Below are 56,792 nucleotides of genomic sequence, written 5' to 3' on the forward strand. Positions count from 1 at the left end.
GTGATGCAGCCGTCCTCCCCACGGGCGGAGTACGACCGCTCGTTGATGAAGATCCGGCCCTCCCGGTGGTGACGGCGCTCCTTGCCACGCTCGTTACCACGCTCGTTGCCGCCGTAGCCGCCGTAGCCGCCTCCCTCGTTCCCCTTCCCGAACCCGTTCCCGTTCCCGAACCCGTTCCCGTTCCCGTTCCCGAACCCGTTCCCGTTCCCGTTCCCGAACCCGTTCCCGTTCCCGTTCCCGAACCCGTTCCCGTTCCCGTTCCCGTTCCCGTTCCCGTTGCCGTTGCCGTTTCCGTTTCCGTTTCCGTTGCCGTTTCCGTTGCCCTTCCCGCCGTCACCACTAAGCGGAGCAGCCTGCTGAACGGACGCAGCAGCCGGAGCCGAGCCGGCAGCCGAGGCATACGTAATGCCAGTAGTAGCCAGAACCGCTGCGCCTACTGCGGCAGCGGTCACGGCGACGGTACGCGTCTTCATGTCACTTCTCCCTTGTCTCTGAGGGGCAGCCGGGCAACCGGCCTGCAATGAACGTACTTATGGCGCCTTTAGCTGTCATATCGGATGTATCAGCAGGGGGCCGACCGGGTGTACGAACGAGCCGCACCGCACGCCGATCGACACATGACACACCGTCAATCGGTATGAAAGTAAGCTTATTTGGTGCACGATTAGGCCTTCTGGGCGACTTGATGACGCCCGATCACCCTCTCGGCAGCATCAACGCCGGATCCCGCACCCCCACAACCCCCTCCCCCACCGCCCTGAACAGCCGGCATCGGCATCCGCCCACCGCCCCGGCCGCCACAGATACCCACCACACCTCTTCTCGCGGACCAAGCCGGCATCGGCATGTCGCGCAGGCCTGCGGTCGCCCCCACGGCCCGGGCCGTCGAGCGAAACAGTCACTGGCCCGACCTGACGGCACAGCTCGGCCGGGCCATCGGCCAAGCACCCGGCGGATCCATCGCCCGCAAGTGGTCACGTCGCTTCGAGCGCGCGTGTCTCTTACATCCCCTCTGCGGCAATGTGCTAGACAACTGCAGTAATCCGGTGCCCCACGCCGGACCCGCGGGACGGCCCTGATACCACGCCGATGGTGTCAGGGCCGTCGACGTTCGGGAGATCGCGGTCACCAAGACCGTGACCTGCCGGGCTGGTGTGGTCGAGTCGCTGCAGGCAGTAGTCGAACGCGGCAACGCTGCAGGCGCGGGTGCAGAAGGCAGCTCACGAGGCGGTCAGAAGTGGGCGGAGAAGGGTGGAGCTGCTGGCTGAGGACGATGTCCATAGGGTGAGGACGGCGGCTCTGGAGCTGTTGGCGGCGAGACACCATCATCGCTGCGGCTGCTGCCCCCTCATTGATACCTGTCGACCTTTCCCTCGCGGTCCGCCGACGCCCCCGGCAACACCTCGGACGGGAAACGGCCCAGATTCCGGGCTCGGATCTGCCTCTGTCGGCCGGTGGGGGGACGATGGACACACTGGAAGGTATACAGGGAAGCCACGGCGGCGAGGCGGTTCGCGCGGGCGGTGTGGGCCTCTGAGGGGAAGGAGGGTCCGGCCGTGACTGAGGCCGACGGCCTGCTGGGCAACACTGACCCGGGGGCGGCTGATCCTTCGGCCGCGCCGGGCAGGCTGCTCGACGTGCTGGGTGTGGCTGCGGTGGTCCTGAACGCCGAGGGCCGGATCGCTCTGTGGAGCCCGCAGGCCGAGGAACTGTTCGGCTACACCGCCAGGGAGGCACTGGGCCGCAGCGCGATGTACCTGCTCGTCGAGGAACGGCATCGGGAACGGGTAACGTCCCCGTTCGCGCAGGTCATGGCGGGCTGCGGAGCTTGGGCCGGCGTATTCCCGGTGCGCCACAAGGACGGCAGCACCCGGTTGGTCGAATTCCGCAACATGCGTCTTGAGGACGAGCACGGCCATCTCTACGCGCTGGGCATCGCTTCCGACCACGCCACGCTGCAACGCGTGGAGCGGGATCTGGCCTTGTCCGTGCGATTGGTGTCGCAATCCCCGATGGGCCTTGCGGTCATGGACTCCGACCTGCGGTACGTGCTGGTCAACCCGGCGCTGGAGCGCATCAACGGCCTGCCCGCCGAGCAGCACCTGGGCCGGCGCGTCGGCGAGGTGCTGCCGTTCCTGGACGCCGACGCCACCACATCGGCGATGCGCCGCGTGCTCGCGGACGGCGTTCCTCGGCTGAACCAGTTCACTACCGGCCGCACCGCGGCCGACCCCGACACGGAGCACGCCTGGCGTGTGTCGTTCTACCGGCTGGAGGACGCTTCCGGGCAGGTGATCGGCCTGGCCACCTCGGTCGTGGACGTCACCGAGCAGTTGAGGGCGGCTGCCACCGCCGTCCGGACTCGGCGGCGCCTGGCCCTGATCGCCGACGCGTCTGCGCGGATCGGCACCTCCTTCGACCTTGAGGTCACCGCCCGGGAGCTGGCGGACATAGTCGTGCCGGAGTTCGCCGACATAGTCGCCGTCGACGTCCTCGACTCCGTGCTGGGGGGCACGCAACCCCACGTCGCCGGCGACAATGCGTCGTTTCGTGCGCTCGCGGTGAAGACCGCCTACCCCACGCCGGCAGTCCGGGCCGCCGACCCGGTCGGCGAGCTGGCGAGTTACGACGCCACCCGGCTGGTCACCCAGTGCGCGAGATCCGCCCGACCCGTCCTGGTGTCCCATGTGGAGGAGAGCGACTTTGCCCGTATCGCCCGCGACGCGCACGCCGCCACCGTGCTGAATGAGGCGGGCCTGCACTCCTATCTGGCGGTGCCGCTGATCGCCCGCGGTGAGGTCCTCGGCGTCCTGGACCTCAAACGCGCTAGCAACCAGCAGCCCTTCGACCACGACGACCAGGTGCTCGCTGTCGAACTCGCCGCCCGCGCGGCGGTATCCATCGACAACGCCCGCTGGTACCAGCGTCAACGCCGCGCCGTGCTCACCCTGCAACGCCATCTGCTGCCCTCCCAGCCCGCCCCCAGGCCCGGGCTGGAGATCGCCTACCGATACCAGCCCGCTGCGGCGGCCGACGAGGCCGGCGGGGACTGGTTCGACGTCATCCCGCTGCGCGATGAGCAGACCGCGCTGGTGGTCGGCGATGTGATGGGCAGCGGCATCAACGCGGCCGCGACCATGGGCCAGCTGCGCATCGCCGCCCGCACCCTGGCCGCACTCGGGCTGGAACCCGATGCTGTCCTCACTCAGCTCGACGACATCGCCGTGGGTCTGGACAGCGCCATGGCCACCTGCGTCTTCGCCGTCTACGACCCGCACCTCCTGCACTGCCGCATGGCAACCGCAGGCCATCTGCCTCCTGTGCTGACCCGGCCGGGTCACGTGCCGCAATTGCTGGAACTGCCCACCGGAGCCCCTCTGGGTGTCGGCGGCGTCCCCTTCGAGACGGTCGAGTTCCACCTGGATATCAGCGACGAACTGGTCCTCTACACCGACGGGCTGGTCGAGACCCGCGACGAGGACATCGACGTCCGCCTCCAGGCGCTCACCGACCTGCTCAGCACCCCTCGCCGCCCGCTGGAAGAGACCTGCGACTTCCTGCTGGGCGCACTGCGCCACCAGGACGACCACGACGACGTAGCCCTGCTCATCGCCCGGACCCGGCATCTGCAGTCCGGGCACAAGCCGTGAAGCCGCGGCGCGACGTCCTGACGATCCCGTCCGGCCGCGCCGAGGCAACATGGACGTCATCAGGGCTTCCTCCTCGGAAGCGGCAAGGGTGGTCTGACACCCCTCTCGGCCCCTCCGCTCACAGTCGGGTGGCGTTGGCTTGAAACTTCTGCGCAGGGACGCGTTGACAGCGCTTGGCAGCCGACGTATCCCGGAATCTGAGGGTGAAAGGCACGTTCGAGGCCGAGACCGGCCGGTGCGGTTGCCGACCGTGATTCGCCGGGCCCGGACGCCGCGGCCCAGGCCGCGGAGCAGCCCTTGCACCTGCCCAGCGGGGAGCATCGAAAGGGAGCGGGAACATGGCACGCTCGATCGGTATCGACCTCGGTACGACGAACTCGGTCGTCAGCGTTCTGGAGGGCGGCGAACCGGTTGTGATCCCGAACGCCGAGGGCGCCCGGACAACTCCGTCCGTTGTGGCATTCGCCAAGGGCGGCAACGTGCTGGTCGGCGAGGTCGCCAAGAGGCAGGCGGTGACCAACGTGGAGCGCACCGCCCGGTCGGTGAAGCGGCACATGGGTGAAGCGGCCTGGCGATTCCCGGACTCCGGCGGCGTGGACGGGAAGCGCTACACAGCGCAGGAGATCTCCGCGCGGGTCCTGCAAAAGCTCAAGCGCGATGCGGAGGCCTATCTGGGTGAAGACGTGAGCGACGCCGTGGTCACCGTGCCCGCGTACTTCAACGACTCGCAGCGCACCGCCACGAAGGAGGCCGGAGAGATCGCCGGTCTGACGGTACTGCGGATCGTGAACGAACCGACCGCTGCGGCCCTGGCGTACGGCCTGGACAAGGAGAACGACCAGACGATCCTCGTCTTCGACCTCGGCGGTGGCACGTTCGACGTGTCCCTTCTGGACATCGGCGAGGGCATCGTGGAGGTGAAGTCCACCAACGGCGACACCCACCTGGGCGGCGACGACTGGGACCAGAGGATCGTGGACCACCTGGTGAAACAGTTCAAGAACGGCTACGGGGTGGACTTGGCCAAGGACAAAATGGCCGTTCAGAGGCTGCGCGAGGCCTCGGAGAAGGCGAAGATCGAACTTTCCGCGGCCACTGAGACGACCATCAATCTTCCCTACATCAGCGCCTCCGCCGAAGGCCCGCTGCACCTCGACGAGAAGCTCACGCGTGCCCAGTTCCAGCAGCTCACAGCGGACCTCCTGGAGCGCTGCAAGAACCCGTTCCACCAGGCCGTGAAGGACGCGGGAATCAAGGTCTCCGACATCGACCACGTCATTCTGGTCGGCGGCTCCACCCGGATGCCCGCCGTCACGGGCCTCGTGGAGGAGCTGACGGGCAAGGATCCGCACAAGGGTGTGAACCCGGACGAGGTCGTCGCGATCGGCGCAGCACTGCAAGCCGGTGTCCTGAAGGGCGAGGTCAAGGACGTCCTGCTACTGGACGTCACCCCGCTGTCCCTGGGTATCGAGACCAAGGGCGGCATCATGACCAAACTGATCGAGCGCAACACCACGATCCCGACCAAACGCTCGGAGATCTTCACCACGGCCGAGGACAACCAGCCGTCCGTCCAGATCCAGGCTTACCAGGGCGAACGCGAGATCGCGGCCTACAACAAGAAGCTCGGCGTGTTCGACCTGACCGGTCTGCCCCCGGCCCCGCGCGGCCTCCCGCAGATCGAGGTCAGCTTCGACATCGATGCCAACGGCATCATGCACGTCGCCGCCAAGGACCTCGGCACCGGCAGGGAACAGAAGATGACCATCACCGGTGGCTCCGCGCTGCCCAAGGACGACATCGAGCGGATGATGCGCGATGCCGAGGCCCACGCGGAGGAGGACCGTCGCCACAAGGAGGCCGCCGACACCCGTAACAGCGCCGAGCACCTCCTCTACACCACCGAGAAGCTCCTGGCCGAGGAGGCCGACAAGATCCCCGCGGATGTCAAGACGGACGTCGAGAACGCCCTGGCCGACGTCAAGGAAAAACTCAAAGGCGACGACACCGCCGCCCTTCGCTCCGCCGTGGAACGAGCAGCCACCGCTGCGCAGAAGATCGGTACTGCCCTCTACTCCCAGGCCCAGACGGATCAGCCCCGCGGTCCTACCGCCGGCGCCGGACAGGGCGGCGAGGAGGATGTCGTGGACGCGGAGATCGTGGACGATGACACAGCGAAGGGAGGCACGTGATGAAGGAGCCTGCCCAGCCCCCGCGTCCGGATCTCCCACCCCTCGTGGTCATCCACGACCGCAGGAGCACCGAGCCCGTCACTCTCCGGCCTCGCCGACGCGAAGGTCAGGCGGCCACACCGTCGACGCACCCGGCACCGACGACCGGCCCACCGGTTGCGGACAGCCGCGCCGCCCACAGTCCGTCCGGCCCCGAGAACCGCATCCGGCAACTGGAGGCGGACCTGGCCGAGCGCACGGCGGACCTGCAGCGGCTCAAGGCGGAGTACGACAACTACCGCAAGCGTGTGCGGCGGGACCGCCTCGCGATCCGGGAAGCGGCCGTCGCCAATGTCCTGGCCGGGCTGCTGCCCGTCCTGGACGCCATAGACCAGGCCCGGGCCCAGGGCTACGTCACCGGGGGCTTCCACCAGGTCGCCCGGATTCTGGAGTCCCACCTCGCCGCGCTGGGCCTGCACAGTGTTGGCGAGGCAGGCGAAGCATTCGACCCCCGCATACACGAAGCCCTCACCTCCACCACCGTTTCCGGCACCACAAGCACGACCTGCATCGAGGTGCTGCGTCCCGGCTACCGGGTCGGCACACACCTGATTCGCGCGGCGCAGGTGGCCGTAGCCGAGCGGCCGGCCCTGAGCCCACCCCCGCCCCGCTGACCAACGGCGGGCGACAAGCGGCCGCGCCGCAGAACGCGACCGCCTTACCGGCGGCGAGCCGATGGTTGCCGCGGTCGACGGAAAGGAACACTCACCGGATGCGGAGCTGTCCGGCCCCGGTCATAGCTCCCACTCCGCGTCGACATAGCCCATCGTCCGGTTCAAAGCGATGGCATTCGCGTTCGCGGGGTGATGGAAGGTACGGACTTTGGCCACGCCACACAGCTCCGCGAACCTCAGACCGAACGCCTTCATCGCGACCGAAATGCCACGGCCGCGATAGCCGGCTCTCACACCGGTCATCTCATTGAAGACGAAGCCGCTGCGCGGTCACGATGGGGAACGCCGCGCTGCATGTCGGGCTCTGCGGAGCGGACGGCGCGGAGGCGGGCAAGCAGGGCTGTCACCTCACGGATGGCCCCCCGGTCGGAGGGCCCGTGGAGGCAGGACATAGCGTGGGCGGTGGAGATCACTAAGAGTGAGCTCACAAAATGGGCGCCCGGCTCGCGGCGTCTGGTGCGCACGCTCGCTACGTTGCCGAAACGCCCTAGTAGCTCCGCTACGAGGATTTTCCGGCACCTGGCGATCGCACGCACCAGACGCCGCGAGCTGATCGGGCTCCCATTTGGTGAGCTCGTCCAAGCCAAGCCTTACTTCCGCTGCTCTCCGCCCGCGCTCAACCACCCCATGGAACGAAGGAACAACAACCCCATGACACGCCCTGTCCGCGTCGCCATTGTCGGAGCCGGCCCCGCCGGTATCTACGCAGCCGACGCGCTGCTGAAATCCGAGTGCGCACTGGACCCGGGTGTATCGATCGACCTGTTCGAGCGCATGCCCGCCCCCTTCGGCCTGATCCGTTACGGAGTGGCTCCTGACCACCCCCGGATCAAGGGCATCGTCACCGCGCTGCACCAGGTACTGGACAAGCCGCAGCTGCGGCTGTTCGGCAACGTCGACTACCCCCATGACATCGGCCTCGACGAACTGCGCTCCTTCTACGACGCGGTGATCTTCTCCACCGGCGCCGAAGCGGACCGCCCCCTCGACATACCGGGGATCGACCTCGATGGCTCCTACGGTGCGGCCGACTTCGTCTCCTGGTACGACGGGCACCCCGAGGTGCCGCGAACCTGGCCGCTGACGGCCGAGAAGGTCGCCGTTCTCGGTGTGGGCAATGTGGCCCTGGACGTGGCGCGCATGCTCGCCAAGACCGCGGACGAGCTGCTGCCCACAGAGATCCCGGCGAACGTGTACGAAGGCCTCAAGGCGAACAAGGCGCTGGAGGTGCACGTCTTCGGGCGGCGCGGTCCGGCGCAGGCCAAGTTCTCCCCGATGGAGCTGCGGGAGCTGGACCACTCCCCCAACATCGAGGTCATCGTCAACCCCGAGGACATCGAGTACGACGCGGGCTCGATCGAGACCCGGCGGGGGAACAAGCAGGCGAACATGGTCGCCTCCACCCTGGAGAATTGGGCCATCCGGGACGTGGGCGACCGGCCGCACAAGCTGTTCCTGCACTTCTTCGAATCCCCGGTCGAGGTTCTCGGGGACGACGGCAGCGTGGTCGGCCTGCGTACGGAGCGGACGGAGCTGGACGGCACCGGCAACGTCCGGGGCACGGGGCGCTTCACCGACTGGGATGTCCAGAGCGTCTACCGGGCGGTCGGGTACTACTCGGATGAACTGCCGAAGCTTCCGTTCGACCCCGCCTCCGGCACGGTCCCTCACGTCGCCGGACGGGTTGTCGAGGGTGCGGAGCCGATGCCCTCGGTGTACGTCACCGGGTGGATCAAGCGGGGACCGATCGGCCTGATCGGCCACACCAAGGGCGACGCCAACGAAACGGTCGCCTGCCTGCTGGAGGACCGGGCCGCGGGCCTGCTGCCGGCCCCGGCGCAGCCTGAGCCGGACGCGGTCGTCGCCTTCCTCCAGGCGCGCGGTGTCCGCTACACCACGCGTGAAGGCTGGCACCGTCTGGACGCACACGAGCAGGCTCTCGGTGCGGAACAGGGCCGTGAGCGCATCAAGGTCGTGGAGCGCGGCGCCATGCTGGACGCGTCCGGCGCCTGACCGCACGACTGCGTCACCGGTGGTCCCCTCGGCGGAGACCACCGGTGACGCAGCACATTGCGCAGAGTGCTGTGCGGGCGGGCCGGGGCCTGGGGGCGTTGAAGGTTGTCGTGAACGGTGCAACGATTCCGGGGAACCGTTCGCCCGCCCTTGGAGGAAACGCCTCGATGGATGACGAGCTCCGCCCCACGGCCGCGACAGTCTTCGACGCTCTCGGCGCCGACTACGAGCGAGCCTTCGCCGGCTCGGCAGCGCACCGCGCCTCCCTGCAACGCCTGCTGACCCGACTCGCCCCGCACAGCCGGGTCCTGGACGTAGGCAGCGGAACCGGCCGGCCGACCGCACAGAGCCTGGCCGACGCCGGTCATGACGTGTTGGGGGTCGATGTCTCGCCAGTGATGGTGGACCTCGCGGCCCGGCAGGTACCCGGGGCGGCCTTCCAGTGTGCCGACATCCGTGAACTGGCGCTGGAGGACGAGAGTTTCGACGCTGTCTGTGTGTACTTCTCGCTCCTGCAGATGTCGCGGGACGAACAGTCACGGCTGCTGCAGCGGCTCGGGCGGTCGCTGAGGCGCGGAGGGCACCTGGTCGTTGCGACGGTGCCGCTGGACGTGGAGGATGTCGGCGCCGTATTCATGGGCCAGAAGGTGCAGGTGACCAGCTTCGGCGCCGATGAGTTCACTTCGATGGTGACCGGGGCAGGTCTGGCGGTCCAGTGGGAGCAGAACAGTGTGTTCACCCCGTCCCACCCTGAGGCGGTACCCGAGCCGCACCTCTTTCTGCACTGCGTGCGTAACTGACGCACGGGGGTGATCGACGAGTGCTGGTCCGCGTAGAGGCGTTGGCCCGGGGCGCGGCGGGGCCGATGTGGTGATCTCCAGTACGTCGGCCCAGGCCAACTTCACGGTTTCGCTCACATGGCAGAGAACGCCGTCCGGTTCGGACCCCGCACCTGCGACCGCCGGCACGCCCGACCCCGGCGCCCCGCTCCCTTCGACGGAGCCCACGCCATGACCACGAGCCAGGTACCGTGATCACGCAGGGCGATCGCACCGGCCGGGTCGTCGACCTGGCCACGGGCGGTACGACCGGAACGCCGAGGTCGACCACGGCGCATCGGCGCCAACCGATTCGAAACGTCGCGGCCTCCAGGATCTTGACGCTCCGTCCGCCCGGCAGGGTGCATGAGGGCTCGCACACGGTCAGCAGCGGTCAGACCTGCACTCCGGGACGGCCGTCCTCGACGACCACGGAGGCCCGTGTGCTGATCGGTGCTCCCGGGCGGGTCACGTACGGGAGTACGCGGAAATCGCTCCGCCAGCGGTCCCTGTTGACGTTGCAGCGGACGTAGCCGCGCTGACTGTTGAAGAACTTCATGTGCGGGTTGGCCGCCAGGAGCGTCCTGCCCTTGGTGGTCATGTCCGCACCGTCGGCGCCGCTGGTGATGGAGGTGCCGACGAACTCACTGGCCACGGTGGGCGAGTCAGGATCCGCGTAATCACGCTTGAGGTCCCAGGCATAGTTCTCGTGACGATCGCCGGTGATCACCACCAGGTTGCGGACCTCGCGGTCCTGGGCTGCGGCCAGGAGAGTGTTGCGCTCGGCGACGTAGCCGTCCCAGGGATCGAGGAAGACCTTGACAGCCTGGCCCGCGTCCTGGTCGGTCTGTCCCATCGGTGCCTGGTTGCCCAGGATCTGCCAGCGGGACCGCGAGCGCCCGAAGCCCTGGAGCACCCAGTCCTGCTGCCTGGCTCCCATCAGCGTGCGGTCGGGATCGAAGCGCTCGGTGCAGGAGGCCGAGGAGCCGTCGCCGCAGGGCTGGTCGTCGCGGTACTGACGGGTGTCGAGCATCGTGAAGTCGGCGAGCTGTCCGTAGGTCAGCCGACGGTACATCTGCACGTCGGGGCCGGAGGGGAGCTGGCCGCGACGGAACGGACCGTGCTCGTACATGGCCTGGAACGCCTGCCGGCGCCGGGCCAGGAAGTACGCCGGGTCGTCGTCGTTCTCCGATGTCTCGTCGGCCCAGTTGTTCTCCACATCATGGTCGTCGAAGACCATGATCCAGGGGAATCGTGCGTGGGCCAGCTGCAGCGGTTCCTCCGACTTGTAGAGGCCGTACTGGAGGCGGTAGCGAACGAGATCCTTCGCCTCGGTGTGGAACTTCGCGTCGGTCGTCACTCCGCGCTTGTTGGTGCCGACACCGGACTCGTAGAGGTAGTCGCCGAGATGAACGACCAGATCCAGATCCTCCTCCGCCAGGTGCTGGTAGGCCGTGAAGTAGCCGTCCTGCCACCTCTGACAGGAGGCGAAGGCGAAGTTCAGGTCGCGAGGAGAAGCCCAGATGGCAGGGGTGGTACGGGTACGGCCCGTCCGGGACACGTAGCCGCCCGCCCGGAAGCGGTAGTAATACTCACGGTTCGGATGCAGGCCGTGGATCTCGGGGTGCACCGAGTGCGCGAGTTCGGGGAAGGCGATCACGCTGCCCCTCTGCACGGGGTGGCGGAAGCGTTCGTCCACGGCCACCTCGTACTCCACCCGGACCGCGCGGCCCGGCATGCCGCCCAGCCCGTCGGCGGCGAACGGATCGGGGGCGAGGCGGGTCCACAGCACGACGCCATCGGACCGGGGGTCTCCCGAGGCCACGCCCAGGGTGAAGGGATTGCCGCTCAGCGGCGGGGCGGCATACGACAGATCGGCCTGCCAGAGCCCAGTCCCCAGTGCCAGAGCGGCCGCTCCGACGCCGCCGAAGCCGAGCAGATGCCTCCGGGACAGAGATCGCGCGGTCAAGGGAACCTCCAGTGCTGGCGAGTTCGGGCGTCGCCAGTACCGTCGCAGTCAGCGGTGTCCGCCGAGGTTCCCGGGTGCGGACGCAGAACGGCCGTTTGAGCAACTTCGAGTGGCGGACTCACGGTTGGTGGACTCCGCGCACTCCGAAAAGGCTACTCCGCCGGTGATCCGCCGGGCCAACGACACCGCCGTACAACCCTCACGCCGGGGTGAGCGGCTGGGTCGCGCCGTGGACGGTGAGCCGGCCGGCCACCTCGGCGCCGCCTCAGGCCCCCGTCACCCCGTCCAGCCGCTCCCGCACCAGATCGGCGTGGCCGATGTGGCGCGCGTACTCCCCGATCATGTGGATGTGCACGAGGCGCAGCGAGAAGACCTCGCCGCCGTGGACAAAAGTGTCGTCGAGCGATGCGTCGGCGATGGCTGCGTCCGCCAGCCGGCACTCCTCGACCAGGCGCGCGTAGTCGTCGGCGGCGCTCGCCGGGTCCAGGTCCTCGAAGTCCGCGTCCTTGCCCCTGGCGGGGTCGTACATCGGGTCAAGCGACTGTCCGGCGAAACGCTCCCGGAACCAGGTGCGTTCGACCTTCGCCATATGGCGGAGCAGCCCGAGAAGGGTGAGGTTGGACGGCGGTACGGTCCGTTCGGCAAGCTGCTCACCGGTCAGACCGGCGCACTTCTGCAGCAGGGTGCTGCGGAACCATGCGAGATATCCCGTGAGCATCTCCCGCTCACCGGCGACGAGGGATCCGGGCGTGCGTGTCGCGTCTGGCGCTGTCCATGTCATCGCCAGATCATGCCGGTCGGCCCCCGGATACTGCCAGGCCTTTCACCACCTGTCCGTACTGTCCGAGGACCGTTCGGTCGTCGCGGAGGTGATGATGTTCGCGGCCACACCCACCACCAGGAAGAGGATCAGCAGAGCCTTCCCCGCTCCGCTCATGATCAGCGGCCGGGTGGCGGAACGGGGCTGCTGGTCGGGTACGGAAAGGGCATCTTCGCCGAAGAGCCCCTTGGGGTAGGCCGGGGTGAGCATCATGAAGTAGGCGTAGAAGCGCATTTCGTAACGGAGCGTCGCGGCTGAGGCCTCGAAGAGGGGCTGGGCCATGCGTCCCAAAATCAGTGTGATCAGCCACCAGATGTAGGACAGCGCCCACCAGCCGGAGGTGGCGAGTCCCTGCACCACCGCTGCCGGAATCATCAGGATCAGGCGGAAGAAGACGGCCAGCCGGTTGAGTTCCGTCGGCCGGAGCGCGATCTGGACCGGAAAGTCCGGCGGCGGAGTCAGGGCGAACGGCGGATAGCGGTCGATCAGCAGCATTGCGCTCGCGACGACCCGCGTGTGGTAGCCGAGATATCCGGCGAGAAAGCGAAAAACCGGTTCGGGCAGCCGCCCCAGGACCAGGGCGGCGAACCAGCCGGCGATGGCGGTGAAGAAGGCCGCGATGTAGAGGAAGAACAACACGATGAAGTGCGGGATCAGCAGGAGCGGCCGCACCAGCACCGTGAGCCGGCGCTGCCTCGCCGGCTCGACGAGGTCCAGCACGGGGAGCCACTCCCCCACGTCCGGTCCTCTGGGGCCCGCCCACTGGGCGTCAGCCATGTCGCTCCTCCTCGGCGGGTGATGCGTACGCCATCGGCACCTACGACGTCACCCCACGCTCGGCCCGCCCATACGGGCCCGCAATCGGCCACGGGCCGATCGGGTGTCCTGACGGGCCGCGCCGGACCGGGCAGGACCCGACCATCGGTCGTCCCCCTCGGCGGCGCGCGGGGCGACCTGGTCACGTCCGACAGGGACCGGGCCGTGGCGGGGCGCGGCGGTCACGGCGTCGACGGTACGGCTCCGGCCGGGCGCCGAAGCCGCGGTCTGGGCGGTACCGACGGCAGGTGCGTTGCTGGTCGCGGTGGTGCCGGGGCGCGCGTCACGGAGGTGAGGGGCAGGCAGGCAGAGAGAAGCCCCGGCCGGATCGGGGGAATCCAGCCGGGGCTGCCATGGGGTGGGCGCTGTGCGCGTCATCCACATATAGGTGAACGATAAACCATTGGATTCCGTTCCCTCGAATCCGTACCGCCCACTGTGACGCGACACACGAACCTCAGCGCCCGACGGGCGCCGTGGTCCCGTAGCGGCGCCGGAACTGCTCGATCCGGCCCGCCGTGTCCAGCACCCGCTGGGTGCCGGTATAGAAGGGGTGGCTCGCCGACGAGATCTCCACATCGATGACCGGGTAGCTGGTGCCGTCCTCCCACTCCACGCGCCTGTCGGAGTCGGTAGTCGAGCGGGTCAGGAAGGCGACCCCCGCGGCGCGGTCGCGGAAGACGACCGGACGGGAGACGGGGTGGATGCGGGGCTTCATGCGCGTTCCTTTCTTGCTGCTGAGGGGAGGGCCTGCTGGGGCATGTTTCAAAAGGAGCGTCGTCCGCCCACAGAGCGGGCCGGGCGGCGCCTGGTGCGTGCGACCGCAGGGCGGAGGCTCGCCCCGACACTGGGCGTACCGGGGCGAGCCCGACAACGCAGCGAGCATGCATGCCAGACGCCGCCCGGCAGACGGGGCTTTCGACACACGCCCCAGTGCCGGTCGGACCCGACGGGTCAGCGTTCCTCGCGGAAGAGGACGTGCTTCCCCGCGGCGGGGTCGTACTTGCGCAGCACCAGCCGGTCGGGGTTGTTGCGGCGGCTCTTGCGAGTCACATAGGTCTCTCCGGTACCGGCCGTCGACCTCAGAGTGACGACGGGGCGGGCTTCACTGCGTGCCATGGGCACCTCCGGTCGCTTCCAGCGACCCCATTCAAGCTTCTGGGAATGGGTGTCGTTTTCGTTCTGGTGCTGTAACACGGGTGGGTCCGGTGGCATTCCCGCCCCGGACACCGGCGTGCAGTGCGGTGCTGGACTGGAGCATGGCCCGCACCGCCGTCGACTGGTACCGGGACGCGGGCGGGACGGGTCCACTGGTGCTTCAGGTGACGAACGGTCGGGAGGACACCCCCGATCCCATGGAAACGTCCCTCGCCGGAATGCCCACCGGGATCGAGCAGACCTTGTCGCTCGGGGCCGACGAGATCCACTGAGATCTCGATCTCGCGAACCTCGCGCCGAAGCGCAGGTCCAGGAGTTGCAGGAGGTGGCGGGCGCCCATCCGTCGCTTTTCGCGAACGGCGCCACGAAGAGCGACGACGCTCGTTGATCGCTGTGCCCAGCACATCGACGACTGCCGGAGGAACGACAGCCATGCGCTTGAAGAACACCCTGACGACCGCAGCCGCCACGGCGTTGATCGCCGCGGCCACGCTGACCGCGGCGGGCCCGGCGGCCGCCGCGGGTGACACCGCGCCCGCCTGTATCGCGCGCGAGGTCGTCAAGCAGAACAAAACTGCCTGGACGACCAACAACTGCGGCAAGAACATGCACGTCAAACTGGTCATCAACAACGGTCCGGACATGCAGTGCTGGACCACGATCCCGGGCGAGACCCTGAAATGGAAGTGGAAGGTCGGCTCGTACGGGCGCATCGCCGTCTGTTAACCGAGGCCGCCCCCGGCCACCGGAGCCCCTGCGCGTCTGCGGGGGCTCTCGCATATGCCCCGATCGAGTGCGGCGCGGCCCGCGGGAGAGGCACACTCCGGCGCACGCGGCGTCGCGCATACTGGATGACTTGCATCAACACACGTCAGCAGTAAGGCTGTTCGAAGAATCCCGGACTCAGGCGGACTATGGCATTTGCCATAGGCAACAACGCATCGAGTGTTGCCAATTCACTTACGGGCCTCCTCAGCCTGTGCCACAGTCGTCATCGGTCACCCCCCAGACCGGAGTATGAGATGCCGCCCCATCCGTCCGCGAACCGCCCTGCCCCACAACCGCCCGAACGCGGTGCCTTCGATGTGCTGATCGACCGGACCCTTCGGCTGCGCGGAGACGTGGACGCGGTGCGGCGCGATGCCGTCCTGATCGACGAGGACGATCCGCAGCTGCGCTGGCAGCGTGCGCTCTGCGAACTGGCGGTCCATCATCTCGATGATCTCGGCACGCATCTGGGACAACTGAAGGAAGGCCTGCCGCCGGGGGACGCGGAGCAGCTCACCGAGGAGCCGGAACCCGCCGAGGAGAAACCGTTCGACGAGCCGCGGCCCGGTTCACTGCTCAGCCGTGTGGGCTGCGCCGAGTGGAATCTGCTGACCGACGAGGTCAGCTGGTCGGAGGAGCTCTTCCAGATCTTCGGCCGGTCCCCACAGGCGGGACCGCTGTCGCTGGACGAGCTTCCGTCCGTACTGCTTCCCGAGGATCAACCGTTGCTCACCTCTCTGGTGACGGCCTGCCTGGTCGACGGGAAGACGATAGACGGCGAGTTCCGCATTCTTCGGGCCGACGGCCGGATGCACACCCTGCACATGATGGGCGAGCCCGTCCTCGATGCGGACGGATGCACCGCCTCCATGTGGGCCGTGCTGCGCGATGTGAGCGAACTACGCCGCAGCCAGCGCGTGGTGAGCCGGACCCGTGAATCGATCCGGCGTCAGCAGCACATGGCGCGGACCGAACGACGGATGGCGGTCGAGCTGCAGGAGACCGTGCTGCCCCCGTGGCGCGGCTCGCTGCGCCTCCCGCACCAGGGCCCCGGCGCACTGGATGTCGCGGCGCACTATCTCCCGTCGGATTCCAGCGCCTTGATCGGAGGCGACTGGTACGACGCGCTGGAGCTGCCCGACGGCAGGACGCTCCTCACGGTCGGCGATCTCACCGGTCATGGCATCCCCGCCACCACGGCCATGGCGATGCTGCTGGGCGCACTGCGCGGCATGTCCGTCGTCGGCATCGAGCCGGGCGCTCTGATGGGCCATCTCAACCAGTTACTCCAATCGTCGGCCCAGCCCGCTCTCGGCAGCGCGGTGTGCTGCCGTTTCGACTCGGCGACCGGCACTCTCGCCTGGTCGCAGGCCGGCCACCCCGCGCCACTGCTCTTCCGCAACGGAGCGGGACGCCCGCTGCCCCCGCCGGACGGGGTCCTGCTCGGGGCCGCGTCCGGGGTCGCGTACGAACAGGACGACGTGCACCTGCTGCCCGGCGATGTGCTGGTTCTGCACACCGACGGACTGACCCGCCGCAGTGACCGGGGGGCAGGCCCAAAGGCACTGCTCGATCTCGCACCTCGCTTCGCCGAGGCCCGTACGGCACAGGAGTGCGTACGTACCGTCGTCGAGGAGTTCGGTGGGACCGAGCGCCTGGACGACGCATGCGTGCTGGTCGCCCGTATCGGGGCGTGAGCGCCCGGTAGGCCGCAGGAGCACGAGAGCAGAGCGAATCACGGCACGGCACAGGAACGCAGACGGACGAGACCTCTACGCGTGCGGTGCTCAGGCGGTGGGTTGTCGGCGCTCCTCTTCTTCGCGGCGTCGGCCGATCAGATCTCCGAACGCCTGGGCCGCTTGATGACCGAGCTCGGCGGCATGGCGAGCTCGATCTCCTCGCGCAGGTCCTGGATCTTCACGTATCCCGCGAACTGACCGGTGAGCCGGTACATTTCGCGCAGCCGGTCCCAGGTCCGGTGCGAGGAGGTCTCCCCCATCGCCACCAGGGCGAGCCGTGCGTAACGGTCGGCCTGCTCCGGGTCGTCGGCGATGAAGCACGCCGAGGCGAGCGAGATGTAGTCGAAGATCTTGGAGCGCTGGCGCCCATTGACGCGCAGCTCCAGAGCCTGCTTGGCATGACGCTGGGCGATGAGCGCCGCCGCCGGTTCGTGCTCGGCGAGCGTGCGGAACGCCAGGGCCTGCATGCCGTGCAGATCCGCCTCGTCGAACATCTGCATCCAACTGGGCCGCGGCACATCACCCTTGTCGGACACGAAGAGCTCCTCGGCCCTGCCGAGCGTACGGCGCATGGCCTGACCTCGGCCCATGGATGCCTGTGCCCATGCCTCGATGGTGTGCAGCATCGCCTGGGTGCGTGGCAGCACCTTGTCTCCTGAGCCGGACTTGGCCAGCTTCATCAGGTCCAGGGCGTCGTCGGGACGGCCCAGGTGGACCATCTGACGGGCCGCCCGGGAGAGTGCCTCGCTCGCGCGGGGACGGTCGCCCCCCTCGCGCGCCGCATGGGCGGCGATGACGAAGTACTTCTGGGCGGTGGGTTCCAGACCGATGTCGTGGGACATCCACCCCGCGAGAACGGCGAGGTTGGCGGCGACGCCCCAGAGGCGGCGCTGCAGATGGTCGGGGTGGCGGTAGGCGAGCATGCCCCCCACCTCGTTGAGCTGGCCCACGACAGCCTTGCGCTGCAGTCCGCCGCCCCGGGAGGCGTCCCAGGCGCGGAACACCTCGACGGACCGCTCCAGTGCCTCGATCTCCTCCGATCCGATGGGGGCGGCCTCGTACCGGTCGAAACCGGCCTGGTCCGCGTAGAGGGGATCACCGATCCGTGGAGCGTCGGCCGCCAGAACGGGGTCGGTGTGCAGCCAGTTGTGCATGGGGCCGGTGATGGTCGATCCTGCGGCGAGCGCGGCGCCCGCGCTCACCAAGCCGCGTCGGTTGAGCATGAGGTCCATTCCCGTGAATTCGGTGAGGACCGCTGCCGTCCGTTCGGGCGCCCACGGCAGTCCGTCGGGATTGTCCTGCGTCCCGACCTCTCGCCGCTTCCCCACACGCCCGCGCCGGCCGAACCCGAGGTCCTCGATGGTCACGACACGACCGAGCCGCTCGGTGAACAGGGCAGCCAGCACTTTGGGCACGGGATCGCGTGGGGACTCCCCCATGTCGATCCAACGCCTCACCCGCGAGGTGTCGGTGGCCAGCTGCGGGTGGCCCATGGCCGCCGCCTGCCGGTTCACCATTCTCGCGAGTTCGCCCTTGGACCAGCCGGCAAGGCCGAACAGGTCAGACAGGCGGGTGTTGGGTTCTCCGGTCACGTCAAGCCCCCAGGTTCTCGGCTGTGTTGACAGTAGCCCCCTGTCACGTGCGTTGCGACTATTCGCCAGGGTTCGCCAGGGTCCGCCAGATGGTCCGCAACCCGTGGTCCGGTGTCAGGTAGGAAAGCGCCACCCCGTCCGGCAGCCCTAGGTACTCCCCAGGGTGCCGAACGGCCGCCGGCCGGGGTGGCGCACGCTACTTGTCGGCGCACGAAGGGATCTGTCTCGCCCATGTACACAGCATCGTCCTCCGTGTCCGCCCCGCCCCGGCCGCTGCGTCCCCTGGGGGCGGGCGGCGGACCGTACCTCGACCCCCGCACCGCATCGCCGGCTCCCGGCACGGTCCGGCCCCGGTGGCCGGCCGGACCGGGTGCCGGCCCGCTCAGCGGGCGGCTGGACCTGTCCGGCCCGCAGGGTGCACAGCTGAGGATGGCGATCGCCTCCGTGCACCGGATCTGCCCGGAGTTCAATCCGGTCCAGGTTCTGCGGCGCAGCGGGCGTTCGGTGCTCGTCGTCGGCACAACCGGGCGCACGACGGCGGTCGCCAAGTGTTTACTGGACCACTCCCTGGCATGGTCCGAGCGGTTTCGCCACGAGATAGCGGCGTACCGGGCGTTCGTCCGGCACCGCCCGCCGGTCCGGGTACCGCGGCTCGTCGCGGCGGATCCCGAGAACTGCACCCTGGTGATCGAGCGAATGCCGGGACGGGTGGCTGCGCTGACGAGGCACCCGTCGGAGGCTCCGCCCCGCGCCGATGTGCGGGCCGCGCTCGGCGCGATCAGCCGGGTCAACGCGTGGCGACCACCTGCTGGGCTCTTCGACGCCCCGATGGACTACGCATCCCGCATTGCTCGGTATCACGAGCTGGGGCTCTTCACCGACCGTGATCTGGGTGACCTGCAGAAGTTGCTGCACGGTCTGGCGCATGCCGGCGGCCGCCAGGGCATGGGACAGTTCTGCCACGGCGACGCCCTGCTCTCCAACATCCTGCTGTCGCCCACGGGTCCGGTGCTGGTGGACTGGGAGCACGCGGGCTGGTACCTGCCGGGGTACGACCTGGCAACGCTGTGGACGGTGCTGGGTGACGCGCCGGTGGCGCGGCGGCAGGTCAGTCAGCTGGCGCAGGCGGCAGGGCCTGCGGCGCGGGATGCGTTCCTGGTGAACCTGATGCTCGTACTGACACGGGAGATCCGTACGTACGAGACGGCGGTGCAGCGGGCCATGCGGGGGGGCGTGCCCACGGGCGGGGTTCAGGAGCGACCGGGTGCGCTGTCGTCGGGCGAGGAGCAGCGACTGCTGCTGCGCCGGCTGCATGACGACTGCGCGATGGCCCGACGGGCGGTGCGTGCCGCGGTCGGCACTCGCTGACGCTGCGCTCTCCGGGAAATACCTGCCGCGGGTCCGGTGCCGACACATCGGACCCGCGGCAGGCTGTTGTGCGTGCTGTGCTCTGTCGGTCGGGACGGAGGGTCAGGGGCTCCTGAAGTCGACCGCGTCCACGTCGAAGGAGTTGTTCTGCGGCGAGGTGAAGACGAGGTACAGCTTGTGGGTGCCCTTCAGTTCCTGGACGGGTACGGCCGGGGTGGGCCGATAGGTGTCCCAGCCGCCGGTATTGGGAACCGGAGTGGTGGCGAGCAGCGTGCCGTCGGGGGCGTCCGCGCGCAGTTCGATCGCGCCGACCCCGTACGGTGAGGACAACTGATAGCTGACGGAGCCGATGCCCTCGACGCTCATCGGGTCGAAAGCGACCCAGTCGCCGTGGGAGATGTCCCCGATGCGTTTGCCGTTCTCGGCGCCTGCCTGGGAGACGATCCGGGTGCCGGACTGGGCGTCGTAGTACTCCGCCTGCTTGTGCTTGGGCTGGAGCACGGCGCGACCGTAGCCGGTGAGGGCTGAGACGCCGTCGCCGCCCTGGTCGGTGTATTTGGCGTTGAGCACGTAGGTGAGGTCGGCGCCCTCCGGGTGGCCGCCCAGGTCGCCGGTGTCCACGGTGCCTTCGCAGCCGGGGAGGTCGGTGGTGGGATGCTCGTGGTCGTCGTGTCCCAGGGCCGGGTTGACGGTGACCTTGGAACAGTCGACCGGGCCGTCTTCGGGATCCGTGACGGTGACCTTGTACGGGATCTTGTCGCCGAACTCGATGAGTTTGCCGCTGACCGGGAAGTCAATGGTCACCTTGGGGGCGGTGTTCCCGGCGGTGACAGGGATGTTGGCGTAGCCGGACTTGCCGGTGGAGTCGGTGACCTTGAGCTGGGCGACGAAGTCGCCCTTGGCCGTGTAGGTGTGGCTGGGGTCGGCTTCGGTGGAGTCGTACGTGCCGTCGCCGTCGAAGTCCCAGGCGTAGCTGAGTGCGTCACCGTCGGGGTCGTTGCTGCCCTTGCTGGAGAAGTCGACCTTCAGCGGGACGGGGCCGTCGGTGGCGGAGGCGGTGGCCTTGGCGACCGGGATGCGCTTCCCCTGCGCATAGTCGATCCTGTAGAGCCCGGAGTCGTTGTTGCCACCGCCGAAGGAGCTGCCCCATTCGAGGACGTACAGCGATCCGTCGGGGCCGAACGTCATGTCCATCGGCTTGTTGAATTTCTGCGAGGAGAGGAAGTCATTGATCTTCAGGAGCTTCTGGTCCTGGTCGAAGCGGACTTCCTTGACGAAGTTGCGCGACCACTCGTAGAAGAAGCTCGCTCCCTCGAAGTAGGCGGGAAACTTCGTGGTGGACGGGTTCTTGCTGTCGTAGTGGTAGACGGGCCCGCTCATCGGGGCCGAGCCGCCGCTGCGGACCTCGGGGAACTCCTTCGACGCTCCGTAGCCGTACCAGATCTCCGGCTGCTGGATCGGCGGGAGTTCGGTCAGACCGGTGTTGTTCGGCGAGGGGTTGACCGGTGCGGTGCAGTCGAACTTGGCGCCGACTTCCTTGGTGTCGGGGTTGTACGGGGCGTACGCCTGGTTGTTGCCGTGACAGAACGGCCAGCCGAAGTTCCCGGCCTTCTTGATCACGTTGTACTCGACGAGGCCCTCGGGTCCGCGGTCGGTGGTTGGCAGACCGCGGTCGGGCCCGTAGTCGGAGGCATGGACGTAGCCGGTCTTCGGGTCGACGGTGAAGCGGAACGGATTGCGGAAGCCCATGGCGTAGATCTCGGGGCGGGTCTTCGCGGTCCCCTCGGCGAAGAGGTTGCCCTTGGGGATGGTGTAGCCGCCGGAGTCCTTCGGTTTGATCCGCAGGATCTTGCCGCGCAGGTCGTTGGTGTTGCCCGCGGTCCGGGCGGCGTCCAGCATCTGCTTGCCCTCGCGCCAGTCGAGTGGCGCGTACCCCTGCCAGTTCGGGTCGAGGTTGGGCGGGGTGTCGTCGCCGACGCCGAGATAGAGGGTGCGGTTAGGGCCGAATTCGACCGCGCCGCCGGTGTGTCCGGGTTCGGGGAAGGTGCGGTCGCGGTAGGCGGGGACGTCGAGGAGCTTCTTCTCGCTGGCGAGGTCAAGGGTGTTGCCTTTGACCGTGAAACGGGAGAGCCGGTTGACGTCGTCGGACGCGCCGGCGGGGGCGTAGTAGAGGTAGATCCAGTGGTTGTCCTTGAAGGAGGGGTCGAGCTCCATGCCGACCAGACCGTCCTCACCGCCGGTGTAGACGTCGAGCTTGCCGGCCGTGCTGGTGGCGTGGGTGGCCGGGTCGTAGATCTTCACCTCGCCGCTGCGCTGGATGTAGAAGACACGGCCGTCCTTGGCGACGTCGAGCTCCATCGGGTCGGCGGTGTTGTCGTCGAGGGTGACCTTCTCGTAGCCGCTCCAGACGGTGCCGCCGCAGTCTCCGGGCTTGTGGCCCGCGGCCCACTCGATGCCGCCGAGGACGTGGCTGCGGAACGCGGGTTCGCTGTAAGCGGGGGCGTCGTGGCCCATGGCTGTGGCCCAGACCTTGCCGCCCTCGGTGTTGCGGCACCATGAGATGGGGTGGTCGGCGCCCATGGCGGAACCGCCGGGGTTGTACGTGGTCTCGTCGGCGGTGACGAGGACGTGGACGTCACCCCGGGGGTTCTTGTCGAAGTTGTACCACTCCTCGGGGCGCTCCCAGCGTTCCGGGAGTCCTGCGGTGGAGGGGTGGACGCGGTCGGCGACCTTGGCGGTGCCCCGGAGGACGCCGGGCGAGTGGGCGGGCATGTGGACGCCGCCGTTGATGGCCTGGTCCCACCAGGGGAATTCGGACTCGATTCCCATGTCGAGGGTGTTGTGGATGGCGACGACACCGCCACCGCCCCGCACGTACGTCTGCATCGCCTGGCGCTGGGCGTCGGTGTCCCAGACCATGCCAGAGTTCTGCAGCATGACGATCGCGTCGAAGTCCTTGAGCTTCGCGTCGTCGAAGACCGCGGGGTCGGCGCTCTCGACGAGGTCGAAGTTGTTGGCGGCGGCCTCCTCCTTGAGCATCTTGACGCCGGCTGGGATAGAGGCGTGCACATAGCCGACGGCGCGGGTGAAGAGCAGGACGCGGAAGGCGGGGCCCTTGGCCGCGGTGGCGGCTTGGGCAGTTGCGGGCAGTGCGGTCAGCGCGAGCAGTAGTGCGCTCACTAATGCGATGACCGCCCGTCGTATGTCACGAGCATGACAGGTAGCGGGCTGGCTCACGGATTGTGTCCTCTCTGTGGTCGGGATCCGTAAGGGACTTGAGGGGAAATCAGCGGGGGACGGGGGTGCTGGCGAGGGTGCGGCGCAGGAAGGCCAGTCCCTCGGTGGCGATGGCGTCCTGCGTGTCGGCGAGCGGCCGCCAGACGGAGGCGGCGATCGCGATGGCGTTGTTGTGCGCGGTGAACGACTCGATGCAGAGCGGCCCCCGGTAGCCGCTCGTGGTGAGTGCGGTGAGAAAGCCGGGCCAGTCGAGGGAGTCGGCGCCGGGCGTGCCACGGTCGTTCGCGCACACCTGAACGTGGACGATGCGCCCCGCCGCGCGGCGTACGGCATCGGGCAGGGAGCGTTCCTCGATGTTCTGGTGATAGGTGTCGAGCGCGAGGCCGATGGTGTCCTCGGGGAGTCCGGCCAGGGCGTCGAGGGTCTGGCCGACGGTATTGAGGAGGCTGGTCTCGTAGCGGTTGAGCGGCTCGACCGCGATCCGTACGCCGGCGGCCCGCGCATGGTCGACGACGGGGGCGAGGTTCTCGCGCAACTCCGCGTAGGCCGCCGCCCGTTCGATGCGGTCCATCCGCCAGGTTCGGCCGACCGCGGTGTAGACGGGTCCGGCCACCGTGGGGGCGGACAGGGCATGGGCGGCGTCGACGCAGCGGCGCAGATAGTCCTGGGTGACCGCGACGGTCTGTGGGTCGGTACGCACCAGGTTGCGGTCCGCTGGCATGACGGCGACGACCGCGGCCGGGGCAAGCCCCGAGGCTTCGAGGAGCTCGGTGACGGCCACGGGTTCCCAGTCGCGTTCGTTCTCCATCGGGATCTCGACGCAGTCGAAGCCCCACGCCGAGAGGAGCGGCAGGACGTCGCCCAGTGCGTCGTAGGTCACTGGAGAGTGCCAGATCCATGGGTTGGCCCCGAGCGGCAGGGCGGCGCTCACTCCTTGCCTCCCCACTTCTTCGGGAACCCGGGGAGCTTCTCACAGCCGCACATCGCGTAGTGCAGCGGCGGCATGCCGGGCTTGAGGTACTGATCGAGGGTGTCCTGGGTGACGGTGGGCTGCGGGAGCTTCCACTCCTTGGGGACCTGCTGTCCGCCGAGGATCCTCAGCGCCGCGATGACAGGGGTGCGCCACTGGAAGGTGGGGTACGAAGGGGCGATGGCCGTGAGCTTCTTCTCCTTCCACGCCTGGAGGAAGTCCTGCTGGTCCTCGCCGGTGATCGGCGGCACGTCCTTGCCCGCGTCCTCGAACGCCTCGACGGCGGCGACGGCCGTCGCACCGGAGTCCATCCACACGCCGTCGATGTCGCCGTTACGGGTCAGTGCGTCACTGACGATCGACTTGGTTCTGGCCGGGTCGCCATCGGTGAACTTCACGTCCACCACGTCCAGTCCGCTCTTGTCGAAGGCGACCTTCGCGGCCGACCAACGGGTCTCCAGGACGTCGACGCCCGGCGAGATCCGCAGGGCGAGGATCTTCCCCTTCGGCTTGACCTTCTCGACGAGGAAGTCGGCGGCGACCGCGCCGTACCCGTAACCGCCGACGGGGTTGATGAACGTGACGGCACAGTCGGTCTCGACGCCCCGGTCGAAGACGATGACGGGCACCTTGGCGCAGGCCTGCTCGACGGCCGGGGTCAGGGTGGCGGTCGTGTTCGGGGAGACGATCAGGGCGTCGCAGCCCTTGCCGCTGAGTTCCTGGATGTCGGAGATCTGTTTGTCGTCCTTGCCCTGGGCGTCCAGGACGGTGAACTCGCCGATCTCCTTGTGGAGTGCGACCTCAGCCTGCATGTTCTTCAGGCCGACCTGGCGCCAGGGGTTGAAGACGCCCGCGTTGGAGAAGCAGAGGTGGACGGAGCCGGGGCTCTTCTTCTTGTACTGCGTCGTGTCGATGAGCTCCGGGCTGAGCATCTGCTCCCACGGCTTGTCCGCAGGGCCCTGCGGGGTCTCGTCGGCGAGGGCGAGCTGTCGTTCGTACTCGGCCCGGTCGAAGAACTTCGACTGCTTTCCGGTGCCCGATCCAGTGCCGTCGGCGCTGCCGGAGGCGGTGGGTGCGCCCGGCGGTGCATCGCTCGTGCAGCCGGCGAGCAAGGCCGCGCCGAACAGAAAGGTGACGGGCACGAGTGCGTGTCGGGCCATGCGCGTACTCATGATGGTTTCACTCCCGAGGGGTGGGTTCGGCGACGGCGCAGCCGGGACCAGTCGGCGGCGCCGAGGGCGACAGCGGCGATGACGACGACCCCTTGCACGGTCGATTCAAGGGCTCCGGAGACGCCTTGCAGGTTGAGCAAGGTGAACAGCGCCTGGAGTGAGAGCGCTCCGGCCATCGCGCCGATGACGGAGCCGCGCCCACCGCCGAGCACGACGCCGCCGAGGACGACCGCGGTGATCGCCTCGAACTCGTAGCCGCGGCCCGCCTGCGCGGAGACTCCGGAGAAGCCGCCGACGAGGACGGCAGCGAGGGCGGCCGCGGTGCCGGAGAGAACGAAGGCGATGGTGCGGGCGCGGGCGACCCGGACTCCGGCGAGCGCGGCGGCGCGTTCGCTGTCGCCGGTCGCGAGGAGCGTGCGGCCGAAGTCGGAACGCATCAGCCGTACGGCGAGGGCTCCCGCGGCGAGACAGGCGAGGACGGCCCAGGGCAGCCAGCCGAACACGGCTGCGCGGCCGAGCCGGCGGAACTCGGCGGGCAGCATGCCGTGGGGGGAGCCGCCGGTCCAGAAGAAGACGGCGCCTTCGAGGATCAGCATCATGCCGAGCGTGGTGATGAACGACGGCACGCGCAGGAGCGTGGTGATCAGTCCGCTGACCAGACCGGCGAGGGCTCCGGCGAGCAGCAGGACGGCGGTGACGAGCAGCCAGGGGGCGTCGGGGAACGAGCCGTACAGCTCGGCGGCGACGACCACGCCCGCGGTGACGATCGCCCCGACGGAGAGATCGAACTCGCCGCAGACGATGACCAGGTACTGGCCGGCGGCCAGGATGACGAGGGGGGCTGCGCGTCTGACGAAGGCGAGGAGGCGGTCGGGTTCGTAGAAGCCCGGGTCGGTCAGGGCGAGGGCGCCGAGGAGCACGAGGAGCAGCGCGTAGACGGGGGCGCCGGTGCCCAGGGAGCGGACGGTGCGGCGGCCGAGTGAGGCGGTTGCGGTGGTCATGCGGTCCTCCCCTGCGGGGTGCGGCGGCCTCGGGCGTAGACGGCGACGGCCGCGATGATGACGACGCCCCGGACCACGTTCTTGAAGAAGGGGTCGACGCCGAGCTGGTTGAAGACGTTGTCGAGTACGGACAGGACGAGGACGCCGCCGAGGGTCCCGGTCACTCCCCCACGGCCTCCGGCGAGTGCGGTGCCGCCGAGGACGACGGCGGCGATCGATTCCAGGTCGTAGCGGGCCTCCGTGCCGGCCCACGGGGCTCCGGCGCCGAGCCGGGCGGCGAGGAAGAGGGCGGCGGTGCCGACGCACAGGGAACAGAGGATGTGGGCGAGAACGACCGTGCGCCGAGTGCGGACACCGGAGAGGCGGGCCGCGTGCTCGTCGCCGCCGGTCGCGTACATGTGGTGGCCGGGCCTGGTGCGGCGTGTGATCAGCCAGACGACGGCGGCGACGGCCAGCAGCAGGAGGACGGAGACGGGGACCGGGCCCATCCGGTCGTAGCCGAGGTGCTGGAAGGAGGCCGGGACCTTGCCCGCCGGGCCCGTGTAGTTGTCCTCGATCCAGCCGCGCAGGATGAACGCGGTGCCGAGGGTGGCGATGAACGCGTTGACCTTCAGACCCGTGACGATCAAGCCATTGACGAGACCGGCGGCGGCGGAGAGTGCGAGGACGGCCAGGACTGCGAGGAGGACGCTGCCGCTCTCCATCGTCTCGGCGGCCACGAGCGTGCCCAGGCTGATCAGATACGCCACGGACAGATCAAGTGATCCGGTGAGGATGACGACGGTCTGTCCTGCGGCAACGAGGCCGAGGGCCACACAGTTCTGCAGGATCGCGACGACGGTGGTGACGGTGAGGAAGTCCCCACCGCGGGCGGCGACGACGATCCAGCCGAGGACAGTGACGGCGAGCGCCGCGAGCCAGACACCGGTAACAGGGCCGGTGAAGTGCGGCACGGCCGGCCGCCGGGTCCGCGGGCGGGAGACGGGCTCCCGGACGTCGGGGCGCAGGGCGGTCATGCGGCCCCCTCCCGCGCCTCGGCGCCGCTGGTGGCGACACGCATGATGGTCTCCTCCGTCGCTCCGGCGGGGAGTTCGCCCGCGAGGCGCCCCTCGGACATGACGAGGATGCGGTCGCTCATTCCGATCAGCTCGGGCAGTTCGGAGGAGATGATCAGTACGGCGAGACCCTCGCGTGCCAGTTCCCGTACCAGGGTGTGGATGGCCGCTTTGGCGCCGACGTCGACACCACGGGTGGGTTCGTCGAACAGCAGGACCTGGGGGCGGGCGGCGAGCCACTTGGCGATGACGACCTTCTGCTGGTTGCCGCCGGAGAGGTACTGAGCCTGCTGGTCCTCGCCGTCGGCCCGCAGGCGTACGCGCTCCAGCAGAGCCGTCACCTCACGGCCCGCCGGAAGCCTGGAACGGGCGGGCACCGCTCGGGTGACGAGCAGGGCGTTGTCGCGCACCGACTGGCGCAGCGCCAGGCCTTCGGTCTTGCGGTCCTCGGTGACCAGGGCGATCCCGGCCCGAATGGCGTCCCTTGGGCGGGACGGGCGCAGGGGTCGGCCTCCGACGGTCATGGCGCCGGTGGTGAAAGGGTCGGCGCCGAACACGGCGCGGGCGAGGGCGGTGCGGCCGGAGCCCTGGAGCCCGGCGACGCCGACGACCTCGCCGGCCCGCAGCGTCAGATCGATGCCGGAGATACGGGCGTTGCCGCCGCCGCGTACGGTGAGCCGCTGCTCGCCCAGTTCCTCGGGCCGGGCGCGGGGCGGGTAGTAGGCGCCCAGTTCCCTGCCGACCATGGCGCGTACGACGGTGTCGGCGTCCGTGTCGCGGGTGGTGAGGGTGGTGACGCGGCGGCCGTCCTTGAGGACGGTGATGCGCTGCGAGAGGTCGAAGACCTCGCGGAGCCGGTGCGAGATGTAGAGGATGCCGAGCCCGCGGGCGGCCAGACGGCGGACCAGAGCGGCGAGTTGTCCGGCCTCGTGGTCGGCGAGCGGGGCGGTGGGTTCGTCCATGACCAGGATGCGGACCTCGGAAGCGAGAGCCTTGACGATCTCGACGGTCTGCCGGCGGGCGACCGACAGCTCGTGGACGGGGGTCCGCGGACTGATGCCGGTTGCGCCGATCCGGTCGAGGAGTTCGGCGGTGCGCCGTTCCATGGCCCGGCGGTCGACGAGTCCGTACCGGGTGGGTTCCCGGCCGAGGAAGACGTTCTCGGCGACGGTGCGGTGGGCCAGGAGCGCGAACTCCTGGTGGATGATGCCGATTCCGGCTGCCTGTGCCTGGGCCGGGTGGCTGAAGGAGTGCTCGGTCCCGTCGATCGTGAGGGTCCCGGCGTCGGGTAAGTGCTCACCCGCGAGGATCTTCATCAGAGTCGACTTCCCCGCTCCGTTCTCACCCACCAGGGCGTGCACTTCTCCGGCTTCGAGGCTGAGCTCCACGTCGTGGAGCACACGCACCCCGAGAAAGCTCTTGGACACGCCCTGCATCGTCAGCATCACCGGCTCCTCGGTCAGTGGTCTGTTGAGCAGAGTCGTGACGGGACTTTGGACTGTCAAGGGTTCATGCATCGTTACTCTTTGCCGAATTGGCGCAGACTTTTGCCGATGACCGAACACCAACTGCCTTGTGAGCAGCGGAAGTCGTCCTTAGGGTGACTGCCATGTCTTTGCAGTCGGATCGCCTGTCCGCCGTCTCCTCGCACTCGCCCGGCGAGGTGCTCGCGCTGATCAGTTCGGGGGCCGTGGCAACGCGCGCCGACATCGCCCGGATCACCGGGCTGGCACGTTCAACGGTCTCCCAGCGGGTGGACGCGCTGATCGCGCACGGATTCGTGGACGAGGACGCGGACGGCGCCTCTACCGGGGGACGCCCTCCTCGCCGGCTGGCACTGCGGACTCGTGAGCATGCGGTGGCCGGGGTGGACCTGGGGGCCTCGCACTGCAGGGTGGCGCTGCTGGACATCGGCGGTGCGACGCTCGCGACGCGGGAAAATCCCCTGGCGATCGGGGACGGCCCCGACTCCGTACTGCGCCATGTCGAACGGACCGTGCACGCTCTCCTCAAGGAAGCGGGCCGGTCGCCCGGCGCACTCAAGTCCATCGGCGTCGGGGTGCCGGGCCCGGTGGAGTTCTCCACCGGCCGACCGGTCGATCCGCCGATCATGCCGGGCTGGCACCAGTACCCGATACCGGAGTTCTTCGCCTCCCGGTTCGGGGTACGGGCGCTCGTCGACAACGACGTGAACGTCATGGCCCTGGCGGAACAGCGCCGCGCCTTCCCCGACTGCCGCTACCTCCTGTACATCAAGGTCGGCACCGGCATCGGCTGCGGGATCGTGTCCGACGGCCGGCTGCACCGGGGCGCGCAGGGCTGCGCGGGCGACATCGGCCACATCCGCGTCGCGGAAATCGACGAGCCGTGCCGGTGCGGCAATTCGGGCTGCCTGGAGGCGGTGGCGGGCGGCGCGTCACTGGCGGCGAAGCTCGCCGGACTCGGGCTGGACGCGACATCGGGCAGCGATGTGGTGCGGCTGGTGAAGTCCGGGAACCGCGACGCGGTGCTGATGGTGCGCGAGGCGGGACGGGCGGTCGGGGAGGTCCTCGCGGCGCTGGTGAACTTCTTCAACCCGGACACGGTGGTGATGGGCGGTGCGCTGGCCGCCGTGCACGATCAACTGCTCGCCGGTGTACGGGAAGCGGTGTACCGGCGCTCGCATCCCCTGGCCACGCAGCTGTTGCGGATCGAGCCGAGCCGTACGGGGGAGAATGCGGCGGCGGTGGGGGCGGGGATCCTGGCGATCGAGCACGCGTTGTCGCCGCGGCAGGTGGACCGGGAGGTGGCGGGGGGACGGGGGTAGGGGCGGGGGGGCCGCTGCGCGGAGCTTGTTCCCCTGCCCGCCGCTTCCCGAAACCGGGGCACCGCCCGGGCCCCTTTCCTCAATCGCAGGCCGGGCGTGGTTCTCCACCTGCACGGACAGTCACGCCGAACCGGCAGACTCCGGCCCCTTGGGCGATCGAGGAACGTGGGTCCGGGGGCGGAGCCCCCGCAGGGCGCCCGCCCCCGTCCCCGGCCCTCACCGCACCCGTACCACATCCACGTCGGACGTCTTCACGAAGGCCACCCGGTGGCCGATCTGCACCGTCACATACTTCTCCTGGCCCTGGAAGTACGAGTGGTCCAGCGGGTACGACGCATCGATCGTCGGGGCGTAGAAGAAGCCGGTCGGCGCCTCGCCGCCGCCGGGGTACGACTGCCCGGCCTTGATCGTGTACGGCAGCGCAGTCCCGACTCGCTTGTCCGCGAAGTCCGCGGGGTACTCGGACTTCTCCGGGTAGGCCACCCCGTACACCGGCACCTCGGTCCGGCCCTCCTTCGGGCGTACGACGTAGCCGGCGGTCGGGACGGTGGTCCGGGTGTGCGCCGGGGTCTGGAACCAGGCCTTCTTGCCGTACCACCAGATCGCCGTCCATCCGGGCGCATGGTCCGCGACGACCGCCTGATGGGTCGCGCTGATCTTGCTGCCCCAGTCGGCCGCGCAGTTCGTGCCGGGCGAGCCGTCGGTGTGCAGTCCGGGGTCGGAGAAGAGCGGTGCGTCGGTGGAGGGTTCGGTGTGGAGCGGGACGGCACTGCTGCCCTGGACCGGCAGGTCGACGCCCTTCTCGCAGTCGCGGAAGGCCTGCTGGTTGTCCTTGAACCGGGGGCTGACGGTGACGAGAGGACTGCTCTTCGGGGCGCTCGGCACGGTCGTCGGCTTGCCGAGCAGTGCCATGAAGCGGTTCCAGTCCCAGTAGGGACCCGGGTCCCAGTGCATCTTCCTGGTACCGGCCGCACTGGTGGGCGGCACGCCGTCGTGGCCGATGATGTGCTGCCGGTCGAGTGGGATGTCGTACTTGTCGGCGAGGTAACGCACCAGCTTCGCCGTCGAGTTGTACATCTCGGGGGTGTACCACGTGGCGCCCTCGACGGCGACCCCCTCCTGCTCGATGCCGATGGAGTGGGTGTTGACGTACCAGTTGCCCGCCTGCCAGGCGACGTCCTTGTTTTTGACCATCTGGGTGACATGACCGTCGCCCGAGCGCACCACGTAGTGGGCGGAGGTCTGCTTCAGCGGGTTCTGGAAGATCCTCAGCGTGGTGTCGAAGTCCTCCTCGGTGTCATGCAGAACGATGAATTTGATCTTGTTGCTGTGCGGCCGGTCCGCGGTGTCGTAGTTGCCGTACGTCTCCTTGTCGGCCGGATCGCCGGTCTGCTGGTAGGCCGCCGGGACCCAGTCGCAGTCGAGGCCGCGCGGACACTCGGGCCGCACCCCGTCCGCGCCGGCCTGCGCCGCGGGGGTGAGCAGCGCGAGACTCAGGGCGCCGACGGTGGTCAGGGCGAGCGTGAGTCTGGTCCTCTGCTTGGACGTCATGACAACCCTTCTTGGAGCTGTGCGCATGGAATGTCGTACGTGGGCCGATCTCACTGTTCCGCTATGGGCGCACACTCTGTGACCTGAGGTGATGGCACGTCAAGAGCACATGAAGGGTTGCTGGTTGAGCCACTGGACCAGACCACTGGCAGGGTCTCTGACCTGCGACGGGAAAGAGGCAGCGGGTTTCTGGCGGTGGGCCGTTACCTGGGTTTCACGGAGCAGCGGCCGGGCGCCGGAGTGCGTCGGCACCCCCCGCCAGGACGCACCTTTTGTGTGACTAATTCAGGATGTGCGTGCCCCGGACGGCCCAGGGGTAGTGCTCGCGCGGACACGACAGGTACGCGCGACCCCGCGCGGAGACTCCCGGAAAGGCCGGACGCACATGGCTCAGCCCTTCACCCTGCCGGACTTCTATGTTCCGTATCCGGCACGGCTCAACTCCCATGCCGAGGAGGCCCGACAGCACACCAGGACCTGGGCGCGCAGCATAGGGATGCTGGAGGGGTCCGGCATCTGGGAGGAGAAGGACCTCGACTCCCATGACTACGCGCTCCTCTGCGCGTACACGCATCCCGACTGCTCGGCGGAGGCCCTGTCGCTGGTCACCGACTGGTACGTGTGGGTGTTCTTCTTCGACGACCACTTCCTGGAGCTTTTCAAGCGCAACCCGGACCGGGAAGGCGGAAAGAAATATCTGGACCGGCTGCCCGCCTTCATGCCGATGGAGCGTGGGGCGCCGACACCCGAGCCGACAAATCCGGTCGAGGCGGGGCTGGCCGACCTGTGGGCGCGGACGGTGCCGGGGATGTCCGACGCCTGGCGGGCCCGGTTCGCGGAGGCGACAAAGAATCTGCTCTACGAGTCACTGTGGGAGCTCGCCAATATCAACGAGGGGCGCATCGCCAATCCCGTCGAATACATCGAGATGCGTCGCAAGGTGGGCGGAGCCCCATGGTCTGCGGGTCTGGTGGAGTACGCGGCGGGCGCAGAGGTGCCCGAGTCGGTGGCCGACGAGCGGGCACTGCGGGTGCTGCGGGATGCCTTCTCCGACGGAGTGCATCTGCGCAACGACCTCTTCTCCTACCAGCGGGAGGTCGAGGACGAGGGCGAGAACAGCAACGGGGTGCTGGTACTGGAGACGTTTCTGGGCTGCTCCACACAGGAGGCGGCCGAGGCGGTCAACGACCTGCTGACCTCGCGGCTCCAGCAGTTCGAGAACACCGCGCTCACCGAACTCGGGCCGCTGTGCGCGGAGAAAGGGCTCGATCCGGCGGAGACCGCCGCGGTGCTCGCCTATGTCAAGGGCTTGCAGGACTGGCAGTCCGGCGGCCATGAGTGGCACATGCGTTCCAGCCGCTACATGAACAACGGCGGGGCAGGCGAGGCTGTCCTCGGCTTCGGTATGTCCGCGGCGTCGATCCGGTTCACTCCGCGTTCGGAGTCGGCCCGGCTGCGCAGCCACACCCATGTGCCGTACCAGCGGGTCGGTCCGTCGCTGCTGCCCGACTTCGACCTGCCGTTCGGCACGACGCTCAGTCCGCATCTGGACGGGGCCCGGGTCCGGATCGTCGACTGGTCCCACCGGATGGGGATCCTGGAGGCACAGCCGGGCGTGCCGGGCTCGCACATCTGGGACGAGGAGCGGCTCGTCGCGATCGATCTGCCGCTGTGCGCGGCGGGTCTGCATCCGGACGCGACGCCCGACGAGCTGGACCTCTCCTCGCAGTGGCTGACCTGGGGGACATACGGCGACGACTGGTTCCCGGTGGTGCACGGGAGACCCCGTGACCTGGCCGGGGCGCGGCTGGCCAACGAGCGGCTGTCGCTGTTCATGCCATTGGACGGTTCCGCGGTGCCCGACCCCCTGAACGCGCTGGAGCGCGGTCTCGCCGATCTCTGGGAGCGGACCGCGACACCGATGGACGACAGCGCACGACGCGCGTTCCGTACGGCCATCGAGTCGATGACGGCGAGTTGGCTGTGGGAACTGGCCAATCAGGCGCAGAACCGGATCCCGGATCCGGTGGACTACATCGAGATGCGGCGGCTGACGTTCGGTTCGGATCTCACGATGAGTCTGTCCCGGCTCGGTCACGGCAGGAAGGTGCCGGAAGAGATCTACCGCAGCGGTCCGCTGCGCTCCCTCGAGAACGCCGCCGCCGACTACGCGTGCCTGCTCAACGACCTCTTCTCGTACCAGAAGGAGATCGAGTACGAAGGTGAGGTGCACAACGGCGTCCTGGTCGTGCAGAACTTCTTCGGGGTCGACTACCCGACCGGGATGGCGATCGTGCACGACCTGATGAACTCCCGGCTCCGCCAGTTCCTCCATGTCGCCGAGCAGGAACTCCCGCTCCTGTACGACGACTTCGGGCTCGATGCCGAGGCGAGGGAGATCCTGGCAGGCTATGTCCAGGAGCTCAAGCACTGGATCGCGGGCATCCTGATCTGGCACCGGGGCTGCCGGCGCTACCGCGAGGAGGATCTGCGGCGCGGTACCGGCGCCCCGTGGCACCTCGGTGGTCCCACCGGGCTCGGCATCTCGGCGGCGCGGGTGACCGCGCTGTTCGCTCAGCCCTCGGCGATCAGCGGGTAACGGCCGCCCGCACGGGCCTTGAAGACCTTCTTGCCGTTCGCGAACGGTGAGCTGCGGACGGTCACTTCGCGGCTGCGGCTCGCCGTGATCACCACACGGCGGGCCTGCCCGCGGACGGGCGTGGCGGTAGGTGGCGTCGGGGGGCGGCCGGGGCGTTCGGCAGGTCCAGCAGCAGGTCGCCGAAGACCTGGTAGCCGCCGTAGCCGCGGCGCGCCTGGCCGAGCTCGTCGGCGACGGAGTCCGGGTCGAGCGAACCCTCGGCGTCGAGGCGCTGCTGCACTCCGGCGAGGGCGCCGGGTCTGGGGGTGGTCCAGTTGCCGAAATCGTATCCCTGGGCGGAGCCGGGGCCGCCGGTCCAAAGCGTCTTCTCGTGAAGGTGAGCCGTTCGGTGGCGAGCTGCCGTAGACGCTCGCACCGAGGGCCCGCCGCCGATGGGCAGTGAGTCGCGCCCCCAGCCCGCCCCCAGCCCGCGGCCGGGGCGCGGTACCCGAGCACCGGGTCCACCAGTGTCTCGATTCCCTTCGGCTCCTGCGATCCCCGCGATTCATCGGAGGTACTGTCGGCGGCAGCCGTTCCAGTAAGGGCAGGCATTCCCAGCGCCAGGGCGCCCGTTGCGCCGATAGCTGTCTTGACGGTTGGGCGACGCCTGATCCCAGGTGTCATGCCACATGCCGCTAAAGATCCGATGACTATCCGGACAAGGCGCATGGCAAGCAGCCTCTTGGCCAGAGGCTGCGCATCCTTGGGCAGAAGTGGCCCTGCGGCCGCCCGATCAGTACGGACGGCCGTTGTGGGATGCCGGGGTCGCAGGAGCAGGGACGTTTCAGCCCTGTTGGAACAGCTCGGCCGGCAGCGGCTTCAGCAGGGTGTACAGATCATCGGTGATCGGCCGGTCCCAGCTGGCGATGGTGACGAGCACCCCGTCACTGCGGTCGAACTGGACGCAGGAGATCCGGGTCTCGGAGAGCTTGACGCGCCGGACGATCAGGAGGTTGTCACCCTGCATCACGGGCATGTCATCGGTGCCGGTCACCTCGACCGGCTCGTCGTTCTCCAGCGCGAGCAGCAGCTGCGCGACCTCGAAGGGGACCTGCCCCTCCTCGGTCTCGCGAGCAGGCGAGCCCTCCGGGAGATTGCCGATGATCATCGCCGGTCCGCGGCCGCCGAACAGGTCGTACCGCAGGAAGACGCCCTGACAGCTCCCGTCGGGGGCGGGCAGCAGACCGGCGCCGAGATTTCCGGGCCAGTCGCCCGGGTCCATGGCCAGGACGTCGAAATCCGGGCCCGCGGGTGTGGCGGCGCTACGGCGGCGGAGGAAGGACATGCAGACATGTTACGTGTCCCGGCTCACCTTGCGGAGCCGGGCCCGGAGACCCTCCCGTCGGACTCCGCGGCGAGGGCCTGCAGCACACTCACCGCCTCGGCGCCACGCCCGTGGGGGACGAACAGGTGGTCGTGGTGGTAGCCCGCCACCACATTGCAGCTGACGTCCGCGTCCGTGAGGGCCAGCGCCACGGCAGCGGTGAGTCCGACTGCGTCCAGGGCGGAGTGGACGCGAAGGGTGATCCAGGCCGCCACATAGTCGTACGCGAGCCCCGCGGAGAGGGCTTCCGATTCCGGGACCACGAGAGTCAGCCCCTCGGGCTCGGCGACCGTCACCGCCGGAGTGACTCCGGCGGGGACTGCGGCGCCGGGCACCGTGGTGAAGACGTACCGGCCGGGATTCAGCTCCGGCCGCAGGCCGCTCAGCAGGGTTCGAAGATCACGCTCGCCAGTCATGATCACCACGCTACTGCGGCACGCCCTGCGAGGGCGGGGTGCGGTGCCGCTCGTGGTGGCGGGCCACTCGGGCGCGGTTGCCGCAGGACGGCGTGCACCACTCCTGGCGGGGATGCTCCTTGACGAAATAGCGGACGCACCGTGGGGCGTGGCAGGCGCGCAGTGCGGCCAAGTCCCGTCCGGCGAGGAAGCCGGTCGCGGCGCGGGCCAGGGCAGCGCGCAGGGCGTTCCGCCGCGGCGTACCTCCGGTCGGGTGACGGGAGACGAGGGGGCGCCGCCATCCGGCCATTCCAGGCGCGGGACGGCCGGGACGGCGGCGGCCGCGGCATTGAGCCGGTCGAGTGCCTCCGGCACGGGCATCAGGCTGCGCACCTCGGCGGGGCTCGGCTCGTCGGGGCGGACGGCATGCGCGAAGAGCGCCCGGACGGCCGCGCGCAGGGTCCGTACGGCGGCAAGTGTCTCCCCGTCGTCCGTCCTGGGCGGGGCGGCCCTCGGGTGAGGCCGGACGTCAGGTGAGGTCGAACTCGCCGTCGCGGGCGTTCACCACGAAGGCCCGCCATTCGGCCGGGGTGAAGATCAGCGAAGGGCTGCCGGGTCGTCCGGCGTTGCGCATCGCGATGAATCCCTCGACGAAGGCGATCTGGACATCCCCGGCACCCTGAGTGCCCGGCTGCCAGTTCGCGTTGCTGAGATCGAGGTCCGGCTTGTCCCAGCCGGCAAAAGGCTGCTGGGTGGTGGTGCTCTCCGCCACGTCGGCTCCTCCCGCTCGTCGTCCCGGCCAAAGCCTAGCCACCGTCGGCGGTCCCGGACAGGCCGCGGCCAAGGGTCATTCGGCCGGTCCGGGACGGCAGCCGGGTCAGCCGGTGGGTGGTTCGGCTCCGACCAGCCACATGGAGAAGAACTGCGCCCCACCGCCGTAGGCGTGGCCGAGCGCCTTGCGGGCGTCCGGCACCTGGTGTTCGCCCGCCTGTCCGCGCACCTGCAGGGCGGCCTCGGCGAAGCGGATCATGCCGGAGGCACCGATGGGGTTGGTGGAGAGCACTCCGCCCGAGGGGTTCACCGGCAGATCGCCGTCGAGTTCGGTGACGCCGGACTCGGTGAGCTTCCAGCCCTCCCCCTCGTCGGCAAAACCGAGGTTCTCCAGCCACATCGGCTCGTACCAGGAGAACGGGACGTACATCTCCACGGCGTCGATCTCCCTGCGCGGGTCGGCGATCCCGGCCTGACGGTACACATCGGCGGCGCAGTCCTTGCCCGCTTGCGGCGACACGAAGTCCTTGCCCGCGAAGAGGGTCGGTTCGCTGCGCATCGCCCCGCCGTGCACCCAGGCGGCAGGATGCGGTGAACGGTCCGCGCCGGCCCGGTCGGTGAGGATCATCGCGCACGCGCCGTCCGAGGACGGGCAGGTCTCGGAGTAGCGGATCGGATCCCAGAGCATCGGTGCCGACTGGACCTTCTCCAGAGTGATGTCCGGGTCGTGGATGTGTGCGTACGGGTTCTTGAGCGCGTTGCGCCGGTCCTTGTACGCGACGAGCGAGCCGACTGTGTCGGGAGCTCCCGTGCGGCGCATGTACGCGCGCACGTGCGGGGCGAAGAAGCCGCCCGCGCCCGCGAGCAGGGGTTGCTGGAACGGGATGGGCAGTGACAGGCCCCACATGGCGTTGGACTCGGACTGCTTCTCGAAGGCCAGGGTGAGAACGGTGCGATGCACGCGTGCGGAGACCAGATTCGCGGCGACGAGTGCGGTGGAGCCGCCGACCGAGCCCGCGGTGTGCACCCGCAGCATCGGTTTGCCGACCGCGCCGAGGGCATCGGCCAGATAGAGCTCCGGCATCATCAGGCCCTCGAAGAAGTCCGGCGCCTTCCCGATCACGACGGCGTCGATGTCCGCCCAGGTCAGTGCGGCGTCCTGCAGCGCGCGGACAGCGGCCTCGCGGACCAGGCCGGCAAGAGAGACGTCCCGGCGGGCGGCGACATGCTTGGTCTGGCCGATGCCGACGACGGCCACGGGCTCCTTAGGCATGACCGGCCTCCCCTTCGAGGACAGCGACCAGATTCTGTTGCAGGCAGGGCCCGGAGGTGGCATGAGCGAGCGCCCGGTCCGACTCGCCGCGCTGGATGCGGGCCGCGGCCTCGCCGAGCCGGATCAGCCCGGCAGCCATGACGGGGTTGGCCGCGAGCGCTCCTCCGGACGGGTTGACGTTGACGCCGGTGTCGAGTCCGAGCGCCCTGCGCAGCACGACCTCCTGCGACGTGAACGGGGCATGCAGCTCCGCGGTGTCCACCGGTCCTTCGAAGGCCCCCGCGCGTTCGGCGGCGAGGCGGGTCGACGGCGAGTCGGTCAAGTCGCGCACCCCGAGACTGTGGGCCTCGATGCGGTGGTCGATGCCACGGATCCAGGCGGGGCGGGTGCACAGGGCGCGTGCGGTGTCGCCGGCGGCGAGGATCACGGCGGCGGCGCCGTCGCCGACGGGCGGGCAGTCCCCGGTGCGGAGCGGCTGTACGAGGTAGTCACCGACCGGGACCGAACCCGAGAGCTGTGCGTGCGGGTTGTCCGCGGCAGCGGTGCGGCTGCGGTGGGCGATCGCGGCGAGGGCGGCCTCGTCGGTGTGGCCCGCGTCGATCAGCGCCTGGGCCTGGAGTGCGGCGAGGGCGATGGAGTCGGGCCAGAGCGGGCCCACGTAATACGGGTCGAGCTGGCGGGTGAGGACGTCGCGCACGTTGCCGGGAGATGACTTCCCGTACGCGTAGACAAGGGCGGTGTCGGCCTCGCCGGTCTGGAGTTTCACCCATGCCTCGTACAGCGCCCAGGCGCCGTCCATCTCCACATGGGACTCGGAAATCGGCGGGTGGGCGCCGACGCCGTCGAGCGCCATGGTGAAGGAGAAGGCTCGGCCGGCGAGGTAGTCGCTGGATCCCGAGCAGGTGAACCCGATGTCGCTCGCCTTCAGACCGGTGGCGTCGAGGACCTGGTGGAGAACCGGCATCAGCATGTCGACTTCGGAGAGTTCGTCGGTGCGCCGCAGATGATCCGTCTGCGCGAAGGCGACGATCGCTACGTCTCGCATCTACAGCAGCTCCTTGTACACGTCGTAGTCGGCGTCCGGCTCTCCGGTGGGCCGGTAGTGGTCGGGGTGGCGGCCCTCCCCGGTCCAGACGGGTTCGACCCGCAGCCCCATGCGCACCTGGTCGTACGGGATGCCGCCGATCCGTCCGTGCAGGGCGAGGTCGGCGCCGTCGAGCGCGATGTGGGCGTAGACGTACGGCACTTCGATGTCGAGATTCTTCGCCTTGATGTTGACGATGCAGTAGGTGGTGACGGTGCCGCGCGGGCCGACCTCGACCTGTTCCGCGGTGGCGACGCCGCAGGTGGGGCAGGCGCCGCGGGGCGGGACATACACCTTGCGGCAGGACGGGCAGCGCTCACCGACGGTGCGTTGTTCGGAAAGGGCGCCCAGGTACGCGTTCTGGGCGCGGCCGGGGGTGTACGTGTAGTCGAGGCGGGCCGGGGTGACGATGCCGGTGACAGGGTCCGCGAACTCACCGCTGTGCGGGGATGGTTGGCCGACCTCACCCTCGTACGGTTCGAAGCAGGCGATGTCCGTGATGGCACCGGTACGCTCCGGGGACCAGCGGATGCGGACGCGCATGCCAGTGTGCACTGCTCCGGGTCCCGGTGCGTCAAGGACGTGGAGCAGTGCGGTGTCGGCCCCGTCCAGCTTGACCAGCACCCAGGCGAACGGGGCGGCCAGGGGCTGGTCGCGGCGCGGGGCGGGGTTCCAGGCCCAGGTGACGACGGTGCCCGTGGCGGCGACCTCGGTCAGTTCGCGGAGTTCTTCGGCGGTGACGGGGTCGTACTCGACGGGCGGGACGAGGACTCGTCCGTCGGCGGTCCGCACGCCGAGGACGGTCCGCTCGCGCAGTCCGGTGAGGAAGGCACTCTGGACGGGGCCGAGGGAGCGGGTGAAGGGGAACTCGACCACCAGCGGTGCGCTGAGGATGTCGGGCACTGTTGTCTCCTTGGCTCAGGCGCGCCGGTACACAGGCGGGCGTTTCTCGGCGAAGGCGCGGGCGCCTTCCTTGGCATCGGCGGTGGTGAAGACCGGCCGGCCGCGATTCAGTTCGGCGGCGAGGCCCTCGCTCTCGGTCATCTCGGCGGTCTCGTACACGGAGGCCTTGACGGCTTCGACGGCGAGCGGGCCGCAGGCATTGATCCGCTCGGCGACGTCGAGGGCCTGCTCCAGTGCGGTGCCGTCGGGGACGACTCGGCCGATGAGCCCGATACGGGCGGCTTCGTCCGCACTGTACGGGCGTCCGGTGAGCAGCATTTCGAGGGCGTGGGTGCGGGGGATCTGGCGCGGCAGCCGGACCGTCGAGCCTCCGATGGGGAACAGTCCGCGCTTGACCTCGAAGAGTCCGAAGGTGGCGCTCACGCCGGCGATGCGGATGTCCGTGCCCTGCAGGATCTCGGTGCCGCCGGCCACGCAGTATCCCTCGACTGCGGCGATGACCGGTTTGCGGGGGCGGTGGTGGCGCAGCATCGCCTTCCAGTGCAGATCGGGGTCGGCCGTCATCCGGTCCCGGTACTGCTCGCTCTCCATCCCCTTGCCCGCCAGCGCCTTGAGGTCCATGCCGGCGCAGAAGGTACCGCCCGCGCCGGTGAGGACGACGGATCGGATGCCGTCGTCCTCGTCCGCGGCCAGCCAGCCGTCGTACAGCCCGACCAGCATCGGCAGCGAGAGCGCGTTCTTCGCCTCCGGCCTGTTCAGGGTGAGCACCAGTGTGGCGCCTTCGCGCTGCACGGTGAGGTGTTCCGTACCACCCATTGCCTGCCTCCCGTCTCCAGATCCAGATCCAGATCCAGATCCAGATCCAGAACAGGTTGCAGTAGGCCGGGGTTCAGTTCAATAGCTTTCTGACAGTCAGTCAGATTTCTTCTACGGCACCCCTTCCCAGTTGTGCCGGTCGACGCTCTAATGGCCGCCGAGCCACTCAGTGCCCCGGGGTCAGGAGGAACGGTGGAGTACAACCTTGCCGACCTGTTCGAGTCGGTCGTCGACGCGGTCCCGGATCGCGAGGCGCTCGTGTACCTCGACCACCCCGGTACGGGCGCGGAGCGCCGGCTCACCTACGCGGAGCTGGACGCCGCCGCCAACCGGATCGCCCACCATCTGATCGACGCGGGCCTCACGCCGGGAGAGCACCTCGGCCTCCACCTCTACAACGGCATCGAGTACCTCCAGACGGTACTGGCCTGCCTCAAGGCACGCCTGGTACCGGTCAATGTCAACTACCGCTACGTGGAAGAGGAGTTGATCTACCTCTACCGTGATGCGGATCTGGCGGCGCTGGTCTTCGACGCCGAGTTCGACGAGCGGGTCGCGGCCGCCGCGCCGAAGGCCCGCAAGCTCCGCCATCTCGTACGGGTGGGCACGCCGGTGGCGGGCGTGCCCGGTCCGGATGCCGTGGCGTTCGCCGATGCCGAAGCGGCGGGGAGTCCCCGGCGCGGTTTCGCCCCGCGCTCGGCGGACGACCAGTTCATCATCTACACCGGTGGGACCACGGGCATGCCCAAGGGTGTGATGTGGCGCCAGGAGGACCTCTTCTTCTCCGGCCTCGGCGGCGGGGCCCCGACCGGCGAGCCGGTGAAGACGCCGCAGGAACTGGCCGAGCGGGTGGCCGCGGGTGGTGGCGGCATCACGTTCTTCCCCACTCCCCCGCTGATGCACGGCACCTCGACGCTCACCGCGTTCATCGGGTTCAACTTCGGGCAGCGGGTCGTCATTCACCGCAAGTTCGTCCCCGAGGAGGTGCTCCGGACGATCGAGAAGGAGAAGGTCACCAGCGTGTCGCTGGTCGGCGACGCGATGCTGCGGCCGCTGATCGACGCACTGAAGGGACCGCTGAAGGGCACCGACTGTTCGTCCATGTTCTCCGTCTCCAGCTCGGGCGCGATCATGTCGGACTCGGTGCGCGCGGAGTTCCAGTCACTGGTGCCCACCGTGATGATGCTGAACAACTTCGGCTCGTCCGAGTCCGGCTTCAACGGCACGGCAACGGCCGACTCCGGTCCGCAGAACGGATTCCGTCTCCAGGTCAACTCCCGCACTCTGGTCGTCGATCCGTCGACGTACGAACCCGTGGCCCCGGGCGAGCCGGGGCGGATCGCCCAACGGGGACATGTGCCGCTCGGCTACTACAACGACCCGAAGAAGACCGCGGAGACGTTCTTCCGCAAGGGTGAGCAGCGGTGGGTGCTGCTGGGTGACATGGCGACCGTCGACGCGGACGGCATCGTCACCGTCCTCGGACGCGGCTCCCAGTGCATCAACACCGGCGGCGAGAAAGTGTACCCGGAGGAGGTCGAACAAGCCCTCAAGTCCCATCCGGACGTGTACGACGCACTGGTGGCGGGGGTGCCCGACGCACGGTGGGGCAATCGCGTGGCAGCGGTCGTGCAGCTGCGGGAAGGCGCGTCCGAGCCCTCGCTCGACGACGTCCAGGCGCACTGCCGGACCCGTCTCGCCGGATACAAGATCCCCCGGCAGCTGGTGATCGCTCCGCAGATCCAGCGCTCACCGAGTGGCAAGGCCGACTACCGGTGGGCCCGCTCTGTCGTGGCACCCGGCAGCGGGGCTCAGGGCTGAGACGCGCCGAGTCACCCGATTGCCTCAGCCCGCGAGCAACCCCGGACGTGCGACGCGGCCGTCCGGTCGTAAGACCGACCGGCACATGGGAGGCGGCGTCGCGGGGCTGGGTGCGCACATCTGCGGCGTTGTCGTCAGTCAACAACTCCATGGCCCGAAAGGCATGGGAGGGGCCCCCTTCGCGTTGCCTCCCTCCTCCGCCTTGCAGCTGCACCCACCCAGACCCGCTCCTTCACCCACCCCCCCCCATGTGCCGGTCGGTCTAAGCCATTCGGGCACGGGATACGCTCGTCCGCTCACCCTGCGTGGCAGTGGGCGGCGATCGCCCATAGCTTCGGCTCATGAGGAAACGACACATCACCAGCCTCGTGTGCATGGCAGTTGTCTCGGCCACCGCGGTGGCCTGCGCCGAACCGTCCGTCTCCGCCGCTACCCCGGCCGTGCGGACGGTCCAACCGGGCCAGTCGATCCAGGCCGCCGTGGACGCCGCCCGGACGGGTGACACCATCGTCGTCCAGGCCGGCACCTACCACGAGAGCGTCCTGATCAAGAAACAGGGTCTGACCCTGCGCGGCAGCGGGGCCCGGACCGTCATCAAGCCGAGCGCGACCGGGACCAAGGCCGGCAACGCCTGCGCGAAAGCCGGCAACGGCATCTGCGTGCTGGGCACGTCCGCTCACACCGTCGACGGTGTGAACATCCGCTCCCTCACCGTCTCCGGATTCAAGAAGAACGGCATCTGGGCGTCCTGGACCGACGGTCTGAAGGTCGGGCAAGTGACCGCCGAGACCAACGGTGTCTGGGGCATCGCCCAGGAGAGGTCGACCCGCTCCGAGCTCCGGAGCAACACCGCCCACGGCAACGGCGACGCCGGCATCTTCGTCGCGAACACCGTGGCCGAGGAGGGCGGAGCCACCGACACCCGCGGGACGCAGCTCCGCGGCAACACGCTGACGGACAACCGGATCGGCATCACCGCCCGCCGCGTCCGCAACCTCACCATCCGGGACAACACCTTCACCGGCAACTGCAGCGGCATGTTCGTCGTCGGCGACGAGGGTAAGCCGCAGGCCGGGGTGATGACCATCCGCAACAACCGGGTCACCGGCAACAACAAGTTCTGCCCGGCGACCCCCCGACTGCCCGCCATTCAGGGCTCCGGCATCGTCCTCACCGGCACCGTGGACACCAAGGTGCGCGACAACACGATCCGGAACAACGTGGGCGCCACCCCGCTGTCCGGCGGCCTCGTGCTGTTCAAGAGCTTCGTGGGCGCCCACAGCACCGGCAACACCATCAGCCGCAATGTGGTGCTGGGCAACCGGCCCGCGGACCTGGCCAACCAGGAAGCCGGGCCGAGCAACACCTTCACCGGCAACACATGCGCGACGTCCGCACCGGCCGGAATGTGCCGACCGTGACCCGCCGCACGAGAAGAAGCGAGACGGTATGACCACCGCGAGCACCACTCCCATCCCCACCACTCCCCTGCACACCCCGCAGCCGGGAATGCGGCTGCGCGAGATCGCCTTCGGCGCAGCCTGCGCCGCGGCCGTGCGCGCCGCGGCCCGGCTGGGCGTCGCCGACGCGCTCGGTGAGACGCCGGCCACCGCAGCCGAGCTCGCCGCGGAGGTGAACGCCGAGCCGGCGCCGCTTCGCCGGCTGCTGCGCGCTCTGTCGTGCTACGGAATCTTCGCCGAGACCGCCGACGGAAGCTTTGTCCACACCGACATGTCCCGACTGCTGCGCGAAGACGACCCGAACAGCCTGCGGTACATCTCCCTGTGGTGCACCGAGCCCTGGACCTGGGAGGTCTGGCCGCGGCTGGACGACGCGGTGCGCTCGGGCACGAGCGTCTTCCCCGACGTGTACGGGAAGGGGTTCTTCGACTACCTCCACGACGACGCGCACGAGTCGGCGCACATCTTCAACCGGGCCATGACCACCTCCAGCATGCAGTCCGCGCTGGATGTCGCCGAACTCCTCGACCTCGCAGGGGTGTCCGAGGTCGCCGACATCGGCGGCGGTCAGGGGCACGTGCTCGCCAGCCTGCTGGAGAAGCACCCGAAGGTCCGCGGCACGCTGATGGATCTGCCGGGCGTGGTCGCGCGCGCCGACGCCCGGCTGCGGGACGGCGGAGCGCTCGCAGGACGGACGAGCATCGTCGCCGGGGACTGCCGCGAGGCGATCCCGGTCGAGGCGGATCTCTACATCATCAAGAACATCCTGGAATGGGACGACGAGAGCACGCGCAGGACGCTGCGCAATGTCATCGCGTCGGCCCGCCCGGGTGCCCGGGTCGTGATCATCGAGAACCTGGTCGACGACACCCCGTCGATGCGGTTCACCACCGCCATGGACCTGCTGCTGCTCCTCAATGTCGGCGGTGCGAAACACACCAAGGAGAGCCTGATCGAACGGATGGAGGAAGCGGGGCTGATCATCGGCGACATCAGTCCGGTGAACGGATATCTGCACGCGTTCGAGTGCATCGTGCCCAGCTGAACCGTTTCGCCTCACGGCTGAACCGTTTCGCCTCACGCAATCGCCCCGGGTCCGGCTCTTCAGCCGGACCCGGGGCGACCGTCGTGTGTCTCAGGCGCTGGAGTCGCGCTCCCACCGGTAGAACTCGTGGGCCATCGCGTCCTTCGGGCCACGCCAGGTCTGCGGGTCGTACGGACTGATGAAGGCGGTGAGCTTCTGGCTGAGGTCCTGGAACTCCGGGTGCTGGTGCACCTTGGCGATCTCCGGGCCCGGCGGGCGGTCGGACTCGATCAGGTGCAGATAGACGTCGCCGAACTGGAACAGCTTGCGCTGGTTCACTCCGACGAGGTGCGGCAGTTCGCTGCGGTCGGAGGCGGCGAACAGTTCGGCGATGTGCGGCGCCGACTCCGGCGCCATCCGGGCGACGATCAGAGCGTGGTGCATGGGCGGGATGCCTTTCTGATACCCGGCCGGTACCCCGCCGGGGCGGCGGGGTGGCCGGACGCGGGCGGGCGGGGGGTCAGCGGGCGTTGACCGGGGCGGTACGGCGCTCGCGGTCGCGCTGCTCGATCTTGTCCCGGATGAGTTCCATCTGGACGCGCGAGTTCCGGTTGATGTTGTCGGTCATCCACGCGTCGTCGACAGGCGCGTCGGACCGCATCGCGAAGTCCTGCGTCCAGTGCAGCTTCGTGCCACCGGGGACCTCCGAGTACTCCCAACGGATGTTCATGTGCTCGAACGGGCCCGGCTCGACGCGACGCGCGACGACCTTGCGCCCGGCGCGGTCGGTCGTGCGCTCCGAGACCCAGCTCCACACCTTGCCGTTCTCGTCAGGGTGCATGGTCAGACGGAACCTCGTCCTCTCGCCCTCCCGTTCGATCACCTCGACCGCCGCGTACTCACTGAACAGCCGCGGCCAGTTCTCCAGATCGTTCGTCACGTCCCAGACCAGGTCGAGGGGGGCGGCGATGGTGATCTCGTTCTCGGTGTGTCCGGACACTTCAGGCTCCTGTCATGAGGGTGTGGTTGACGAGGTCGAGGAATTCACGGGGCGTCTTGCACCGGTCGGCGTCGGCCGGGAGCGGCCTGCCGTGCCGGTTCTCCAGCACGCCCACGATGCCGAGGAGGCCGAGCGAGTCCAGGCCGTACTCGTCGAAGCCGGACGCGGGCCGGCTCTCCATCTCCTGCGGGTCGACGCTGACTCCCGCGCCCTTCTTCATCAGCGCAGCCAGCTCCTGGTAGGTCAGTGGACCGTTCATGAGGACTTCTCCTTCTCACGCGTGGATAGCGGTGGGGCGCCGCAGCACGAGGGCCGCGTTCGAACCCATGAGGCCGCGGCTCAGCACGAGCGCCGTCCGCAGTTCGGCGGGGCGTGCCCGGCCGGTGACGACATCGAGTTCGTGACACACGTCGACGACGTTCGGGGTGGGAGGTATCAGGCCGAATTCCATGGCCAGTACGGCGGCTGCCGCGTCCAGCACCGGCGCCCCGCAATAGGCCCGCCCGATCCCGGTCTTGGGCGCCGTCACGGGTACCCGCTTGCCGTGCGTGCCGAGCGCGTCGGCGATGGCCATTGCTTCGGCGCGGTCGGCGGAGGGTACGCCGAGGGCGTCGGCGAAGACCACGTCGATCTCCTCCGGCGCACAGCCGGCCTCCCGCAGGGCGCCGCTGATCGCCCGGGCGAGGCCCTCCCGCGACTCCTCCCATCGGGACGCCCCGGTGAACGTCGCGGAGTGGCCCGCCAGTTCGGCCCTGATCCGGGCCCCACGGCGGTTCGCCGCGGCCTCCTCCTCGACCACCAGCATGGCGCCGCCCTCGGCGGGTACGAAGCCGCACGCCTCCGAGGTGAAGGGGCGATAGGCCCGCTCAGGGTCCTCGCAGACGCTGAGGTCCTCGTACCCGAGCTGGCAGACGACCGAGTACGGGGCCAGAGGTGCCTCGGCGGCGCCGACGACCACTGCGTCGGCGCCGCCGCGGATGGACCGGGCGGCATGCGCCAATGCGTCCAGGCCGCCCGCTTCGTCGCTGGCCACGACGGCGCACGGCCCCTTGAATCCGCCCCGGATGGAGATCTGGCCGGTGCTGGCCGCGTAGAACCAGGCGATGGACTGATAGGGGCCTACGTAATTGGACCCCTGTCCCCACAGCCGTTGCAGTTCGCGCTGACCGAACTCGCCGCCGCCGGAGCCGGCGGCGGTCACCACTCCCACGGCGAACGGGTCGCCCTCGTAGTCGGCCCGGCCGATCCGGGCGTCGTCGAGGGCGAGATCCGCTGCGGCCATCGCGAAGTGAGTGAAGCGGTCGGTCTGCACGAGGTAGCGTTCCTCGATCAGGTCCACCGGGTCGAAACCCCTGATCTCGCCTGCGACCCGCAGCGGCAAATGCTCGCAGCCCTCGCGGGTGACGCGGTCGAGGACGCTCGTCCCTTCCTGTGTCCTCTTCCAGAACGACTCCGTGGTCGTGCCGTTGGGGGCGACGACACCGATGCCGGTGACGACGGTACGCCTGGCCTTTCGGGTGCTCATGGTGTCCTCCCACCTGTTCTGGTCAGGGCAACGGCGGACTGGAAACCACCGAATCCGCTGCCGACCGACAGGACGCTGCGCAGCTTCCGGGGCCGTGCCTCACGCGGCACGTAGTCGAGGTCGCACTCCGGGTCCGGGGTTTCGTAGTTCGCCGTCGGCGGCACCGTCTGGTTGACCAGGGACAGTACGCAGGCGGCGATCTCGATGGCGCCGATGGCGCCGAGCGAGTGACCGACCATGGACTTGATGGAGCTCATGGGCACCTCGTAGGCGTGCGTGCCCAGGGCCCTCTTCACTGCGGCCGTCTCATGACGGTCGTTCTGCTTCGTGCCGGATCCGTGCGCATTGACGTAGTCGATCTGTGAGCTGTCTATCCGGGCATGACCGAGGGCCCGGTTGATGGCCTCGGCCATCTCCAGTCCCTCGGGGGTCAGCCCGGTCATGTGATAGGCGTTGCCGAAGGTCGCATAGCCGACGATCTCGCAGTACACGGTGGCACCGCGGGCTCGGGCATGTTCCAGCTCCTCCAGGACGAGTACGGCTCCACCCTCGCCCATGACGAAGCCGTCCCGGTGGGCGTCGAACGGCCGGGAGGCGTGCTCCGGGTCGTCGTTGTTCGCGGAGGTCGCCTTGATCGCGTCGAAGCAGGCCACCGTGATCGGAGTGATCGGCGAGTCGGACGCCCCTGCGATGCAGACGTCGACCCGCCCCTCCTCGATGGAGTGGAACGCATACCCGATCGCGTCGAGGCCGGAGGTGCAGCCCGTCGAAACGGTCTGCACCGGGCCGTGCGCGCCTACCTGCTCGGCGACCGCCGAGGCGAGGGAACTGGGTGAAAAGGCCCGCTCCAGATGGCGGCCGGCCGGGCGGTGGTCGACGTCCCAGCGGGCGCCGCTGCCACTGACGGCGACGTAGTCGTGCTCCAGCCGGGTGGTGCCGCCGACGGCGGTGCCGAGGGACACCCCGATGCGCCAGGGGTCCACCTTCTCCGGGTCGAGGCCCGCGTCGCCGAGGGCTTCCCTGGCGGCGACGAGCGCGAATTGGATGTACCGGTCCGAGCGGGCGATCTCGTCCTCGTCGAGGCCGTGGGCCGCAGGGTCGAAGTCGCACTCGGCGGCGATCCGGGAGCGGAATCCCACCGGGTCGAACAGGGTGATGCCGCGCGTCGCGGTGCGTCCGTTGGCGAGGAGGTCCCAGAAGGCCGGCGCGCCGATTCCGCCCGGGGCGACGACACCGACTCCGGTGACCGCCACGCGCCGGGTCATGAAGCCGCCTCGGTTCGTTCTGGCGGCGCGGCCCGGCCGGCGGTCTCGGTGTGCTCGGTGTCGACGTGACCGAGCTCCGGACGCGGGGCGAGCGGACCAAGGTGGAAGACCATGCGCGCTTCCACATCTCCCACGTTACGGAACCGGTGACGTACATGCGGAGGGATCAGCAGGCCCTGGTCGGGTCGCAGGGCATACGGTTCCCCGTCCAGGTCCACCTCCAGGAGACCGTTCACGACGTACACGAACTCCTCCGAGTACGGGTGGTAGTGTTCGCCGATGCGGTCGCCGGGCTGCACGATGGCCAGCCCCATAAAGCCGCTGGTGGCACCCACCGCGGTCGGCGTGAGCATGGCGCGCAGGTCGCCTCCGCGCCTGCGGTTGGGTTGGGTCTCACTGAGGTCCACGATGCGTGGCCGATGCGTGGTCATGACTGCTTTCCTCCTGGCGCAGTGCGCGTGATGTTGACGGGTTGAGCGAGAACCCCCCAGGGTGCTGACGCGCGGTTCAGGAATCCGCGGCCCGACGATCGGTGATCAGGGTCATCTCGGACTTCTTGAGGAAGCGCGAGATCTCCTGGTCGTTGGTCGGCGCGGCGTTGACGCCGCCGTCCAGGAGTCGTCCGAGCCGGGTCACCTTGGCGGGGTCGTCGATGCCCAGAGCCTGAGCAGGCTGCGCGTCCAGCGGGCCGACCATTTCGAGGAGCCGCACGACGATGTCGTCGCGCTGGAAGATGGTGCTGCTGTCGATCGGGCTGTTCCGGTCCTCGGCCGCCTCCTCGTCGTTGCCGGCGAGCAGCCGGGCGAGCGCCATCCCGCACCCCTCCTTGGCCTGGTAGAACAGCGCATGCCGACTGATGTCCGCAGCGTTGTGCCGGCCGGCGGTGACGTGGTGGACTGTGGGCAGAGCCGCCCGGGTGAAGAACACCCGGGCCGAGTTCGGGTCGCTGAGGTCCCGGTCCTGCTCCAGGTACGGGTTGATGGCCTCCTCGACCGCCCTGATCTCGGGCTGACGGGACACATGGCGCAGCGCCGCAAGGAGGTCCCCCTCGACCTCAACGGCCCGGACGACCCGGTTTCCGTGCATGAAGAGCGAGGTACGGCGCAACCGCGTGTGCTCGTCGACCCGGGCCTTCGGGGCGTCGTAGTCCGCGAGGATCTTCGCGACGACGTCCTCACTGCCGGGCTTCACGGTGAACGTGAGGGCGTGGCGGACCACGCCGTCGCCCAGCCGGGGGGCGGACTGCAGGTTGCGCTTGGCGCCATCGGGGGTGCTCTCGAAGGCGGTCCCGGTCTCCCGCAGCACGGAGAAGCGCAGCGACCGGGTGTCGCGTACGCAGCTGTGCAGGGGCTGAACCGTTTGGACGTGCTCCTCGCTGTTGACCCAGGCGAGGAAGGGCGGTGCGCTCTCCCATTCGCTGGTGATGAGCCACTGCGAGGGGTTCTCGATCGACTGGCACAGCTGGTCGCTGATGTGCCCGGGTACGGATGCCACCTGATTGCGCAGGTGCTCGTACGCCTCAAGGAATTGGTTCTGGGCTCCGTCGTGCAGATCCAGCAGCAGAACGACCCGCAGCCTGGAGCCGTCGAAGGCGGACTGCGAGATCCGGTCCGAAAAGGTGGTCATATGTCGTTCTCCTTCGAGACGGCGTGGCGTCCACGTGAATGGCAGGCCGTCGGTTGTCGAATGGAATCGGAGCCGGGAATCTCCCGGCGGTTGCGTGCTGTCCGCTCCCGCGCCGCGGGCTGCGTCTCCGTGACCGATCGTGAAACGCTGGTCCGGTCGACGCGAGATTTATGAACCGTTCAGGTGAGCAGCCGTCCGGAGGCCGTCCGAACGGCTCCCGCAGGGGCATGAACAATGCATCTGTACGGCGTCGGAGCTGGAGCAACTGATGAACGAGAACGTCGAACTCCGTGTACCCGTCCTCATCGTGGGCGGCTCCCTGGTGGGTCTGTCCGCATCACTTTTCCTCGGCCGGCTCGGAATCGAGCATCTGCTGGTCGAGAAGCACGCGGCCACCTCCACACACCCGCGTGGCCGCGGCAACAACGTACGGACCATGGAGGTGTTCCGCACGGCGGGAGCCGAACGGCGGATCCGGGCGGCTGCTTCGGTGCTCGCGGAGAATCACGGGATTCTGCAGGCGGGTTCGCTGACCGGCGACGACCAGGAGTGGCTGTTCAGGGAGATCGACCCGGGCGGCGGCCTGGCGCGGTTCAGCCCGAGCGGCTGGTGCCTGTGCAGTCAGAACGATCTGGAGCCGGTGCTGCTGGCGCAGGCCCGTGAGCAGGGCGGCGACATCCGGTTCTCCACCGAAATGATGACGTTCGACCCGGATGGCTCAGGGGTGCACGCCACCCTGAAGAACCGGGAGACCGGTGAGCACATCAGCGTCCGTGCGGACTACCTGATCGCGGCCGACGGTCCGCGCAGCCCCATCCGGGAGCAGCTGCGGATCGGTCAGTCGGGACCCGGCGACCTGTTCCACAACGTGAGCATCACCTTCCGCTCGCGGAAGCTCGCCGACGTGGTGGGCGACCGGCGTTTCATCGTGTGCTACCTGACCAAACCCGGGGCGGACGGTGCTCTCTTGCCGGTGGACAACAAGAAGGAGTGGGTGTTCCACGCGCCGTGGCAGCCCGAACGGGGCGAGACGCTGGAGGACTTCACCGACGAGCGGTGCGCGGAGCACATCCGCCGGGCGACCGGTGCGCCGGACATCGACGTGGAGATCACCGGGAAGGCCCCGTGGCACGCCGCGGAGCGGGTCGCCGAACGGTACGGCCGGGACAGAGTCTTCCTCGCCGGCGACTCCGCCCACGAGATGTCGCCGACCGGGGCGTTCGGCTCCAACACCGGTATCCAGGACGCGCACAACCTCGCCTGGAAGCTCGCCGCCGTGCTGCGCGGCGAGGCCGGTCCGGGGCTGCTGGACACGTACGAGGCGGAGCGGCTGCCCGTGGCACGGGCAACGAGCGAGCGAGCCTCGTCCCGTTCCGCGGAGCACAGCCACCCCGGATATGCCCCGGCTCCCGGTGTGGGCGGCGGGAAGAAGGGCGGCCTGCTGCCGGTGGCGCTGGGATACCGCTATGTCCGGGGCGCCGTGCTGGGTGTCGACGCCGAGCAGCCGGTGGTGCCGCAAGGGCTGCGGCTGAACGGTGACCCCGGCTCCCGGGCACCGCACCTGTGGGTCCGTCAGAAAGGCGAGCGCAGGTCGACACTGGACCTGTACGAGCGGTCGTTCGTGTTGCTGAGCGACGGCGCGGATGTGGCGTGGCGCCGGGCGGCGGCGCGCGTGGCCGCCCGGCTCTCGGTGCGGCTCGACGCGTTCGGCATCGGCGCCGGCTCCGACCTGGAGCCGGAGAACGGGGCGGACTGGGCACAGGCGCACGGTACGAGCGCCGAGGGTGCGGTGCTCGTGCGCCCCGACGCCTTCGTGGCCTGGCGCTCGGAAGGTTCCGTCACCGATCCGGAGGCGACGTTGTACGAGGTGCTGTCCTCCCTGCTCAGCCGGGGCTGACGCCGCCGGCCAACGGTTCGTCGATGTCTCGGTCCATGCCGAACGACCGCAGCGCCGCAAGGAACTCTGCCGGCCGGGCGGTGTGGACGAGATGTCCGGCGTCGATGGTGACCAGGCGGCAGCCGGGGATCTGCTGGGCCATCCAGGCAAGCTGGTCCTGCGCGAGGTGGCTGTCGGGACCCCCTCCGATGATGAGGGTCGGGGCGGTGATCTCGCCGAGGCGCGCGCGGGCCGCCGGGTCGGGGTCGTTCAGCTGGGCATCGATCGACGGGACGACGGGCCAGTCGAAGTCGACTTCCGAGTCGGGACGTTGGGCGGGCGGGCGCGGCGGATCGAGCGGGATGAGCGGCGGGGCCTCCTCGATGACGAGCCTGCCGATCAGTGCTGGTTCCTGTTCGGCGAGCAGGAACGCGGCGACGCCGCCCATCGAATGTGCGACGACAGTGGCGCCGGACAGATTGCGGGCTGCCAGGAAGGCGTGCAGGTCGTCGCGGAACAGCTCGAAGGAGTAGCGGCCGGTCCAGTCGCTGAGGCCGTGGCCGCGGAAGTCGAGTGCGTACACCCGGTGGCCGGCGGCGAGTTGTGCCGCGATCTCCGTCCAGGTGCGGCTGGATTCGCCGCGCCCGTGGACAAGGACGACGGGCGGAGCGGACGGCTCGCCCCACACCCGGTAGGCGAGGCGAATGCCTCCGGCCTGGACGCTGCGCACCTCGGGGTCGAGGAAGGCGTTGACGGTGCGGACGAAGGCGCCCGGGTCGTCGATCCACGGGTAGTGCCCGGCGCCGCGCTGCACGGCGAACTCCGCGTTCGGGAACAGCGCGGCCAGTTCGGCGGCGCGGTCCGGGGTGGGTCCTGCGTCGTACTCCCCCGCGAGGACGAGCACGGGCGCCATGACGCCCCGCAGGGCGGTGACAGTGCCGGCCGGATCGAACGCACCTTCCTGGTAATAGGCCTTAGCTGCCTCGGAGTTTGCCTGCTCGGGAGCGGCGGCGGCGTGCGCCCGCGCGGCGGCGTCCCATCGTCCGTACGTGAACGGCTCGATCGCGGACCACGCGTCTCCGAGGGAACGCCGCCCCGCCCATATGGACTCCAGCGCGTCCCGGCCCTCCGCGAACCACGGTTCGTCACGGCGCAGTTCGGAGGCGTCGCGCCAGTCGTCGTCGGTGACGGTGATACCGGCGGCGCGGGTGCCGGGGGTGACGAGGGTGAGCGTGCGCAGCCGCTCCGGGTGCCGGGCGGCGTAGAGCGCGGCCAGGTTGGCGGACGCGGAGTGGGCGAGGAGATCGATGCGCTCGTGGCCCAAGTGGGCGCGCAGTGCCTCCACGTCGTCGACGAGCCGGTCGCAGCGGTACGTCGATGGGTCGTCCGGCGCGGCGGAGTCCCCGGTACCGCGAAGATCGAGCAGCACCAGTTGGCGGTGGGCGGCGAGTCCGCCCAGGTCGCCGAGGTAGGAGCTGGCCCGCATCGGCCCGCCGGGCACACAGATGAGCGGCTCGCCCTCCCCCAGCAGGTGATAGGCGATCCTGGTCCCGTCGTATGCGTGGAAGGTCGGCATGTACGCCATCCAAACAGGCCCCATGGCGTGATGCAGCTGTGTTCGGTAGAAGCGTATCCACGATGTGGTACGGCTCCCGAGTGGGAAGACCGGCCGGTGCCGCGGTCGCCACAAGGCGGCGTCACCGGTCCACCCGTAACCGGCGGACCCGAGGGGCTGCGCACACATGCGTCACGCACGAACTCTGAACCTGACCTCCTATTCGGTGCGCAGGGCCGTGGCGGTTCGGGCCCTGGCGGCCCAGCCGGCGGGCAGGAGCGCACCCAGGATGGCGATGAGCAGGCCACCGACTACGAGCGGGAGCAGTTCGGTCCCGTGGTAGACGGCGATGACGGAACCGGGGAGGCGGAGCCCCACGCTGTCGCCCATCGCGGGGATGACCCAGCCGTGCAGGGCTACGCCGAGCGGCACGCCCAGGGCGCCCGCGACCAGTCCGGTCACGACGACCGAAGTGAGGACCATCGCGACGGTCTGCCGGGGGGTCATGCCGAGCGCCTTGTGGACACCGATGTCCCGGACGCGCTCGCGGGTATCGAGCAGCACGCCGTTGAGCACGCCGAGCGCGGCGACGGCGACGAGCATCAGCGTGAGGGTCGCGGACAGCGCGTTGAGCGTGACGACCATGTCGCTGCCGGCGTCGAGCCCGCCGGCCCGAGCGGTGACCCCCAGCGGTGCCAGGTCCCTGTTCAGCGCGTCGACGTAGTCGGAGACGTCGGTGCCTGACGTGACCGCGATGTGATGGCTCGTCTCCGTCAGGTCGGGATGTACGGCCGTGAGGGTCGAGGCGTCGGTGAAGACCTGCATGCCGTCGTTACGGGGGTCGAGGATCTCGCCGACGATCCGGACCGTGACCGGCTCGCCCAGGCCGTTCAGGGTGACGGTGTCGCCGATGCGGGTGCCGGTGGCGGCCAGGAAGGGGGTCGGGACCACGGCCTCGCCGGGCCGTTCGATCCAGCGGCCCGACACCATCGTGTAGCCGCCCCAGGAAGCGTCGCCGGTGAAGGCGATCACGTAGATGGTGCCGGTCAGGCCGGACACGGTCGCCCGTAATGTCGCGGCGCTGAAGTACTTCCCGGTTCCGGCGGCGGCCTCGATGGCCGCGGCGACTGCGGCGGGATCGGCCTTGGGCTGCTTCTCGGGGGCAGGGCCTTGAGGTCCGAAGTTCGGCAAGGGCGCGGCCACGGTGACATCGGCGGCGTCGTGGGCTTTGGCTTTCATCACCTGGCTGAGCGAGGCGCCCATCCCCACGGTGAACGTGACGGCGATGGTGCCGAACAGGATCGCCATGCCCATGGCCAGCGCACGGGCGGGCCGCGCGAAGGGCCGGGCCAGGCCCAGGGCGACCGGCTGCGGCAACGGCAGCCGTCCGGCCAGGCGGGCCGCCCACCGGCCGCGCCCCGCCGAAGCGGTACGCCCGACGGCGAGCGCGTCGACCGTACGCAGCTGGCCGGCCCGCCAGGCACTCGCCCACGCGGTCGCCGCCACCAGGCCGAGTACCCCGGCGATCATCGCCAGGTCGACCCAGGGGGCGATGGCCAGGGAGGAGGTGCCGTAGACCTCCTCGGCTTCGGCCAGTACGGGGACGGCGAGCAGGTGGCCGGCGAGAACACCGAGGGCCGTGCCGACGGCGGCCGGGATCAGCGCCTGACCCACGTAGGCCCGCACGACCTGGGCCGGGGTGAAGCCGACGGCCTTGAGGATGCCGATGCGGCGTGTTCCCGTGCCGACGGCCGACGCGACGACGTTACCGACGATGAGCACCGACATGACCAGGCCCAAGGCGCCGAACGCGATGAGGAAGGGGATGTAGAGGGCGGTGTCGCGCTCGGCGGTCTTCTTGACGGTGAGCCATGACTGTTCGCCGACGGCCGCTCCCGGTGGCAGGGATTCCGTCACGGCCTTGCCGCCCGCGGTGATCTGCGCGTCGGTGTCCGCGTCGGTGAAGCGGTAGAGCATCTGGTAGCCGCCGCTGCCGGGTGCGGTGAGCGCCGGCATCTGGGACGGAACCACCCAGGCGTCGGCGGTCTGCGTGGCCGAGCGCGCCACACCGACCACCGTCAGCGTCGGACCGTCGGGCAGATCGGGGAAGGCAAGTTTCATGCCCATGGTCGGGAAGAGCGAGGAGTTGCCGGACAGCACGATCTCGCCGGAGCGCGTGGGCCACCGCCCGTCGAGCAGCGTCACCGCGTCCACGTCCCGGCCGGCATCGCCCCGGCCGACCACGGTCATCGGCCCCCCAGGGCCCGCCCCGTCCGCCCGCGGGGTGACCGTCGCCGTAGAAAACGGCCCGGCTGCGCCGCTCACCCCTTCGGCGTTCCTGGACTTCGACAGCTGCCCGGCACTCACCTTGCCCGCGTCGAACTGGATGGACAAGTGCGCGCCGTGCTGGTTGGCGAAGGCGTCGTCGAAGGGCGCGCCGGAGACCGCCAGCAGCGATCCGCCGAGGACGGAGGCGGCCACCGCCATCATCGTGGCGAGCCCGATCACCAGCGTCTGCACCCGGCGTCGTCCCACCCCCGAGCGCACCACCTTGCCGAGCGCGCTCATCGGGCGGCCTCCGGGGCGACGGCCTGCGACCGGACGTCCTCGGTGATCCGGCCGTCACCGATCCGGACCGTACGGTTGGTGCAGGACCGGGCCAGAGCCAGGTCGTGGGTGACCACGACGATGGTCTGGCCGTCGGCATTGAGGTCGGTGAGCAGCCTGCTGACGTCCTGTCCGGCGGCCGTGTCCAGGGCCCCGGTCGGCTCGTCGGCGAGGAGCAGTGGCGGCCGGTTCATCAACGCCCTGGCCACCGCGACGCGTTGCCGCTCGCCGCCGGACAGCCGTCCCGGGTAGGCGCGGGCGTGCCGGTCGATGCCGAGGTTCTCCAGGAGTTCCGCCGCCCGGCGGTCAGCCTCGACACGTGCCGTACCCGCGAGCCGCGCGGGCAGGACGACATTGTCGGCGACGGTCAGATCGTCGAGCAGGTTGAAGAACTGGAAGACCATGCCGATCTTCGATCGCC

At 69.3% G+C, this 56,792-nt stretch carries 47 protein-coding genes and 2 pseudogenes (1 of these 49 running past the window's edge); 15 read left to right on the forward strand and 34 right to left on the reverse strand.

Going from position 1 to position 56,792, the window contains the following annotated elements; all coding sequences use genetic code 11:
* Nucleotides 1–473, reverse strand: a pseudogene (locus AB0N06_RS23980) (hypothetical protein); the annotation flags it as partial.
* A gap of 1,104 nt (nt 474–1,577) precedes the next feature.
* Here AB0N06_RS23980 and AB0N06_RS23985 point away from each other — a divergent pair.
* From AB0N06_RS23985 to grpE, 3 genes are all read left to right on the forward strand, one after another.
* Nucleotides 1,578–3,650 carry a SpoIIE family protein phosphatase gene (locus AB0N06_RS23985; protein ID WP_366136776.1) on the forward strand — a complete coding sequence of 691 codons (2,073 nt, stop codon included), beginning with the start codon at nt 1,578–1,580 and terminating at the stop codon, nt 3,648–3,650.
* 338 nt (nt 3,651–3,988) lie between these two features.
* Nucleotides 3,989–5,842, forward strand: coding sequence for a molecular chaperone DnaK (gene dnaK / locus AB0N06_RS23990; protein ID WP_366136730.1), 1,854 nt, complete (start codon nt 3,989–3,991; stop codon nt 5,840–5,842).
* Nucleotides 5,842–6,495, forward strand: a complete 654-nt coding sequence (gene grpE, locus AB0N06_RS23995) for a nucleotide exchange factor GrpE (RefSeq protein ID WP_366136731.1) — start codon at nt 5,842–5,844, stop codon at nt 6,493–6,495. Before dnaK ends, grpE begins: the two co-directional genes overlap by 1 nt.
* Nucleotides 6,496–6,615: 120 nt before the next feature.
* On the opposite strand, the gene AB0N06_RS24000 is transcribed toward grpE, so the two are convergent.
* Nucleotides 6,616–6,798 (reverse strand): hypothetical protein, encoded by a 183-nt coding sequence (locus tag AB0N06_RS24000; RefSeq protein ID WP_366136732.1) that lies wholly within the window; start codon nt 6,796–6,798, stop codon nt 6,616–6,618.
* A 408-nt stretch (nt 6,799–7,206) separates the two neighbouring features.
* On the opposite strand from AB0N06_RS24000, the gene AB0N06_RS24005 reads away from it, so the two are divergent.
* Both AB0N06_RS24005 and AB0N06_RS24010 read left to right on the forward strand, forming a co-directional pair.
* Nucleotides 7,207–8,568 (forward strand): FAD-dependent oxidoreductase, encoded by a 1,362-nt coding sequence (locus AB0N06_RS24005; RefSeq protein WP_366136733.1) that lies wholly within the window; start codon nt 7,207–7,209, stop codon nt 8,566–8,568.
* Between the two features lie 167 nt (nt 8,569–8,735).
* Complete coding sequence (locus AB0N06_RS24010) at nt 8,736–9,368, forward strand: class I SAM-dependent methyltransferase (RefSeq protein ID WP_366136734.1); 633 nt, start codon at nt 8,736–8,738, stop codon at nt 9,366–9,368.
* 412 nt (nt 9,369–9,780) lie between these two features.
* Here the strand turns inward: AB0N06_RS24010 and AB0N06_RS24015 are convergent, their stop codons facing one another.
* The 5 genes from AB0N06_RS24015 to rpmG all read right to left on the reverse strand — a co-directional run bounded on the left by AB0N06_RS24015 (nt 9,781) and on the right by rpmG (nt 14,110).
* Nucleotides 9,781–11,355: an alkaline phosphatase D family protein gene (locus tag AB0N06_RS24015; RefSeq protein ID WP_366136735.1), complete on the reverse strand. Its 1,575-nt coding sequence runs from the start codon at nt 11,353–11,355 to the stop codon at nt 9,781–9,783.
* 265 nt (nt 11,356–11,620) lie between these two features.
* Nucleotides 11,621–12,136: a DinB family protein gene (locus AB0N06_RS24020; protein WP_366136736.1), complete on the reverse strand. Its 516-nt coding sequence runs from the start codon at nt 12,134–12,136 to the stop codon at nt 11,621–11,623.
* A 42-nt stretch (nt 12,137–12,178) separates the two neighbouring features.
* On the reverse strand, nt 12,179–12,952 hold the full coding sequence (locus AB0N06_RS24025; protein WP_366136737.1) for a DUF4389 domain-containing protein: 774 nt from the start codon (nt 12,950–12,952) through the stop codon (nt 12,179–12,181).
* Nucleotides 12,953–13,448: 496 nt separating this feature from the next.
* The gene (locus AB0N06_RS24030; protein ID WP_366136738.1) at nt 13,449–13,709 is read right to left on the reverse strand and encodes a type B 50S ribosomal protein L31; all 261 of its coding nucleotides are present in this window, start codon (nt 13,707–13,709) and stop codon (nt 13,449–13,451) included.
* Between the two features lie 236 nt (nt 13,710–13,945).
* On the reverse strand, nt 13,946–14,110 hold the full coding sequence (rpmG, locus tag AB0N06_RS24035) for a 50S ribosomal protein L33 (RefSeq protein WP_358861121.1): 165 nt from the start codon (nt 14,108–14,110) through the stop codon (nt 13,946–13,948).
* 89 nt (nt 14,111–14,199) lie between these two features.
* On the opposite strand from rpmG, the gene AB0N06_RS24040 reads away from it, so the two are divergent.
* From AB0N06_RS24040 to AB0N06_RS24050, 3 genes are all read left to right on the forward strand, one after another.
* Nucleotides 14,200–14,421, forward strand: a complete 222-nt coding sequence (locus AB0N06_RS24040; RefSeq protein ID WP_366136739.1) for a hypothetical protein — start codon at nt 14,200–14,202, stop codon at nt 14,419–14,421.
* Between the two features lie 160 nt (nt 14,422–14,581).
* Nucleotides 14,582–14,875: a hypothetical protein gene (locus AB0N06_RS24045; protein ID WP_366136740.1), complete on the forward strand. Its 294-nt coding sequence runs from the start codon at nt 14,582–14,584 to the stop codon at nt 14,873–14,875.
* A gap of 296 nt (nt 14,876–15,171) precedes the next feature.
* On the forward strand, nt 15,172–16,614 hold the full coding sequence (locus AB0N06_RS24050; RefSeq protein ID WP_366136741.1) for a SpoIIE family protein phosphatase: 1,443 nt from the start codon (nt 15,172–15,174) through the stop codon (nt 16,612–16,614).
* Nucleotides 16,615–16,751: 137 nt separating this feature from the next.
* Here AB0N06_RS24050 and AB0N06_RS24055 read toward each other — a convergent pair whose 3' ends face one another.
* Entirely contained in the window at nt 16,752–18,248 is a 1,497-nt protein-coding gene (locus AB0N06_RS24055; protein ID WP_366136742.1) for a hypothetical protein, read from the reverse strand.
* Nucleotides 18,249–18,479: 231 nt separating this feature from the next.
* On the opposite strand from AB0N06_RS24055, the gene AB0N06_RS24060 reads away from it, so the two are divergent.
* Nucleotides 18,480–19,616, forward strand: a complete 1,137-nt coding sequence (locus AB0N06_RS24060) for an aminoglycoside phosphotransferase family protein (RefSeq protein ID WP_366136743.1) — start codon at nt 18,480–18,482, stop codon at nt 19,614–19,616.
* Nucleotides 19,617–19,718: 102 nt separating this feature from the next.
* On the opposite strand, the gene AB0N06_RS24065 is transcribed toward AB0N06_RS24060, so the two are convergent.
* The 6 genes from AB0N06_RS24065 to AB0N06_RS24090 form a co-directional block, all read right to left on the reverse strand.
* Nucleotides 19,719–22,796, reverse strand: a complete 3,078-nt coding sequence (locus AB0N06_RS24065) for a ThuA domain-containing protein (RefSeq protein ID WP_366136744.1) — start codon at nt 22,794–22,796, stop codon at nt 19,719–19,721.
* Between the two features lie 106 nt (nt 22,797–22,902).
* A complete protein-coding gene (locus tag AB0N06_RS24070) occupies nt 22,903–23,784 on the reverse strand; it encodes a sugar phosphate isomerase/epimerase (RefSeq protein ID WP_366136745.1) in 882 nt (293 codons plus the stop codon).
* Nucleotides 23,781–24,995: an ABC transporter substrate-binding protein gene (locus AB0N06_RS24075; protein WP_366136746.1), complete on the reverse strand. Its 1,215-nt coding sequence runs from the start codon at nt 24,993–24,995 to the stop codon at nt 23,781–23,783. Before AB0N06_RS24075 ends, AB0N06_RS24070 begins: the two co-directional genes overlap by 4 nt.
* The gene (locus tag AB0N06_RS24080; RefSeq protein WP_366136747.1) at nt 24,992–25,996 is read right to left on the reverse strand and encodes an ABC transporter permease; all 1,005 of its coding nucleotides are present in this window, start codon (nt 25,994–25,996) and stop codon (nt 24,992–24,994) included. The genes AB0N06_RS24075 and AB0N06_RS24080 overlap by 4 nt, the downstream gene beginning before the upstream one ends.
* Nucleotides 25,993–27,012, reverse strand: a complete 1,020-nt coding sequence (locus AB0N06_RS24085) for an ABC transporter permease (protein ID WP_366136748.1) — start codon at nt 27,010–27,012, stop codon at nt 25,993–25,995. Before AB0N06_RS24085 ends, AB0N06_RS24080 begins: the two co-directional genes overlap by 4 nt.
* Nucleotides 27,009–28,496: a sugar ABC transporter ATP-binding protein gene (locus AB0N06_RS24090; protein WP_366136749.1), complete on the reverse strand. Its 1,488-nt coding sequence runs from the start codon at nt 28,494–28,496 to the stop codon at nt 27,009–27,011. The genes AB0N06_RS24085 and AB0N06_RS24090 overlap by 4 nt, the downstream gene beginning before the upstream one ends.
* Before the next feature lie 164 nt (nt 28,497–28,660).
* Here AB0N06_RS24090 and AB0N06_RS24095 point away from each other — a divergent pair, with 164 nt between their 5' ends.
* Nucleotides 28,661–29,857 (forward strand): ROK family transcriptional regulator, encoded by a 1,197-nt coding sequence (locus tag AB0N06_RS24095; protein WP_366136750.1) that lies wholly within the window; start codon nt 28,661–28,663, stop codon nt 29,855–29,857.
* A gap of 216 nt (nt 29,858–30,073) precedes the next feature.
* On the opposite strand, the gene AB0N06_RS24100 is transcribed toward AB0N06_RS24095, so the two are convergent.
* Nucleotides 30,074–31,408, reverse strand: a complete 1,335-nt coding sequence (locus tag AB0N06_RS24100) for a peptidoglycan recognition family protein (RefSeq protein WP_366136751.1) — start codon at nt 31,406–31,408, stop codon at nt 30,074–30,076.
* A gap of 385 nt (nt 31,409–31,793) precedes the next feature.
* On the opposite strand from AB0N06_RS24100, the gene AB0N06_RS24105 reads away from it, so the two are divergent.
* Nucleotides 31,794–34,007 carry a terpene synthase family protein gene (locus AB0N06_RS24105; protein ID WP_366136752.1) on the forward strand — a complete coding sequence of 738 codons (2,214 nt, stop codon included), beginning with the start codon at nt 31,794–31,796 and terminating at the stop codon, nt 34,005–34,007.
* Between the two features lie 88 nt (nt 34,008–34,095).
* Here the strand turns inward: AB0N06_RS24105 and AB0N06_RS24110 are convergent, their stop codons facing one another.
* The 9 genes and pseudogenes from AB0N06_RS24110 to AB0N06_RS24150 form a co-directional block, all read right to left on the reverse strand.
* Nucleotides 34,096–34,422: a glycoside hydrolase N-terminal domain-containing protein gene (locus AB0N06_RS24110; protein WP_366136753.1), complete on the reverse strand. Its 327-nt coding sequence runs from the start codon at nt 34,420–34,422 to the stop codon at nt 34,096–34,098.
* Nucleotides 34,423–34,830: 408 nt separating this feature from the next.
* Entirely contained in the window at nt 34,831–35,331 is a 501-nt protein-coding gene (locus tag AB0N06_RS24115; RefSeq protein ID WP_030928952.1) for a hypothetical protein, read from the reverse strand.
* 23 nt (nt 35,332–35,354) lie between these two features.
* Nucleotides 35,355–35,786 carry an ACT domain-containing protein gene (locus AB0N06_RS24120; RefSeq protein ID WP_366136754.1) on the reverse strand — a complete coding sequence of 144 codons (432 nt, stop codon included), beginning with the start codon at nt 35,784–35,786 and terminating at the stop codon, nt 35,355–35,357.
* A gap of 10 nt (nt 35,787–35,796) precedes the next feature.
* Nucleotides 35,797–36,245: pseudogene (locus tag AB0N06_RS24125) on the reverse strand (CGNR zinc finger domain-containing protein); the annotation flags it as partial.
* A gap of 49 nt (nt 36,246–36,294) precedes the next feature.
* Entirely contained in the window at nt 36,295–36,537 is a 243-nt protein-coding gene (locus AB0N06_RS24130) for a DUF397 domain-containing protein (protein ID WP_266989605.1), read from the reverse strand.
* 105 nt (nt 36,538–36,642) lie between these two features.
* Nucleotides 36,643–37,809, reverse strand: a complete 1,167-nt coding sequence (locus tag AB0N06_RS24135; RefSeq protein ID WP_366136755.1) for a thiolase domain-containing protein — start codon at nt 37,807–37,809, stop codon at nt 36,643–36,645.
* Entirely contained in the window at nt 37,802–38,854 is a 1,053-nt protein-coding gene (locus AB0N06_RS24140) for a thiolase domain-containing protein (protein ID WP_366136756.1), read from the reverse strand. The genes AB0N06_RS24135 and AB0N06_RS24140 overlap by 8 nt, the downstream gene beginning before the upstream one ends.
* Nucleotides 38,855–39,796 (reverse strand): OB-fold domain-containing protein, encoded by a 942-nt coding sequence (locus tag AB0N06_RS24145; protein ID WP_366136757.1) that lies wholly within the window; start codon nt 39,794–39,796, stop codon nt 38,855–38,857.
* 15 nt (nt 39,797–39,811) lie between these two features.
* Entirely contained in the window at nt 39,812–40,612 is an 801-nt protein-coding gene (locus AB0N06_RS24150; protein ID WP_366136758.1) for a crotonase/enoyl-CoA hydratase family protein, read from the reverse strand.
* A 192-nt stretch (nt 40,613–40,804) separates the two neighbouring features.
* Between AB0N06_RS24150 and AB0N06_RS24155 the strand changes: the two genes are divergently transcribed.
* From AB0N06_RS24155 to AB0N06_RS24165, 3 genes are all read left to right on the forward strand, one after another.
* Nucleotides 40,805–42,433 carry an acyl-CoA synthetase gene (locus tag AB0N06_RS24155; protein WP_366136759.1) on the forward strand — a complete coding sequence of 543 codons (1,629 nt, stop codon included), beginning with the start codon at nt 40,805–40,807 and terminating at the stop codon, nt 42,431–42,433.
* Between the two features lie 374 nt (nt 42,434–42,807).
* Complete coding sequence (locus AB0N06_RS24160; protein ID WP_366136760.1) at nt 42,808–43,854, forward strand: right-handed parallel beta-helix repeat-containing protein; 1,047 nt, start codon at nt 42,808–42,810, stop codon at nt 43,852–43,854.
* 28 nt (nt 43,855–43,882) lie between these two features.
* Nucleotides 43,883–44,938 carry a methyltransferase gene (locus AB0N06_RS24165; protein ID WP_366136761.1) on the forward strand — a complete coding sequence of 352 codons (1,056 nt, stop codon included), beginning with the start codon at nt 43,883–43,885 and terminating at the stop codon, nt 44,936–44,938.
* Nucleotides 44,939–45,028: 90 nt separating this feature from the next.
* On the opposite strand, the gene AB0N06_RS24170 is transcribed toward AB0N06_RS24165, so the two are convergent.
* The 7 genes from AB0N06_RS24170 to AB0N06_RS24200 all read right to left on the reverse strand — a co-directional run bounded on the left by AB0N06_RS24170 (nt 45,029) and on the right by AB0N06_RS24200 (nt 50,333).
* Nucleotides 45,029–45,361 (reverse strand): TcmI family type II polyketide cyclase, encoded by a 333-nt coding sequence (locus AB0N06_RS24170; RefSeq protein ID WP_366136762.1) that lies wholly within the window; start codon nt 45,359–45,361, stop codon nt 45,029–45,031.
* A 76-nt stretch (nt 45,362–45,437) separates the two neighbouring features.
* Entirely contained in the window at nt 45,438–45,917 is a 480-nt protein-coding gene (locus tag AB0N06_RS24175; protein ID WP_358862487.1) for an SRPBCC family protein, read from the reverse strand.
* A gap of 1 nt (nt 45,918) precedes the next feature.
* Nucleotides 45,919–46,176, reverse strand: coding sequence for an acyl carrier protein (locus AB0N06_RS24180; RefSeq protein WP_358862486.1), 258 nt, complete (start codon nt 46,174–46,176; stop codon nt 45,919–45,921).
* Between the two features lie 15 nt (nt 46,177–46,191).
* Complete coding sequence (locus AB0N06_RS24185) at nt 46,192–47,442, reverse strand: beta-ketoacyl synthase N-terminal-like domain-containing protein (RefSeq protein WP_366136763.1); 1,251 nt, start codon at nt 47,440–47,442, stop codon at nt 46,192–46,194.
* Nucleotides 47,439–48,707, reverse strand: a complete 1,269-nt coding sequence (locus AB0N06_RS24190) for a beta-ketoacyl-[acyl-carrier-protein] synthase family protein (protein WP_366136764.1) — start codon at nt 48,705–48,707, stop codon at nt 47,439–47,441. The genes AB0N06_RS24185 and AB0N06_RS24190 overlap by 4 nt, the downstream gene beginning before the upstream one ends.
* Nucleotides 48,704–49,138, reverse strand: coding sequence for a cupin domain-containing protein (locus tag AB0N06_RS24195; protein WP_366136765.1), 435 nt, complete (start codon nt 49,136–49,138; stop codon nt 48,704–48,706). The genes AB0N06_RS24190 and AB0N06_RS24195 overlap by 4 nt, the downstream gene beginning before the upstream one ends.
* Before the next feature lie 76 nt (nt 49,139–49,214).
* Entirely contained in the window at nt 49,215–50,333 is a 1,119-nt protein-coding gene (locus tag AB0N06_RS24200; RefSeq protein ID WP_366136766.1) for a SchA/CurD-like domain-containing protein, read from the reverse strand.
* 268 nt (nt 50,334–50,601) lie between these two features.
* Between AB0N06_RS24200 and AB0N06_RS24205 the strand changes: the two genes are divergently transcribed.
* Nucleotides 50,602–52,230 carry an FAD-dependent monooxygenase gene (locus AB0N06_RS24205; RefSeq protein ID WP_366136767.1) on the forward strand — a complete coding sequence of 543 codons (1,629 nt, stop codon included), beginning with the start codon at nt 50,602–50,604 and terminating at the stop codon, nt 52,228–52,230.
* Here AB0N06_RS24205 and AB0N06_RS24210 read toward each other — a convergent pair.
* The 3 genes from AB0N06_RS24210 to AB0N06_RS24220 all read right to left on the reverse strand — a co-directional run.
* On the reverse strand, nt 52,217–53,785 hold the full coding sequence (locus AB0N06_RS24210; RefSeq protein WP_366136777.1) for an alpha/beta hydrolase: 1,569 nt from the start codon (nt 53,783–53,785) through the stop codon (nt 52,217–52,219). The two genes, AB0N06_RS24205 and AB0N06_RS24210, sit on opposite strands and share 14 nt — an antisense overlap.
* 198 nt (nt 53,786–53,983) lie before the next feature.
* Nucleotides 53,984–56,332, reverse strand: coding sequence for an FtsX-like permease family protein (locus AB0N06_RS24215; RefSeq protein WP_366136768.1), 2,349 nt, complete (start codon nt 56,330–56,332; stop codon nt 53,984–53,986).
* Nucleotides 56,329–56,792, reverse strand: the 3' portion of a protein-coding gene (locus AB0N06_RS24220) for an ABC transporter ATP-binding protein (protein ID WP_366136769.1). It continues 244 nt past the right edge of the window; the window shows 464 of its 708 coding nt (coding positions 245–708); the start codon falls outside the window, past its right edge — the gene reads right to left on this strand; the stop codon is at nt 56,329–56,331. The genes AB0N06_RS24215 and AB0N06_RS24220 overlap by 4 nt, the downstream gene beginning before the upstream one ends.

The sequence above is a fragment of the Streptomyces sp. NPDC051020 genome (assembly GCF_040683105.1).
Lineage (GTDB): Bacteria > Actinomycetota > Actinomycetes > Streptomycetales > Streptomycetaceae > Streptomyces.

What these genes read in the sequence shown, in the direction of transcription:
- dnaK (WP_366136730.1), top strand. Translation starts at nt 3,989, where the DNA reads ATGGCACGCTCGATCGGTATCGACCTCGGTACGACGAACTCGGTCGTC.
- grpE (WP_366136731.1), top strand. Translation starts at nt 5,842, where the DNA reads ATGAAGGAGCCTGCCCAGCCCCCGCGTCCGGATCTCCCACCCCTCGTG.
- AB0N06_RS24000 (WP_366136732.1), bottom strand. Translation starts at nt 6,798, where the DNA reads ATGACCGGTGTGAGAGCCGGCTATCGCGGCCGTGGCATTTCGGTCGCG.
- AB0N06_RS24005 (WP_366136733.1), top strand. Translation starts at nt 7,207, where the DNA reads ATGACACGCCCTGTCCGCGTCGCCATTGTCGGAGCCGGCCCCGCCGGT.
- AB0N06_RS24010 (WP_366136734.1), top strand. Translation starts at nt 8,736, where the DNA reads ATGGATGACGAGCTCCGCCCCACGGCCGCGACAGTCTTCGACGCTCTC.
- AB0N06_RS24020 (WP_366136736.1), bottom strand. Translation starts at nt 12,136, where the DNA reads ATGACATGGACAGCGCCAGACGCGACACGCACGCCCGGATCCCTCGTC.
- AB0N06_RS24025 (WP_366136737.1), bottom strand. Translation starts at nt 12,952, where the DNA reads ATGGCTGACGCCCAGTGGGCGGGCCCCAGAGGACCGGACGTGGGGGAG.
- AB0N06_RS24030 (WP_366136738.1), bottom strand. Translation starts at nt 13,709, where the DNA reads ATGAAGCCCCGCATCCACCCCGTCTCCCGTCCGGTCGTCTTCCGCGAC.
- rpmG (WP_358861121.1), bottom strand. Translation starts at nt 14,110, where the DNA reads ATGGCACGCAGTGAAGCCCGCCCCGTCGTCACTCTGAGGTCGACGGCC.
- AB0N06_RS24045 (WP_366136740.1), top strand. Translation starts at nt 14,582, where the DNA reads ATGCGCTTGAAGAACACCCTGACGACCGCAGCCGCCACGGCGTTGATC.
- AB0N06_RS24050 (WP_366136741.1), top strand. Translation starts at nt 15,172, where the DNA reads ATGCCGCCCCATCCGTCCGCGAACCGCCCTGCCCCACAACCGCCCGAA.
- AB0N06_RS24060 (WP_366136743.1), top strand. Translation starts at nt 18,480, where the DNA reads ATGTACACAGCATCGTCCTCCGTGTCCGCCCCGCCCCGGCCGCTGCGT.
- AB0N06_RS24075 (WP_366136746.1), bottom strand. Translation starts at nt 24,995, where the DNA reads ATGAGTACGCGCATGGCCCGACACGCACTCGTGCCCGTCACCTTTCTG.
- AB0N06_RS24080 (WP_366136747.1), bottom strand. Translation starts at nt 25,996, where the DNA reads ATGACCACCGCAACCGCCTCACTCGGCCGCCGCACCGTCCGCTCCCTG.
- AB0N06_RS24085 (WP_366136748.1), bottom strand. Translation starts at nt 27,012, where the DNA reads ATGACCGCCCTGCGCCCCGACGTCCGGGAGCCCGTCTCCCGCCCGCGG.
- AB0N06_RS24090 (WP_366136749.1), bottom strand. Translation starts at nt 28,496, where the DNA reads ATGCTGACGATGCAGGGCGTGTCCAAGAGCTTTCTCGGGGTGCGTGTG.
- AB0N06_RS24095 (WP_366136750.1), top strand. Translation starts at nt 28,661, where the DNA reads ATGTCTTTGCAGTCGGATCGCCTGTCCGCCGTCTCCTCGCACTCGCCC.
- AB0N06_RS24100 (WP_366136751.1), bottom strand. Translation starts at nt 31,408, where the DNA reads ATGACGTCCAAGCAGAGGACCAGACTCACGCTCGCCCTGACCACCGTC.
- AB0N06_RS24105 (WP_366136752.1), top strand. Translation starts at nt 31,794, where the DNA reads ATGGCTCAGCCCTTCACCCTGCCGGACTTCTATGTTCCGTATCCGGCA.
- AB0N06_RS24115 (WP_030928952.1), bottom strand. Translation starts at nt 35,331, where the DNA reads ATGTCCTTCCTCCGCCGCCGTAGCGCCGCCACACCCGCGGGCCCGGAT.
- AB0N06_RS24120 (WP_366136754.1), bottom strand. Translation starts at nt 35,786, where the DNA reads ATGACTGGCGAGCGTGATCTTCGAACCCTGCTGAGCGGCCTGCGGCCG.
- AB0N06_RS24135 (WP_366136755.1), bottom strand. Translation starts at nt 37,809, where the DNA reads ATGCCTAAGGAGCCCGTGGCCGTCGTCGGCATCGGCCAGACCAAGCAT.
- AB0N06_RS24140 (WP_366136756.1), bottom strand. Translation starts at nt 38,854, where the DNA reads ATGCGAGACGTAGCGATCGTCGCCTTCGCGCAGACGGATCATCTGCGG.
- AB0N06_RS24150 (WP_366136758.1), bottom strand. Translation starts at nt 40,612, where the DNA reads ATGGGTGGTACGGAACACCTCACCGTGCAGCGCGAAGGCGCCACACTG.
- AB0N06_RS24160 (WP_366136760.1), top strand. Translation starts at nt 42,808, where the DNA reads ATGGCAGTTGTCTCGGCCACCGCGGTGGCCTGCGCCGAACCGTCCGTC.
- AB0N06_RS24165 (WP_366136761.1), top strand. Translation starts at nt 43,883, where the DNA reads ATGACCACCGCGAGCACCACTCCCATCCCCACCACTCCCCTGCACACC.
- AB0N06_RS24170 (WP_366136762.1), bottom strand. Translation starts at nt 45,361, where the DNA reads ATGCACCACGCTCTGATCGTCGCCCGGATGGCGCCGGAGTCGGCGCCG.
- AB0N06_RS24180 (WP_358862486.1), bottom strand. Translation starts at nt 46,176, where the DNA reads ATGAACGGTCCACTGACCTACCAGGAGCTGGCTGCGCTGATGAAGAAG.
- AB0N06_RS24185 (WP_366136763.1), bottom strand. Translation starts at nt 47,442, where the DNA reads ATGAGCACCCGAAAGGCCAGGCGTACCGTCGTCACCGGCATCGGTGTC.
- AB0N06_RS24190 (WP_366136764.1), bottom strand. Translation starts at nt 48,707, where the DNA reads ATGACCCGGCGCGTGGCGGTCACCGGAGTCGGTGTCGTCGCCCCGGGC.
- AB0N06_RS24195 (WP_366136765.1), bottom strand. Translation starts at nt 49,138, where the DNA reads ATGACCACGCATCGGCCACGCATCGTGGACCTCAGTGAGACCCAACCC.
- AB0N06_RS24200 (WP_366136766.1), bottom strand. Translation starts at nt 50,333, where the DNA reads ATGACCACCTTTTCGGACCGGATCTCGCAGTCCGCCTTCGACGGCTCC.
- AB0N06_RS24205 (WP_366136767.1), top strand. Translation starts at nt 50,602, where the DNA reads ATGAACGAGAACGTCGAACTCCGTGTACCCGTCCTCATCGTGGGCGGC.
- AB0N06_RS24210 (WP_366136777.1), bottom strand. Translation starts at nt 53,785, where the DNA reads ATGCCGACCTTCCACGCATACGACGGGACCAGGATCGCCTATCACCTG.
- AB0N06_RS24215 (WP_366136768.1), bottom strand. Translation starts at nt 56,332, where the DNA reads ATGAGCGCGCTCGGCAAGGTGGTGCGCTCGGGGGTGGGACGACGCCGG.